Annotated in this window: 54 protein-coding genes (1 of these 54 running past the window's edge); 26 read left to right on the forward strand and 28 right to left on the reverse strand. The window is 39.8% G+C overall.

All coding sequences use genetic code 11. The features are described 5' to 3' along the window. Positions 1-575: 575 nt before the first annotated feature. Both BLR37_RS22950 and BLR37_RS22955 read left to right on the forward strand, forming a co-directional pair. Positions 576-1,076 carry a hypothetical protein gene (locus tag BLR37_RS22950; RefSeq protein ID WP_090772768.1) on the forward strand — a complete coding sequence of 167 codons (501 nt, stop codon included), beginning with the start codon at positions 576-578 and terminating at the stop codon, positions 1,074-1,076. Between the two features lie 11 nt (positions 1,077-1,087). Then, positions 1,088-2,056, forward strand: a complete 969-nt coding sequence (locus BLR37_RS22955) for a polysaccharide deacetylase family protein (RefSeq protein WP_090772770.1) — start codon at positions 1,088-1,090, stop codon at positions 2,054-2,056. 127 nt (positions 2,057-2,183) lie between these two features. Here BLR37_RS22955 and BLR37_RS22960 read toward each other — a convergent pair whose 3' ends face one another. Together BLR37_RS22960 and ahcY are read right to left on the reverse strand one after the other, a co-directional pair. Then, positions 2,184-2,525, reverse strand: a complete 342-nt coding sequence (locus BLR37_RS22960; protein WP_090772772.1) for a DUF6370 family protein — start codon at positions 2,523-2,525, stop codon at positions 2,184-2,186. Positions 2,526-2,761: 236 nt separating this feature from the next. Further along, a complete protein-coding gene (gene ahcY / locus BLR37_RS22965) occupies positions 2,762-4,078 on the reverse strand; it encodes an adenosylhomocysteinase (RefSeq protein WP_090772774.1) in 1,317 nt (438 codons plus the stop codon). A 257-nt stretch (positions 4,079-4,335) separates the two neighbouring features. Here ahcY and BLR37_RS22970 point away from each other — a divergent pair, with 257 nt between their 5' ends. Continuing rightward, entirely contained in the window at positions 4,336-5,313 is a 978-nt protein-coding gene (locus BLR37_RS22970; RefSeq protein WP_090772776.1) for a Gfo/Idh/MocA family protein, read from the forward strand. A gap of 254 nt (positions 5,314-5,567) precedes the next feature. Here the strand turns inward: BLR37_RS22970 and BLR37_RS22975 are convergent, their stop codons facing one another. Together BLR37_RS22975 and BLR37_RS22980 are read right to left on the reverse strand one after the other, a co-directional pair. After that, positions 5,568-6,980, reverse strand: a complete 1,413-nt coding sequence (locus BLR37_RS22975; protein ID WP_090772778.1) for an alpha-L-fucosidase — start codon at positions 6,978-6,980, stop codon at positions 5,568-5,570. A 175-nt stretch (positions 6,981-7,155) separates the two neighbouring features. Then, positions 7,156-7,458, reverse strand: coding sequence for a GNAT family N-acetyltransferase (locus BLR37_RS22980; RefSeq protein ID WP_090772884.1), 303 nt, complete (start codon positions 7,456-7,458; stop codon positions 7,156-7,158). A gap of 306 nt (positions 7,459-7,764) precedes the next feature. Between BLR37_RS22980 and BLR37_RS22985 the strand changes: the two genes are divergently transcribed. Together BLR37_RS22985 and BLR37_RS22990 are read left to right on the forward strand one after the other, a co-directional pair. Further along, the gene (locus BLR37_RS22985) at positions 7,765-8,193 is read left to right on the forward strand and encodes a CBS domain-containing protein (RefSeq protein ID WP_090772780.1); all 429 of its coding nucleotides are present in this window, start codon (positions 7,765-7,767) and stop codon (positions 8,191-8,193) included. 10 nt (positions 8,194-8,203) lie between these two features. Continuing rightward, positions 8,204-8,956: a hypothetical protein gene (locus BLR37_RS22990; protein ID WP_143009654.1), complete on the forward strand. Its 753-nt coding sequence runs from the start codon at positions 8,204-8,206 to the stop codon at positions 8,954-8,956. Positions 8,957-8,981: 25 nt separating this feature from the next. Here the strand turns inward: BLR37_RS22990 and BLR37_RS22995 are convergent, their stop codons facing one another. From BLR37_RS22995 to BLR37_RS23005, 3 genes are all read right to left on the reverse strand, one after another. Further along, positions 8,982-10,430 carry a M20/M25/M40 family metallo-hydrolase gene (locus BLR37_RS22995; RefSeq protein WP_090772784.1) on the reverse strand — a complete coding sequence of 483 codons (1,449 nt, stop codon included), beginning with the start codon at positions 10,428-10,430 and terminating at the stop codon, positions 8,982-8,984. Positions 10,431-10,767: 337 nt separating this feature from the next. Beyond that, a complete protein-coding gene (locus tag BLR37_RS23000) occupies positions 10,768-11,823 on the reverse strand; it encodes a TerC/Alx family metal homeostasis membrane protein (RefSeq protein ID WP_090772786.1) in 1,056 nt (351 codons plus the stop codon). Further along, positions 11,823-12,794, reverse strand: coding sequence for a polyprenyl synthetase family protein (locus BLR37_RS23005; RefSeq protein WP_090772788.1), 972 nt, complete (start codon positions 12,792-12,794; stop codon positions 11,823-11,825). Before BLR37_RS23005 ends, BLR37_RS23000 begins: the two co-directional genes overlap by 1 nt. 293 nt (positions 12,795-13,087) lie before the next feature. Here BLR37_RS23005 and BLR37_RS23010 point away from each other — a divergent pair, with 293 nt between their 5' ends. Beyond that, positions 13,088-14,080: an alpha/beta hydrolase gene (locus BLR37_RS23010; protein ID WP_090772789.1), complete on the forward strand. Its 993-nt coding sequence runs from the start codon at positions 13,088-13,090 to the stop codon at positions 14,078-14,080. 285 nt (positions 14,081-14,365) lie between these two features. Continuing rightward, complete coding sequence (locus BLR37_RS23015) at positions 14,366-15,175, forward strand: alpha/beta hydrolase (RefSeq protein ID WP_090772887.1); 810 nt, start codon at positions 14,366-14,368, stop codon at positions 15,173-15,175. Between the two features lie 41 nt (positions 15,176-15,216). Here the strand turns inward: BLR37_RS23015 and BLR37_RS23020 are convergent, their stop codons facing one another. The 7 genes from BLR37_RS23020 to BLR37_RS23050 all read right to left on the reverse strand — a co-directional run bounded on the left by BLR37_RS23020 (position 15,217) and on the right by BLR37_RS23050 (position 25,747). Further along, positions 15,217-16,182 (reverse strand): YpdA family putative bacillithiol disulfide reductase, encoded by a 966-nt coding sequence (locus BLR37_RS23020; RefSeq protein WP_090772791.1) that lies wholly within the window; start codon positions 16,180-16,182, stop codon positions 15,217-15,219. A gap of 79 nt (positions 16,183-16,261) precedes the next feature. After that, a complete protein-coding gene (locus BLR37_RS23025; protein ID WP_090772793.1) occupies positions 16,262-17,674 on the reverse strand; it encodes an MBL fold metallo-hydrolase in 1,413 nt (470 codons plus the stop codon). A gap of 214 nt (positions 17,675-17,888) precedes the next feature. After that, positions 17,889-18,908 (reverse strand): asparaginase, encoded by a 1,020-nt coding sequence (locus BLR37_RS23030; protein WP_090772795.1) that lies wholly within the window; start codon positions 18,906-18,908, stop codon positions 17,889-17,891. A gap of 428 nt (positions 18,909-19,336) precedes the next feature. Next, positions 19,337-20,779, reverse strand: coding sequence for a ligand-binding sensor domain-containing protein (locus tag BLR37_RS23035; protein WP_090772797.1), 1,443 nt, complete (start codon positions 20,777-20,779; stop codon positions 19,337-19,339). A 92-nt stretch (positions 20,780-20,871) separates the two neighbouring features. Then, positions 20,872-21,639, reverse strand: a complete 768-nt coding sequence (locus BLR37_RS23040) for a TatD family hydrolase (protein ID WP_090772799.1) — start codon at positions 21,637-21,639, stop codon at positions 20,872-20,874. A 116-nt stretch (positions 21,640-21,755) separates the two neighbouring features. Beyond that, the gene (gene uvrA, locus BLR37_RS23045; protein WP_052266392.1) at positions 21,756-24,671 is read right to left on the reverse strand and encodes an excinuclease ABC subunit UvrA; all 2,916 of its coding nucleotides are present in this window, start codon (positions 24,669-24,671) and stop codon (positions 21,756-21,758) included. A gap of 113 nt (positions 24,672-24,784) precedes the next feature. Further along, positions 24,785-25,747 carry a hypothetical protein gene (locus BLR37_RS23050; RefSeq protein WP_090772801.1) on the reverse strand — a complete coding sequence of 321 codons (963 nt, stop codon included), beginning with the start codon at positions 25,745-25,747 and terminating at the stop codon, positions 24,785-24,787. 81 nt (positions 25,748-25,828) lie between these two features. On the opposite strand from BLR37_RS23050, the gene BLR37_RS23055 reads away from it, so the two are divergent. Then, the gene (locus tag BLR37_RS23055) at positions 25,829-26,443 is read left to right on the forward strand and encodes a hypothetical protein (RefSeq protein ID WP_090772802.1); all 615 of its coding nucleotides are present in this window, start codon (positions 25,829-25,831) and stop codon (positions 26,441-26,443) included. 11 nt (positions 26,444-26,454) lie between these two features. Here BLR37_RS23055 and BLR37_RS23060 read toward each other — a convergent pair whose 3' ends face one another. Together BLR37_RS23060 and BLR37_RS23065 are read right to left on the reverse strand one after the other, a co-directional pair. Then, the gene (locus BLR37_RS23060; RefSeq protein WP_090772804.1) at positions 26,455-27,498 is read right to left on the reverse strand and encodes a ferredoxin--NADP reductase; all 1,044 of its coding nucleotides are present in this window, start codon (positions 27,496-27,498) and stop codon (positions 26,455-26,457) included. A 400-nt stretch (positions 27,499-27,898) separates the two neighbouring features. Further along, positions 27,899-28,681, reverse strand: a complete 783-nt coding sequence (locus BLR37_RS23065; RefSeq protein WP_090772805.1) for a lytic transglycosylase domain-containing protein — start codon at positions 28,679-28,681, stop codon at positions 27,899-27,901. 263 nt (positions 28,682-28,944) lie between these two features. On the opposite strand from BLR37_RS23065, the gene BLR37_RS23070 reads away from it, so the two are divergent. The 4 genes from BLR37_RS23070 to BLR37_RS23085 all read left to right on the forward strand — a co-directional run bounded on the left by BLR37_RS23070 (position 28,945) and on the right by BLR37_RS23085 (position 32,951). Continuing rightward, positions 28,945-30,417: a pseudouridine synthase gene (locus BLR37_RS23070; RefSeq protein WP_090772807.1), complete on the forward strand. Its 1,473-nt coding sequence runs from the start codon at positions 28,945-28,947 to the stop codon at positions 30,415-30,417. Positions 30,418-30,619: 202 nt separating this feature from the next. Then, positions 30,620-31,729: a lactonase family protein gene (locus BLR37_RS23075; protein ID WP_090772808.1), complete on the forward strand. Its 1,110-nt coding sequence runs from the start codon at positions 30,620-30,622 to the stop codon at positions 31,727-31,729. Positions 31,730-31,740: 11 nt separating this feature from the next. Then, positions 31,741-32,235 (forward strand): SRPBCC family protein, encoded by a 495-nt coding sequence (locus BLR37_RS23080; protein WP_090772810.1) that lies wholly within the window; start codon positions 31,741-31,743, stop codon positions 32,233-32,235. A 5-nt stretch (positions 32,236-32,240) separates the two neighbouring features. Then, positions 32,241-32,951 (forward strand): phytanoyl-CoA dioxygenase family protein, encoded by a 711-nt coding sequence (locus BLR37_RS23085; RefSeq protein ID WP_244154741.1) that lies wholly within the window; start codon positions 32,241-32,243, stop codon positions 32,949-32,951. 128 nt (positions 32,952-33,079) lie between these two features. On the opposite strand, the gene BLR37_RS23090 is transcribed toward BLR37_RS23085, so the two are convergent. The 5 genes from BLR37_RS23090 to tilS form a co-directional block, all read right to left on the reverse strand. Then, positions 33,080-33,526 carry a KTSC domain-containing protein gene (locus tag BLR37_RS23090; RefSeq protein ID WP_090772812.1) on the reverse strand — a complete coding sequence of 149 codons (447 nt, stop codon included), beginning with the start codon at positions 33,524-33,526 and terminating at the stop codon, positions 33,080-33,082. A 187-nt stretch (positions 33,527-33,713) separates the two neighbouring features. After that, complete coding sequence (locus BLR37_RS25535; protein ID WP_244154742.1) at positions 33,714-34,316, reverse strand: hypothetical protein; 603 nt, start codon at positions 34,314-34,316, stop codon at positions 33,714-33,716. Positions 34,317-34,418: 102 nt separating this feature from the next. Further along, a complete protein-coding gene (gene bshA, locus BLR37_RS23100; RefSeq protein WP_090772814.1) occupies positions 34,419-35,561 on the reverse strand; it encodes an N-acetyl-alpha-D-glucosaminyl L-malate synthase BshA in 1,143 nt (380 codons plus the stop codon). A 229-nt stretch (positions 35,562-35,790) separates the two neighbouring features. Next, on the reverse strand, positions 35,791-36,279 hold the full coding sequence (locus tag BLR37_RS23105; protein WP_090772816.1) for a hypothetical protein: 489 nt from the start codon (positions 36,277-36,279) through the stop codon (positions 35,791-35,793). Beyond that, on the reverse strand, positions 36,280-37,611 hold the full coding sequence (tilS, locus tag BLR37_RS23110; protein WP_090772818.1) for a tRNA lysidine(34) synthetase TilS: 1,332 nt from the start codon (positions 37,609-37,611) through the stop codon (positions 36,280-36,282). Between the two features lie 65 nt (positions 37,612-37,676). On the opposite strand from tilS, the gene BLR37_RS23115 reads away from it, so the two are divergent. Further along, positions 37,677-40,064 (forward strand): OstA-like protein, encoded by a 2,388-nt coding sequence (locus BLR37_RS23115; protein ID WP_090772820.1) that lies wholly within the window; start codon positions 37,677-37,679, stop codon positions 40,062-40,064. A gap of 67 nt (positions 40,065-40,131) precedes the next feature. On the opposite strand, the gene BLR37_RS23120 is transcribed toward BLR37_RS23115, so the two are convergent. Next, positions 40,132-40,710 (reverse strand): non-canonical purine NTP diphosphatase, encoded by a 579-nt coding sequence (locus BLR37_RS23120; protein WP_090772823.1) that lies wholly within the window; start codon positions 40,708-40,710, stop codon positions 40,132-40,134. Positions 40,711-40,873: 163 nt separating this feature from the next. Next, on the reverse strand, positions 40,874-41,527 hold the full coding sequence (locus BLR37_RS23125) for a hypothetical protein (protein WP_090772825.1): 654 nt from the start codon (positions 41,525-41,527) through the stop codon (positions 40,874-40,876). Positions 41,528-41,631: 104 nt separating this feature from the next. On the opposite strand from BLR37_RS23125, the gene BLR37_RS23130 reads away from it, so the two are divergent. From BLR37_RS23130 to BLR37_RS23170, 9 genes are all read left to right on the forward strand, one after another. Then, a complete protein-coding gene (locus BLR37_RS23130; protein ID WP_244154743.1) occupies positions 41,632-42,219 on the forward strand; it encodes a hypothetical protein in 588 nt (195 codons plus the stop codon). Between the two features lie 57 nt (positions 42,220-42,276). After that, complete coding sequence (locus tag BLR37_RS23135; RefSeq protein WP_090772827.1) at positions 42,277-43,635, forward strand: peptidylprolyl isomerase; 1,359 nt, start codon at positions 42,277-42,279, stop codon at positions 43,633-43,635. A 5-nt stretch (positions 43,636-43,640) separates the two neighbouring features. Further along, complete coding sequence (locus BLR37_RS23140) at positions 43,641-44,603, forward strand: AAA family ATPase (RefSeq protein WP_090772829.1); 963 nt, start codon at positions 43,641-43,643, stop codon at positions 44,601-44,603. A 156-nt stretch (positions 44,604-44,759) separates the two neighbouring features. After that, positions 44,760-45,374: an HD domain-containing protein gene (locus BLR37_RS23145; RefSeq protein ID WP_090772831.1), complete on the forward strand. Its 615-nt coding sequence runs from the start codon at positions 44,760-44,762 to the stop codon at positions 45,372-45,374. A 36-nt stretch (positions 45,375-45,410) separates the two neighbouring features. Continuing rightward, positions 45,411-45,989, forward strand: a complete 579-nt coding sequence (locus BLR37_RS23150; RefSeq protein WP_090772834.1) for a YdeI/OmpD-associated family protein — start codon at positions 45,411-45,413, stop codon at positions 45,987-45,989. Positions 45,990-46,182: 193 nt separating this feature from the next. Continuing rightward, positions 46,183-46,770 carry a class I SAM-dependent methyltransferase gene (locus BLR37_RS23155; RefSeq protein WP_090772836.1) on the forward strand — a complete coding sequence of 196 codons (588 nt, stop codon included), beginning with the start codon at positions 46,183-46,185 and terminating at the stop codon, positions 46,768-46,770. Next, positions 46,767-47,270 (forward strand): hypothetical protein, encoded by a 504-nt coding sequence (locus tag BLR37_RS23160; RefSeq protein ID WP_244154744.1) that lies wholly within the window; start codon positions 46,767-46,769, stop codon positions 47,268-47,270. The genes BLR37_RS23155 and BLR37_RS23160 overlap by 4 nt, the downstream gene beginning before the upstream one ends. A 253-nt stretch (positions 47,271-47,523) precedes the next feature. Beyond that, complete coding sequence (locus BLR37_RS23165; protein ID WP_090772838.1) at positions 47,524-48,045, forward strand: tetratricopeptide repeat protein; 522 nt, start codon at positions 47,524-47,526, stop codon at positions 48,043-48,045. Between the two features lie 121 nt (positions 48,046-48,166). Beyond that, positions 48,167-48,358: a hypothetical protein gene (locus tag BLR37_RS23170; RefSeq protein WP_090772840.1), complete on the forward strand. Its 192-nt coding sequence runs from the start codon at positions 48,167-48,169 to the stop codon at positions 48,356-48,358. A gap of 125 nt (positions 48,359-48,483) precedes the next feature. On the opposite strand, the gene BLR37_RS23175 is transcribed toward BLR37_RS23170, so the two are convergent. The 4 genes from BLR37_RS23175 to cysS all read right to left on the reverse strand — a co-directional run bounded on the left by BLR37_RS23175 (position 48,484) and on the right by cysS (position 53,004). Continuing rightward, positions 48,484-49,371, reverse strand: a complete 888-nt coding sequence (locus BLR37_RS23175) for a glycerophosphodiester phosphodiesterase family protein (protein WP_090772842.1) — start codon at positions 49,369-49,371, stop codon at positions 48,484-48,486. 105 nt (positions 49,372-49,476) lie between these two features. After that, the gene (locus tag BLR37_RS23180; RefSeq protein ID WP_090772844.1) at positions 49,477-50,334 is read right to left on the reverse strand and encodes a DUF4440 domain-containing protein; all 858 of its coding nucleotides are present in this window, start codon (positions 50,332-50,334) and stop codon (positions 49,477-49,479) included. An 86-nt stretch (positions 50,335-50,420) separates the two neighbouring features. Then, entirely contained in the window at positions 50,421-51,395 is a 975-nt protein-coding gene (locus BLR37_RS23185) for a M28 family peptidase (RefSeq protein ID WP_090772846.1), read from the reverse strand. Between the two features lie 148 nt (positions 51,396-51,543). Continuing rightward, a complete protein-coding gene (gene cysS / locus BLR37_RS23190; RefSeq protein WP_090772848.1) occupies positions 51,544-53,004 on the reverse strand; it encodes a cysteine--tRNA ligase in 1,461 nt (486 codons plus the stop codon). Between the two features lie 388 nt (positions 53,005-53,392). On the opposite strand from cysS, the gene BLR37_RS23195 reads away from it, so the two are divergent. The 4 genes from BLR37_RS23195 to BLR37_RS23210 all read left to right on the forward strand — a co-directional run bounded on the left by BLR37_RS23195 (position 53,393) and on the right by BLR37_RS23210 (position 56,409). Then, on the forward strand, positions 53,393-53,824 hold the full coding sequence (locus BLR37_RS23195; RefSeq protein ID WP_090772850.1) for a GNAT family N-acetyltransferase: 432 nt from the start codon (positions 53,393-53,395) through the stop codon (positions 53,822-53,824). A 165-nt stretch (positions 53,825-53,989) separates the two neighbouring features. Continuing rightward, positions 53,990-54,883 carry a lipoyl synthase gene (gene lipA / locus BLR37_RS23200; protein WP_090772852.1) on the forward strand — a complete coding sequence of 298 codons (894 nt, stop codon included), beginning with the start codon at positions 53,990-53,992 and terminating at the stop codon, positions 54,881-54,883. A 114-nt stretch (positions 54,884-54,997) separates the two neighbouring features. Then, positions 54,998-55,549: an RNA polymerase sigma factor gene (locus BLR37_RS23205; RefSeq protein WP_039479499.1), complete on the forward strand. Its 552-nt coding sequence runs from the start codon at positions 54,998-55,000 to the stop codon at positions 55,547-55,549. 2 nt (positions 55,550-55,551) lie between these two features. Next, on the forward strand, positions 55,552-56,409 hold the full coding sequence (locus tag BLR37_RS23210) for an anti-sigma factor (RefSeq protein ID WP_090772854.1): 858 nt from the start codon (positions 55,552-55,554) through the stop codon (positions 56,407-56,409). A gap of 93 nt (positions 56,410-56,502) precedes the next feature. Here BLR37_RS23210 and BLR37_RS23215 read toward each other — a convergent pair whose 3' ends face one another. After that, positions 56,503-57,671 carry the 3' portion of an NAD(P)H-hydrate dehydratase gene (locus tag BLR37_RS23215; RefSeq protein WP_244154745.1) on the reverse strand. Its footprint extends 328 nt past the window's final position, so the window shows 1,169 of its 1,497 coding nt (coding positions 329-1,497); the start codon falls outside the window, past its right edge — the gene reads right to left on this strand; it ends in the stop codon at positions 56,503-56,505.

Genomic DNA, 57,671 nt, shown 5'->3' on the forward strand with positions numbered 1-57,671 from the left:
GTTTGTAAACCTTTGATTATTATTAATCTACAACCTTTTAGCAAGAACTCTATCTTATTTAGCTAATTAACGCTTTCATACATACGATCTTAATGATAGGAATATTTTACCATTAAGGGATTAAGGTCATTAAGAAAGTGTAAAACAGACCAAATTTCACTTAACTGTCTTAAATCTTAATGATAAAATTAATAAAGCTTTTGATGTATTGAAGAGATCCTGAAACAAATCCGATAACTATCGGATCAGGATGAAGACCTGGTATGCAACCAGAACGGCCTAATGAACCAATGACTAGTGAACCAATAAATCTTTAAGTCACGTTTTTGCCGATAAAGTAAAACACCACGAGCCAAATCAACCCTTTAATCAGGAAGAACAGGAAGCCTACAAGGCCTACTCTTTTGAACCATAATTTTACTTTTTCTTTGTTCATTACTGTTTGGGTAAAGATAACAGATTTGAGCTAAATTAGAAAGATTTTAAATAAGGATTAAACAATTAGGGCAAAAGCGCCTGTAGTTTTACATTCTAACGAAAATTGATTAGCTTCAAATCACATTTAACCTTTCAATATGAAAAAAATCATCATCCTCTTACTGGTGTTGGCCACCGGTAAAATCTTTGCCCACGAACAAAAAACAGTAAATCAAGCTGAAATACTTTCAAAAATACCTGTAACCACTATTGATACGGCGAAGAAAATGAGCAGCCAGGACTGGAAAAACGTAGAAAACGAGCTCAAAAAAGCCTTACCTAAAAGCCTGGTAAAAACCATGATGAAACAGCTAAAATCGGCTGAAGCCATGGGCAAATCGGGCAATGCCAGCGATCAGCGTGCCATAGCCAACCTGATTGCAAAAGGTATGGCCGATCATGCCGACGAGCTGGATTACGAATTGGAGAAAAAAGAAATTATCGACGATTATAAAAATGGCGATTACGATTCTGCTGCCGAAAAAAGGGAAGCCAGAAAAGAAATGAAAGCAGATTTAAAGGAACTTAAAAAAGATTATAAGGAAAGTCTGAAAGAAAAAAAGAAAGAGAAGAAAGTGGCTAATACCCAATTTATTTAAGTCTTTTAGTCATGCTAAAATTTAAAGCGCTTTTCACATTCGTACTGTTAAGCACCTGCCTTTATGCTCAAAAATTTGAATCGCTAAGCAGGTACAAAGTAAATTATGCCCTGGCCAAAGATGCAGCAACACAATGGCTTGTTACAAGAAGCTTTACAGCTGACGGAGAAAAGTATCTGCTGTTGGTTAATCCACAAACATTAGATACTAAGGTTGATATTGCCAATAACTATACCACCAGCAGCCTGAAATGGCCCAATGTACTGGCTATTTTCAAAAACACAGCCTATGTTAAAGCATTAGAAGCCGCAGCTGCTAAAGATGTTCAGTTACAAAATGCTGGTATCGACCACGCTTTCCCGAATGAAAAGGGAATCACATTAACCATCGACCTCTGTCCTTCGCACAAAGCTTTAGACCGCATTATCTTTCAATCGGTTTTTGATGAATTCAAAAAGATTGAACAACCTGCCCCATTAGCCATTTCGGTTTCGGGCAAATGGATGCTAAAGCATGAGGATGACTTAAACTGGCTAAAAAGCCTGGTTACACAAAAAGAGCTGAACATTACCTGGGTTAACCATTCTTACAACCACGAAGTAAACCAATTACCCCTGGCCGAAAACTTTTTGCTGGCCCCTGGAACAAATCTGGATGTTGAAGTTTTGAAAAATGAGAAACTGATGCTTAAAAACGGTTTAACCCCATCGGTATTTTTCCGTTTTCCGGGTTTGGTTTCGGATAAAGCAATTGTAGATAAAATTGAAGCCTATGGTTTAATTCCAATAGGTAGTGATGCCTGGCTGGCCAAAGGTCAGCAACCCAATGCCGGCAGTATTGTATTGATTCATGGCAATGGAAACGAAGAAATTGGTGTAAAAGATTTTATTCAGCTGTTAAAAACCAGACAGGCAGATGTAAACCGCAAACAATGGCTGTTATTTGATTTAAGACAGGGACTGGAAAAGGAATTTGAGTAATTTATCGCGTTTTTAACCGCAAAGTACACGAAGAAAACGCAGAGGTGAAAACAGGTAAAGCATACCAATTATTTGCAACCATACTTAGCGCTACTTTGCGAAAACTTTGCGCTCTTTGCGGTAAAACCTAATGCTTAACCGGCAACAACTTTATTTCTTTTGCTTTAAAGCGGTTATTTACAATTTCGCCGGTTACTTCTGCTTTGCTTACGGCATTGCAAAAACCATGCTCGCCGTGCGCATCACCGAAATCATCTATATTTTTACCATCAACAAAATAGGACTTGCCATCTATTTTCACGGCCAATTCGCAATCTTTACCTTTCATTTTAAACTGGCATTCGCCGCAGGCAATATCAACAGTTTGTTTGGTAATAACTTTTGCAGCAACAGCTTTTTTAGGTGCGGTTTGGGCATTTGCATTTAAGCTAAACAGACCGATAAAAATAGCAAGGAATAGGTTTTTCATGAGTTACTTTTTTTTCAAATGTAGTTTTTTAGCAGCAAAAGAATTAGTGTTTGGTATAAAAAACTGATGGGCAAGATTCCTTGAAGAGAATTGAAATATGTTTTCAAAACAAGCAAGCACCCCCCGTCCTTCGGACACCCCTCTGACAGAGGGGAACAAAAAAAAGGGATATGCAATTTGCACATCCCTTTTTGAATATAAACTTCGGACTTCCGACTACGGACTTCCGACTGTAATTAGTAACGATACTCGTCTGATTTAAACGGACCTTCAACCGGTACACCGATATAATCAGCCTGGTGTTGATCTAAAACATCTAATTCTACACCAATTTTTTCTAGGTGTAAGCGAGCTACTTTCTCATCTAAATACTTAGGTAAAACATAAACTTTGTTTTCGTATTTATCTGTGTTAGTCCAAAGCTCAATCTGAGCCAAAGTTTGGTTGGTAAACGAGTTACTCATTACAAAACTTGGGTGACCAGTTGCACAACCTAAGTTAACTAAACGACCTTCGGCCAATAAAATTATATCTTTACCTTCAACTGTATATTTATCTACCTGAGGTTTGATTTCTACTTTAGTTGAACCATAGTTTGCATTTAACCAGGCAACATCGATTTCGTTATCGAAGTGACCAATGTTACAAACAATAGCTTTATCTTTCATGGTTAAGAAGTGCTCGCCACGAACAATATCGCGGTTACCAGTTGTAGTTACAATGATATCAGCTTCTTTAACTGCGTTAGCGAATTTCTTAACTTCATAACCTTCCATTGCCGCTTGTAAAGCACAAATTGGATCGATTTCAGTAACAATTACACGTACACCTTGCGAGCTTAAAGACTCAGCCGAACCTTTACCCACATCGCCATAACCGCAAACTACAGCTACTTTACCAGCCATCATTACATCAGTTGCACGACGGATCGCATCAACCAATGATTCGCGACAACCATATTTGTTATCGAATTTTGATTTAGTTACTGAATCGTTAACGTTAATTGCAGGTAAGTGCAATGTTCCGTTTTTCATTCTTTCGTATAAACGGTGTACACCAGTAGTAGTTTCTTCTGATAAACCTTTGATCGCTGCAATCAGCTCAGGGTATTTATCAAAAACCATGTTGGTTAAATCGCCACCATCATCTAAAATCATGTTTAACGGCTGTTGCTCCGGACCGAAGTGTAAAGTTTGTTCAATACACCAGTCGAACTCCTGCTCGTTTAAGCCTTTCCACGCGTAAACCTGAATACCGGCAGCAGCAATTGCCGCAGCAGCATGGTCTTGTGTAGAAAAAATATTGCATGATGACCAGGTAACTTCTGCACCCAGGGCCACTAAAGTTTCGATTAATACAGCCGTTTGGATGGTCATGTGCAGACATCCTGCAATGCGCGCACCTTTTAACGGTTGTGTTGGACCGAATTCTTTACGTAAACTCATTAAACCTGGCATTTCTGCCTCGGCTAATTCGATTTCTTTACGGCCCCATTCTGCCAGTGAAATGTCCTTAACTTTGTAAGGGATGTAAGTTGTCTCTACTGATGACATAATTTTCTTTTTAATTAATTGATAACCAATTTTTTAACCGAATCTCAAAATACAATGCAAACTATTGGCAAACCTATTCTGATTATCAGCGTACAAAAGTAAGTAATTTTGATGTGAATAGTAAACGCATATCACTTTACAACTTGTAGTTAGCTGAATTATACAGAACAATTACTTTTCTGCAAATAATTTCGAAACTGGTTTTAAAAACCAGCCACCGATTGCTAACTTACCAGCCAAACCAAATGCTTTGCTTTATGAATGAAATTAAATGGGGGATTATTGGCTGTGGCGATGTAACGGAGGTTAAAAGCGGGCCTGCATTTAATAAAGTACCCAATTCATCTTTAGTAGCGGTAATGCGCAGAGATGCGGTAAAAGCTGCCGACTATGCCCAGCGACACGGTGTACCGAAATGGTACAGCGATGCTTCTGAGCTGATTAACGACCCAGAAGTAAATGCCATTTATATTGCTACGCCACCCCTACAACACGAAGCTTACACCATCGAAGCCCTTGCTGCCGGCAAGCCTGTTTATGTAGAAAAGCCGATGGCTTTAAATGCTGCAGCTGCGCAACGCATGGTAAATGCAGCAAATAATTATGGGGTTAAACTTAGTGTAGCGCACTACCGCCGCGAACATCCCTTATTTTTGAAAGTAAAATCATTGATTGATAAACATGCAATCGGCGATATCCGTTTTGTTGATTTACGCATGCTGCAACCACAAAAAAGCAAGGTAATAGCCAAAACGGATTACAACTGGCGCATGGATCCGAATATTGGTGGTGGCGGTCTTTTTCACGATTTGGCGCCCCATCAGCTGGATTTGATGCTGTACTTCTTCGGAGAAATGAACAGTTTTAACGGCATTGCACTTAACCAATCGAAACAGCAACCTGTTGATGATTTGGTAACCGGCCGTATCTTATTCGAAAATGGCGTGGTGTTTAACGGCACCTGGTGCTTCTCGCTTGCAGAAGGGCAACAAATGGATGTTTGCCATATTTATGGCGCTAAGGGCAAAATCAGTTTCCCGATGTTTGGCCACCAGATTAAGCTTACACGCAATGGTGTAGAAGAACAGTTTGATTTTTTACCCCTTGCCCATGTAGAACAACCGATGATTGAAAAGGTAGTGGCTTATTTCCTGGATAAAAGCAAAAACCCCTGCAGCGGAGAGGAGGCTTTAAAAACCATGGAGCTACTGGATGGCTTTACCTCAAATTTTTAATTATTTACAACTAATAATCAACCACTTACAACAAAACAGGTAGCTTTTTGAAAATATTTCAAAAAAACTAAAACAAAACTTTAAGCCGTTTGTCTATTATTTAGTTTGTTTGGTTTAAGCTTTATACGATGGATGTTGTATACTGCAAAATAATTTCAGCCTCATAGAAATATGGGGCTTTCTCATTTAATAGAGTCGTAATAAATTTCTTTGCAGCCAGTATACAAACCAACCGCAAAGAAATTCAAATTATTTTATCTCCTTTCATTAAAAACCTGAAATTCGGCAATTGAAGCAGTTTCTTTTGCATGTTCGATGCGGATACGCACCTTGCTGGTCCAAATGCGATCGAAACGGTGAATTTTGATCTTCTCGGCATTTTTAGCATCGGTAATTTTTTTCCACTCCACTCCATTCCAGTATTCAAGCACATAATCATCTATGTTGGCTTTTTGCTCGGCAATTACAACCATATTTACAGGTTGCTCGTTTTTGAAATCGATTTCAAACCAGGGTTTAGAGACAGAGCTGTTCGAGGTCCACGAAGTGCGGTAACTATCATCATTGGCAAAATCCATAATATTCATATCATCGCTCCAGCTGGCGTTTGCAGCCTTATTGATGGCGATGTTACTCGAAATGACCGGCAAATCAAGTGCCGGCAATTTAGCCGTAGCCCCTTCATTCTTCCATAGTTTACCTACTTCTTTTAGCGATTCTAGTGCATTATCGTCGATTAATCCGTCGCGGTTTGGCGCAACATTGAGAATAAAATTACAGCTGGCTTCATTTAAAGGTTTAATCAGTGTTTCTACAATTTCGTTTGGCTTCCGCACCGGTACGGTAGGGAAATCTGTTTTCCAGAACCACGAGGTATTAATCGGTAAACAGGCCAACGCAGGCATTACCTTGTTTTCTTTGTGCATCCGCTGACCGGCGCCCATTTCATAAGTTTTAATATCGGTGTAGTATAAACCTTCAGCAGGGTATTTGGCGCCATTCAAATCCATCACCAGGCAATCGGGCTGTAAGGTTTTAATCAAAGTGTAAATATCTTCAAAAGGAACATCGTCATAAGAAATCCGCGACCATGGCGCGTCCCAGCCATCAATAATTAAAGCTTCAATTTTACCGTATTTGGTCAATAATTCGGTAATCTGTTGCTTAATCATATCGATATGCTTGGGCGTAATCTGGTTTGGCCTGAGTTTATGGTGGGTATCCAGAATAGAATAATACAGCATTACTTTTAAACCATTGGCACGAAAAGCATCAGTAAACTGTTTTACTACATCTTTACCATAAGGACTGTTCATTACATTATAATCGGTGCTTTTGGTATCCCAGATACAGAAACCACTATGGTGCTTGGTAGTTAAACAACCGTAACTCATATTGGCCGATTTTGCAGCCTTTGCCCATTGGTTGGGATCGAGTTTTTTAGGATTAAACAATTTTGGCGAGGCATCGGGATCGGGCCAATCGGCATTGGCATAAGTAGGAATGTTGTAGTGAATAAACATACCAAAACGCAGATCGACAAATTGCTGTTGCAACTGGTTAAGGTGTTTGGCAGCTTCTGCATTTTTAAGCTGTGCTTTCACCAATGGCGAAATCAAGACTAACAAGGCAACTAAAACGTTTTTCTTAAAGGATACTAGTTTCATTTTTTGAGTAAGGGTAATTATAAATAGTTGGGTTGTTTTGGTTTAAAGGAACGGAGTATCTTAATTAAAACATTCCAGTTTGGCTAGGCCCCAGACGGAACTATTAGCCAGAGATTATTTAGTCAGATTAGCGGATAGCAGTAATCTGACTGAATAACAATGCATGCACACAGCACTAATTTTCGTTTTTCTTATTCCAGATATCGTGATACAATTCTTCGTGTCTTCTGAATTGTAAATGCACATAAGGGCACAAAGGGATCACCATTAGTTTATTTTCCCTTACGTAAGCAACCATTGCCTCCAGCAGGAGTTTAGCATATCCCATGCCTTCGCGATCGGGCTCTACTTCGGTGTGGTAAACAGTTAAGTCGCTGCCCTGGATGTCAAAAACCATTTCGCCGGCTTTGCCTTTTTCATCAATTATTTCGAATGCACTTGGTCCTTCTTGCTGAAGGTTTAATTTTACTTCTGCCATGATTTCTTTATCGGTTTTGGGTGAATTGCTAAAACGCAAACCTTAAAATAGTGCAGACATTCGTCTGTTTTGCACAATTTTATTGATAGCCGAAAGATAAGCAATAGAAATGAGCTCTATTCATTTTTACCTGATTAAACTGCACACAAAAATTAATTACACCTGGCGGCACTTTACATTTTTTGCTTAAATGTTAACCTATTGTAAACCTAAAATACATTTTAACAAACAATGCAAAACATAAAAAACAAAACTTTGATTTTCAATCAATTATTGCTTAAATTCAGATGACCAAATCTTAGTATTATGAAAACCGTAAAACACTTACTCGATACCAAAAAAGTGCGCATTATCTCGGTACCCGAAAATATTTCTGTTTTGGAAGCCTTAAAAGTAATGACAGAAAAAAACATCAGTGCTGTACTGGTGATGGAAGACCAAAAACTGCATGGCATTTTTACCGAACGCGATTATGCCCGCAAAATCATTTTGCAGGGTAAATCATCAAAAGATACTTTGATCAGGGAAGCGATGACGGCCACGCCGATTACCATTACTTTAAACGACAGCATCGATTTTTGCATGGAACTGATGACCGATAAACACATTCGCCATTTACCTATAGTTGTTGATAACGAAGTAAAAGGCATGGTTTCTATCGGCGATGTGGTGAAGTTTATTATTGAAGATCAAAAACAAACCATTTCGCAATTAGAAAGCTATATTAGCGGGTAAACAAACCCGAATGAAGCCCTTTATTTATCCTGCGATAGCCTTTCTTACCAATTTTATACTATTTGAGGGGTTCCCCATGGCTGGCGGAGGTGCAAGTTTGGGTACTTTATTAACCATCCCAGTTATAGCTATCGTTTCGCTTTTACTAACCGGAATACACTATTTGTTGCAACGTAAAAAGGTAAAAACAAAATATTTCCAAATGGGAGGTATTGCTGCAATGGTGCTTTTAAGCTATGCCTTATTTATTACTGATGAAGGAAATACACCAATAGATATTATTGGCAGAATGTTCAAAACAGGTTATAACTATAAAAAAATAGAATTAAGTGATTATTTCCTGGAACATAGCCCACCTTATCTTGAGAAAATATTGGCAGCAAAAAAGAAATTTAAAACCCAACTACCAGATACTGCCTATACCATTAACGTAACAAACCCGATCAGCTTCACCACAACCGAGAGCATTGGCATTTATTACCGAAATGGAATTCCACTTTCAATAGACGAGCATGTTAAAATACAACAACTGAATAACAATGCAATCAGATTAACCAGAATTGATAAACAAGACAGCCTGACCTTTATCCTTACACCGCTGGAAACAGAAATTAATAGCAGTATAGTGAGTGTCTTCCCGGAAGAGCATGTTAAAGATGAAGATGAAAAAAAATTAAGACTCGCTGATATTTCATTAATAAATAAAAATAACACATTAGACAGGCAGTACTTTGCCTACAGTATTTTTTACTGGCTACTTTAATTACTTACAGCATATTTCATGATGCTTACTTCCACCTCCATTCGCCAGCTATAGTTAAAGGCTCTTTTAAGTTTTGCGCTTCTAAAAATTTACGCAATGCTTCATCGCCCTGAATGCCAACCGGTATTTTAGGGGTATTGGCCAGCGCATAAGTAAGCATGGCACTGTAACGAACTGTATTTTTCAATTCCTGCTCATCAACCAGTTTAAACGAGTCGCCATCTGAGTGGTAAAAAGGCCCTGAATTATTGGGTAATTTACCGCCAAAACCACCACCTGTCGGGATGCCCTCCAGCATAAAAGGCTGATGATCGCTGTGTAAACCTGCGCCGGCATTAAACAGGTTTTTAAAACCGGTATCAATCTTCACAATTTCTGCACCCCAGCCGGTAAATAAATCTTTCATTTCTGCCCTCGAAGTCGAAAAGCCTTTCGGATCGTTGGTCATATCGTAATTGAGCATAAACTTAACCTGTGCCAGAGTTCCGTTCTTTTTGGCCTGCTCTACATAAGCTTTTGAACCCAGTAAGCCTTGCTCCTCACCCATAAACAACACAAACTCTACCGTACGTTTTGTTTTCAGGTTTAACTTTTTAAAGGTGCGCGCCATATCTATAATGGCAAAAGAACCTATTCCGTTATCAATAGCGCCGGTTGCCAAATCCCAGCTATCCAAATGTCCGCCAACTACAATTTTATCTTTTGGCAATTCAGTCCCTTTGAAAGTAGCAATTACATTCCGCGCCTTAATTACACCCGAAAAATTAGTCATGGTAATATGGGCTATCTGCGCCTGCGTTTTCAGTTTTTCTTTTAAAGCCATACCATCTTCAAGGCCTATACAAACTGCGGGGATGCTAATTAATTTGCCCCTTACCGAAGCCGTACCTGTTAAAAGTACGCCATCTTTAACCGTATTGATGATAATTACGCCAGTGGCACCATATTTTGTAGCAATAGCTGTTTTCTCAGAGCGGTGCAATGATTTTGTTCCGGCAGGCGAGCCTGGTAAAACACCCAGATATATCAATGCAATTTTACCTTTAAACTTAGCTGGGTTAGCCTGATAATCGGCCTCCAGTCCATTACCAGCATCTACAATGTCGCCACTCACATCTGCACTTACCGGCGAGTGTGCCAGCGTTACTGCTTTCATTTTAGCCAGGCTGTTCTTAGTTGCACCTATTGCTACATTGATGGTTTTTCTGCTCCAGCTTTCAACCTCAAAAGGCTGAAATTTCACTTCGCAACCGTACGATTTCAATAAATCGAAAGCATATTGCTCTGCCTTTGCCCCATTTGCAGAACCGGTTAAACGGTGACCAATGGTTTCGGTTTCGTATTTTAAATTCTGATAAGCGCGGCCATTTTGCTGCACATCGGTATTAATTTTAGCAAATACACCACCAAATTGATCTTGTGCATTGGCCAATATTGCCGAACAGATGAGCGCAGCTGAGAAAAGGTATTTCATAATAAGTTGATAATTGCGTGAAAATACAAATTTGCACCACACAATAATCGCTGTAACGGTTATTTTGCTTTGAATTTTTCAGCAAAATTAACCATATCAGGCACGTAAGGTCATTGTAGTTAAATGGCGTAATCGTCATTCCCAACTTGATCCGATAGCTATCGGATGGGAATCCTAATGCTTATGCTTTAAGATTCCCGCATGCGCGGGAATGACGGCTTTTCTATAAAAGATGCAATCATAGCAAAAAGTGTCTCTAAGCTCAGAAACCAATATGCCTAGCCCTTTAGAAATTCTTCGCTGCGCTCAGAATGACAGATATCCTAGCTGATAAAAATTAAGGTTTCACCTGCACCTTTTTCTTAGGGAAAGCCAGCGAAGCCACAATACTGATAACCAGTATCGCCAGGATAATAATCAGCGAATGTTCGGTGGTAAAACCCCATTTCTCCAAGTAAGTATGTCCCAGCATTTTCACCCCGATAAAAGCAAGCAGCACCGCCAAACCTGTTTTTAAATAATGGAATTTATGGATAATGTTCACCAATAAAAAGAACATCGACCGCAAGCCCATAATGGCGAAAATGTTAGAGAAAAATACGATATACGGGTCTTTGGTTACCGCAAAAATAGCCGGTATCGAATCTACAGCGAATAGTAAATCGGTAAACTCAACAATCAGCAATACCAAAAACAAAGGCGTAACCAATGTTTTGTGGTTAATTTTTACAAAGAATTTTTTACCCTCATATTTAGGGTGTATCGAAAATATTTTCGAAGCCCATTTAACTACAGGGTGATTTTCAGGGTCGATTTTATCGTCATCATCCTTACTGAAAAACATTTTTACGCCTGTAAACACCAAAAATGCGCCAAACAGATATAAAATCCAGGCAAACTTGGCAATAAGCGCGGCACCTACAAAAATGAAGATGAAACGCATAATAATTGCGCCCAAAATACCCCAGAACAATACCCGGTGGTAATATTTTTCTTCAACCGCAAAGGCCGAGAATATGAGTACAATTACAAAGATATTATCAACAGAAAGGGCATATTCTATTACATAACCGGTTAAAAACTCCAGTCCAAGGTTTTGCCTGTAAATGGCTAAACTACCTTCAAAATCGTCTGGAATAAGTTTTATGTGGTGCTGGTGCCTGATTACGATATCCTTCAGGTGCGTAAAATCCTTAATTCCATGTAGCTGATGGCCTTCCGTTAACAGAATAAAATAAAACCCCAATGCCAGGGCAACCATAACCAGGCTCATTATACCAGCTTGTTTTAAGCTAACAACGTGCTCTTTCCGGCTAAAAAGACCTAAATCCAAAGCCAGTATCAGCACAATAAACAAAAGAAAACCTAAGCTGAAAAGTAGTTCGTTAGTCATTATTTTTTACGTTCTGTAGTATAAAGTACAAGCTGCTCTAATCCTGTCCTTGCTTCGCCTGCATCAAAGCCATGCAAAATAGCAAAAGCCTCATTCTGGTATTCCAGCATTTTTTGGTTAGCATAATAAACCCCTTCATGGGCATTTACAAAATCAATAATCTGCTGAATCTTAACCGGATCATCCTGGTGGTTTTTAACCAGGTTAATCATTCTTTTGCGTTCAGTTTTCTCGGCTTTGTTTAGCGCGTAAATTAAAGGTAAGGTTACTTTTTTCTCCTTAATATCAATCCCAAGCGGTTTACCAACATCATCAGTACCGAAATCGAAAGTATCATCTTTAATCTGAAAAGCAATCCCCACTTTTTCGCCAAACAGACGCATTTTTTCAATCGTTGCATCATCAGCTCCGGCCGATGCAGCTCCTGCAGCACAGCACGAAGCAATTAACGAGGCCGTTTTCTGACGGATTACATCAAAGTATAAATCCTCCGAAATATCCATCCGCCGCACCTTTTCTACCTGCAACAGCTCGCCCTCACTCATTTGTTTTACCGCTTCCGATACTATTTGTAACAAACGGTGCTCGTTATTGTTTACCGAAAGTAAAAGCCCTTTGGCCAGCAGGTAATCGCCAACCAAAACAGCAATTTTATTCTTCCATAAAGCATTAATCGAGAAAAAGCCACGACGTTCGTAAGCATTATCCACCACATCATCATGCACCAGCGTAGCCGTATGCAAAAGTTCTACCAGGGCAGCGCCACGGTGTGTAGATTCGGTAATTCCACCGCACAGTTTAGCGGCAAAAAACACGAACATAGGCCGCATTTGTTTACCTTTTTGCTTTACAATATAATGGGTAATCCTATCCAGCAACGGTGCGTCGCTATGCATAGATTCTTTAAAGGTTTTCTCAAACGCTTTAATATCAGCGGCAATAGGTGTTTTTATCTGTTCGATTCCCGGCATTAAGTCGAAAAATTTTGACTGCAAACTTAAGCTAATTTCCCATAAAAAGATAATCTATTGCAAAGCATTGTACGGGTTGGGTAAAGCAAAGCCGGCAATTACTAACAGCTTTAGTCCTGCTATTGCCCATAGTCCTCGCCCTCATGCTTCGGGTTGCGGGCTATTTGGCGCTATCAGGTTTAAAATCAATGGCAGCTGCAGGTAAACAGCCCCTCAGCCGCCACAAGCAATTCGTTAAAAAATTAGCTTTATTTATTTCAAAAGTTTACATTTAAACCATTCAATCTAAATAGATGAAAAAGCGCTACAAAATCGTATTGGGCATTTCGGTACTGCTCGTGGCGGGCTATTTATTAGGTCCAAAGCCCAAAAAACCAGTTTACAACCAACAGCTTACATTGGTACCCGATCTCGATGAGCTCGATAATTATGTAGCCGGCATCGAAGCCCGGCATAAAATTAAACCGGGTAATGCCGCCGAAATTGTCTGGGCCGATAGCAGTCACCAGCAAACCGAATATGCTGTAGTGTACCTGCATGGCTTTTCTGCTTCAAAAACCGAAGGCAATCCCGTGCATCTTGATCTGGCTAAAAAACTACATGCCAATTTATACCTGGCCCGTCTGGCCGATCATGGTATTGATACCCTGGCGCCTATGCAGTATTTTACGGCCGACCGCCTTTGGGAAACCAGCAAGCAGGCTTATGCCATCGGCAAAAAACTGGGCAAAAAGGTTATTTTGGTAGGCACCTCTACCGGTGGTACTGTTGCCTTGAAACTCGCTGCCACTTACCCCGAAATTAACAGCCTCATTTTACTTTCACCCAATGTAGCCATTAACGATAAAAACGCCTGGATGCTTAACGATCCCTGGGGTTTGCAAATTGCCCGCAGGGTATTAGGCAGCGATGAGCGCAAGGTTGATGGGCGCACCTTAGAATATAAAAAATACTGGTACACCAATTACCGCATCGAATCGCTGGTAGAATTGCAGGAGTTTGTAGAAAGTACCATGACCAAAAAGGTTTTCGAAAAAGTAAAACAACCCGTTTTAATGATCTACTATTACAAAAACGAACTGGAGCAAGACCCAGTTGTGCGCGTAGATGCCATGCTTAAAATGTTTGGTCAGCTGGGCACCCCCGAAAACCTGAAACGTAAAATAGCCATTCCCAATGCCGGCAACCATGTGCTGGGTTGTTACATTACCTCAAAAGATTTACCCAGTGTAGAAACCGCTATAGCTAGTTTTGTGGGCAATGTTTTAAAAGTGCCTGTTCATTAATCCAGATTTAATCTGTCACATTGAGCTTGTCGAAATGCCTTAAAATTATTTTGCAGAATCCTTTACCAACTATCACTAACAGAATTCACAAATCGAGCGTCATTTCAACTGAAGCCAGCCGGTTTTTCGCGGTGACGAAATGGAGAAATCTATCAAGACAGATTTCTCGGCTACGCTACACTCCGCTCGAAATGACGATCCTGTAGGAGAAGTCTGTTATAATATCTCATTTAAATCCGCTAACTGTTAAATATATTGCTTACCGTTGCAGCAAATATCAATCCTATGAAATTTCTTTTTAGCCTGTTAGTCACCTGCATATTAAGTACAAACCTTGCTTTCTCGCAAGAACAACCCTTTGTTTTAGGCAAAATCGAAAAAATTAACTCGAAACAACTTGCCGAAACCAGAACTTTAAACATTTACCTGCCCGAAGGTTATTCGGCCGATTCGGCCAAAACCTATCCCGTAATTTACCTGTTGGATGGCTCTGCCAATGAAGACTTCATTCATGTTACAGGGCTGGTACAATTCTTAACCATGATTGAGGTCATGCCCAAATCGATTGTAGTGGGTATTGCCAATGTAGACCGGAAAAGAGATTTTACCTACCCTACCAGCATAGCTGCAGATTTAAAAGATTTTCCGACAACAGGTAAATCGGCCAGCTTCATTACTTTTATCGAAAAAGAACTTCAGCCTTTTGTGCAGCAAAAATACAAAACCAGTGAGTCGAAAACATTAATCGGCCAGTCGTTAGGTGGTTTGCTGGCAACTGAAATACTCCTCAAAAAACCTGCACTTTTTACCAATTACCTGATTATTAGCCCGAGTTTATGGTGGAATAATGAATCACTTTTAAAGGATATGCCTAAATATGCACCAAATCTGGCTAAAGCAAAAGCCAATATCTTTATTGCCACAGGCAATGAGGGTAAGGTTATGGAAGGCGATGCAAAAAATCTTGCTGCTGCATTAAAGCTTTATCCAAAATTAAAGGTAAGTGATGTGCTGCTGCCAAATGAAAACCATTTAACCATTTTACACAATGCTTTGTATAAAGGTTTGAGCTGGTTGTACCAGAAGAAAAAATAGGATTGCATGCTGGTTGGTGGAGACACCAACCAGTAAGCGTTTTAACCTGCAATATGCTTCACAATCATTTCGGCATGCACCCGTGAGTTTTCGATAAAAAGCTTGTGCGTATCTAAACCGCCGCAAACTACTCCTGCCAGGTACAAGCCCTTTACATTGGTTTCCATCGTTTCTTCGTTATAAGCCGGGCAAAGACTTTCAGGCAGTTCAATACCGAATTTCCGTAACATCGAAAAATCTGGCTGATAGCCTGTCATCGCAATTACAAAATCATTGGCAATGGTTTGTATTCCTTCAGGTGTTTTAATATCTACCTCATTTTCCCTGATGGCTATCAATTCGGAATTGTAAAGTGCTGTAACTTCTTTTTCTTTAATCCGGTTCTGGATATCAGGCCGCACCCAATATTTCACGTGTGGGCCCAAATCACCACTACGTACTACCATGGTTACATTTGCACCCTTGCGATAAGTTTCTAAAGCGGCATCAACTCCCGAATTGTTGGCTCCAACAACCACTACATTTTGAAAAGCATATAAATGCGGGTCTTTATAATAATGGGTAACCTTAGGTAAATCTTCTCCCGGTACATTCATCAATAAAGGCACATCGTAAAAGCCGGTAGCTACCACTACATTTTTAGCCGTATAACTGGTTTTGGATGTATTGATTTCGAACAAACCATCATCCTTTTTATTAACTTGGTTTACCCTTTCAAACAAATTAATTTTAAGGTCGAATTTCTCAGCCACGCGACGGTAATATTCAACCGCTTCGTTACGGTTTGGTTTCGGGTTAATGGTTACAAAAGGTACACCTCCTATTTCTAGCCTTTGCGAGGTTGAAAAGAAAGTCATAAAAACCGGGTAATTGAATAAACTGTTTACCAACGCACCTTTTTCTACTATGATATAGCTAAGATTGGCTTTTTGGGCTTCGATGGCACAGGCCATACCAATGGGGCCGGCACCTATAATTAAAAGGTCGTAATGATTTTGATTTACCAACGTATTATATCTTAGGATGTCATTCTGAGCCTGTAGAAGAACCTCGATTGCATTTCGACAAGCTCAATGTGACAATTTATTAAACTTTCATTGCTTTACTTGGGCAGGAAAAATCGGTTCTTTTTAAACCTGTATTTTTAATTGCTCCGTACCCACCTGCAATATCAATTACCTGCTCTACCCCGCGCGATTTTAGGATCGATGCGGCAATCATAGAGCGGTAACCGCCAGCGCAGTGAATATAATAAGTCGCTTTCGGATCAATTTCACCCATCCAGTCGTTTATAAAATCTAATGGGCGGCTAAGCGTAAACTCCAGGTGTTCAGCTTCGTATTCGCCAGGTTTACGCACATCAAGTGCAGTAATTTCGGCATTAGCAGCGGCTTGTTCAAAAGCCTCAGCCGAAATTGATTCGATGGTATCTATTTCTTTATTGACAGCAATCCAGTTTTCGAAACCACCATCCAGGTAACCAATGGTACTATCGTAACCTACACGGCTTAAGCGCATAATGGTTTCTTCTGCTTTGCCCTGCTCTGTAATTAATAAAATCGGTTGTTGTAAATCGCTGATTAAAGCGCCAACCCAAGGGGCAAACTGTCCGTTTAAACCAATATTAATTGAATTGGGGATAAAACCTTTTGCAAAAACCTGCGGGTCGCGGGTATCGAGCATAATTGCTCCGGTTTGGTTGGCCAGATCTTCAAATTGCTGAGGATTTAAGGCATTCAACCCTTTTTCATAAACTTCATCAATGCTTTCAACTCCGCCTTTATTAATGGCTGCGTTTTTGGCAAAATATTGTGGCGGAGGCAGAATACCATCGGTAACTTCGGTAATAAACTGTTCTTTGGTTTCAGCTTTCAATGCATAGTTTACCTGTTTTTGATGACCCAGGGTATCAAAAGTTTCTTTACTCATGCTTTTGCCGCAAGCCGATCCTGCACCATGTGCAGGGTAAACAATTACATCATCGGCCAAAGGTTTAATTTTTTCGTTTAACGAATCGTACAGCATCCCCGCTAAATCTTCCATGGTTAAATTGCCTTTTTGAGCCAGATCGGGGCGGCCAACATCACCAATAAACAACGTATCACCAGTAAAAATACAGTGATCTTTGCCGTCCTCATCGGTTAGCAAATAAGTAGTCGATTCAAGTGTATGACCTGGAGTGTGTAAGGCTGTAATGGTTAAGGCACCTATTTTAAACTGCTCGCCATCTTTGGCAATGTGCGCTTTAAATTCAGTTTTTGCCGTTGGGCCATAAATAATCTCCGCCCCCGATTTCTCAGCCAAATCTACATGGCCCGAAACGAAATCGGCATGAAAATGGGTTTCGAAAATATATTTAATTACAGCACCAGCTTTTTCGGCCTTTTTTAAATAAGTGGTAACTTCTCTTAAAGGGTCGATAATTGCAGCCTCGCCATTACTTTCGATGTAATACGCAGCTTCTGCCAGGCATCCTGTATATATTTGTTCTATTTTCATGATTAATAAGTATCGAGTTGTAGTGTATCAGGTATCAAGACATAACCTTATGCCTTAAACCTATACTTTAAACCTCTTTACTAGCAAAAATAGGGCTAAAACCGGATTACCGAAATGATACTGCTCATAATTGCAGAAGTTTTACTTTTTTTACCAAGACCTCGCAGGTTTTAAAAACCCGCGAGGTCTCAGCATTGAGCTTATTGATTATCGCTTAATCTTTAGTCAGCTCTCCCCTCAGCGGTTCTTCCATCAATCTGCGGCTTTCTTCAAGTGGTAAACCCAGGCCCATCACAAACATGAGTTTGGTTACGGTTGCTTCGAAAGTTAAATCGTAGCCACTTAATACGCCCATTTTCAGGAGTTCTCTGCTGGTTTCGTAACGGCCTAACTGTACCGATCCTTTTTTACACTGCGAAATATCGATAATGATTTTACCATTTAGAATGGCCTGGCGTAAACTATCCAAAAACCATTGCGCAGTGGTGGTATTGCCTGATCCAAAGGTTTCTAAAATAATGGCATCAACTTTCGAATCGGTAATGGCCTGAACAGCTTGAGGGGTAATACCGGGGTATAATTTCAGCACACCGATATTCGAATTGAAATTGGTATGCAGTATTAATTTGCCCTGAGGGGCTTTAAGAACATAATTTCTGTAAAACTGGAGGTGCACACCAGCTTCGGCCAAAATCGGGTAATTTGGCGAACGGAAAGCCTCAAATTTTTCACTGTTGTATTTAATAGAGCGGTTACCCCTGAACAATTGCGCATCAAAATAAATGCAAACTTCGGGAAAAAGCGCCTTACCCCCTTCTTTGGTAGCCGCAATTTCCAATGCGGTAATTAAATTCTCCTTTGCATCGGTTCTGATTTCGCCAATTGGCAGTTGCGATCCGGTTAAAACAACAGGTTTATCGAGGTTTTCGAGCATAAAACTCAATGCCGAAGCGGTAAAAGCCATGGTATCAGAACCATGCAAAATCACAAAACCATCGTACTGATCGTACTTATTGTAAATCAGGTCAGCCAAAGTCTTCCAGATTTCGGGATCCATGTTCGACGAATCGAGTACCGGATTAAAAGAATGCACATCTAACTGGTAATCTAAACGGTTTAATTCCGGAACATTTTCTTTGATCTGTTCGAAATTAAAGGGAACTAACATCCCGTTGGTAGGATCGTTAACCATACCGATGGTGCCACCGGTATAAATTATAAGTACTTTGGTCATTTGGTTGGTAAAGGTTGCTCACCGCAAAGAAAGCAAAAAATTACAAATGACGGGGCGATATTTTTAAATTAACAACAAAAACACCTATTAAAACGCTTTAGTTGTCAATAAAATAAAAAACAAGGCTTTTATTTACAAAATCAGCAAAAAGATTACAAAGAGCTGGCTGGTGAGAAACTAACCAATAGAGAAATCCTGTTCGTAGAGTTAAGCGGAGCGTCTCTACGAACTAGCAATAAGAGCGAAAACACAATAACTAACATGAGTCAAAGACTCTGTTCCATTCAAAATCCGTAGAGCCCTGCGGAACTCTACGGATAGATGAGTGTCTAACTGACAGAAACAGATCTGCCAAAAACAATTCTCGAACTCAGGTTTAAGGTAAACCTGAACTTCTATCTGAACAAAATAACTTGTAATTATTACAGTTACTTCAACTCAGTTTTGATTATTCCGGCAAATGTTGCTGCCCAAATGGCTCCCTCTTTGTCCTTTGTGATCTGCTCGATATTGACACTGGGAACACTGGAGTTTTCTGTTGTATAAATCTCGGTTTTCTTGCCGCCAATTTCATATTTGATGATCCCAACGTTGTTCTGGCTAAGCCACAATGTATTTTTTTCTTCGTCCACGATGAAATCGTTGATGCTGTTGCTAGCAAACATTGTTGGCTCATCCTTCCACAAACGCTCCCATTTTCCATCGGAGGAAAGTATATACATCCCGGCTGCATCACCCTTTTCATTATATAGCGAAAACCAGAGGTTACCTTTTTTATCTTCCCACATTTTAGATATGTAAGCCTTAGATAGCGGTGAAGACTTATCGTTCAAAGCAGTAGTCTTCCCTTTTTCAATAACAGCGTTACCCTCAAAGGTACCAATCCAGGTGCGGTCCCTGCTGTCCACAAACACCCCCAGCACCCTATCGGACGGCAACTTCGAATTCTTCTTGTTTATCAGTTTCCATTTGCCTCCTTCAAACCTGGCTATCCCATCCCAAGAGGTAAAAAGCACATTCCCCTTAGGATCAACTACGATCTTCCTTGCCCAATTAATAGGTGAATTCAGCGAATCAAATTTGGTCCAGCTACGGTTATCATACCGGTAAACATCATAGCCGATCACAAACCACTTATTATTCTTTTGATCAACTGCCATGTCACGTACCGACTCGGTCTGGGCCTTGTTATACTGTGTTGCAGAAATAATGGTGTTCCTAGAATTAAAGTGCTGCCATTTGCTGCCCGATATTTTCACGATCCCGTTATCCGTTCCGATCCAGACATCCCCCTTTAAATCTGTAGCCACAGCTCTGCTCATATCCCATGGCAGTTCTGAGCTACCTTGAGTAAATACTTTCCAGTTCTCACTAAGCGCTGCTCTTTCACTTCCCTTCCGCTCGGGAGTACCGCCAGCTTTCATATTGGACTGACTGGTAAAGTTAAAGACCCTGCGTTTCGCTCGAAATTTCCCACCCTCGAATTCCATGATGAGCGATACCGAGCTGTTTTGCTTTTTCGTACCCTCCATTGCAGGGCTCCAGTTTTCAGTTGTATTAACCGATTGCCTGATACCAAGTTCAGCTGAATTTAAGTTGGTCTTGTTATCGATACTCAACAGGCAGGGCTTCCCTTGCTGATCGACCAATATCTGCATCTCGATGGTACCTTTAAGCCTCGTAAGTTTTGATTCCCCGACTCCACGCAGGATATTCTGGAAGACTGTCTTTGGCGGTTGCGCTTGGGGAGTTCCGCAATCCAGGCAGAACTCGGAAAGTTTACAGTCTTCAAACTTTTCGGGGTAAAGGCTCTGCGCCTTCAGCAGCGTTGAAAAAAGGCATAGGGCAATAATGTAAATTGTCTTTCTCACGATAATTATATCTTTTGTTTTATTATAAACTTAATAGCACTGTGAACTCTACGAATAGAGGAGAACTAACTAAAAAGCAGCTAATAAACCCATTAAACGCCGAATATCTTTTTCGAATTTTCAGTAGTTACCGCAGCAATTTCCTCAATAGGCGCACCGTAAATATCGGCCAGTTTCTGCGCAACATAAATCAGGTAACTGCTTTCGTTGGGTTTACCACGGAAAGGTACCGGCGCCAGATAAGGCGAATCGGTTTCCAATACCAGGTTATTCAGTGGAATATCAGCAAGTACCGCATCCAGTCCGGCTTTTTTATAGGTAACCACTCCGCCTATACCTAAATAAAAATTTAAATCGATAGCCTGTTTGGCCTGTTCTAAATTACCGGTAAAGCAATGAAAAATCCCGCGCAGCTTTTCGCCCCTTTCACTTTCCAAAACCTCAAAAACTTCATCAAAGGCCTCACGGCAATGGATTACGATTGGCAAACCCAAATCTTTTGCCCAGGCAATTTGCTTATGAAAGGCATCTTGCTGGATGGCAAGCGTAGTTTTATCCCAGTATAAATCGATCCCGATTTCGCCAATAGCGTAAATTTTCCGGCCGGCTATACTGGCGTAAATTTCGTCGAGCAGAGTCAGGTAATCTTCTTTTACATCGCAAGGGTGCAAACCTGCCATCGCAAAACAGTTTTCAGGATATTTCGCAACCATATCGTCAATCATTGCAATAGACTTTACATCAACGTTAGGCAGAAATAAACGGTTTACATTGTGCTCAAAGCAACGCTCCATTAATTGCGCCTGCTTTTCGGCATCCTGCTCGTAATATAAATGGGTATGGGTATCGGTGAAGATCATTTGAGTATGAAGTGGTAAGTATCAAGTAGTAAGTATCAAGTAGTAAGTACCGAGAATCAAGTATCAAGACCAAAATGCGTCTTGATACTTGATTCTTTATACTGATATAAGGTATGCTATTTCTTTGTGGCTTTGCTTTTTTTCGGCGCTTTGGCAGTAGACTCCTGACTTCCGACTGCGGACTCCGGACTATACTCCATTTCCTTTTTCAAAAATTTACCGGTTAAACTGATTGGATTCTGAATTAAACCTTCAGGTGTACCTTCAAACAAGATCCTGCCCCCTCCGGCTCCACCTTCTTCGCCCAGATCAATTACCCAATCGGCAACTTTCACTACATCTAAATTGTGTTCGATTACCAAAATGGTATTTCCTTTATCAACCAGCTCCTGCAATACACCTAATAGCACGTGAATATCTTCGAAATGAAGCCCGGTGGTAGGTTCATCTAAAATATAGAAGGTTTTTCCGGTATCTTTTTTCGATAGTTCGGTAGCCAGCTTAACCCGCTGTGCTTCGCCACCCGATAAGGTAACAGACGATTGACCTAAGGTAATATAACCTAAACCAACATCTTTTAGGGTTTTAATTTTTCTGTAAATGATCGGAATATTCTCAAAGAAATCACAGGCATCTTCAATGCTCATATCGAGCACATCGCTAATCGATTTACCCCGGAAACGCACCTCTAAAGTTTCGCGGTTATAGCGTTTGCCACCACATTCTTCGCAAGGCACCTGTACATCAGGCAGGAAATTCATTTCAATTACCTTCAAGCCTGCTCCCTGACAGGTTTCGCAACGACCACCTTTCACATTGAAAGAAAAACGCCCCGGTTTATAGCCCCTTATTTTAGCTTCGGGCAATTGTACAAACAGGTTACGGATATCAGAAAATACACCTGTATAAGTAGAAGGATTAGAGCGTGGCGTTCTGCCAATTGGCGCCTGATCGATCTCAATTACCTTATCAATTTCTTTCAGCCCACTAATTTTCTCGTAAGGTAGCGGCGTTTTTTTTGCCCTGAAGAAATGGTGATTTAATATCGGGTATAAAGTTTCGGTAATTAAACTCGATTTACCTGAGCCAGATACCCCGGTCACCGCAATAAATTTACCCAGCGGAAAATCTACCGAAACTGATTTTAAGTTATGTCCGGTAGCTTTAATAATCGACAATTTGTGTCCATTACCTTTTCTACGTTCTTTTGGGGTTTCAATTTTCTTGGTTCCGTTTAAGTAAGCAGAAGTTAAGGTTTTCGATTTCAGGATTTCTTTCGCGGTACCCTCAGCTACCACTGTTCCGCCGTGAATACCAGCCCCCGGACCAACATCAATTACCCAGTCGGCCTCCAGAATCATATCCTTATCGTGCTCTACCACTAAAACGGTGTTGCCTAAATCGCGCAGGTTTTTCAAGGCATTAATTAAACGTTCGTTATCGCGCTGGTGCAAACCAATACTCGGCTCATCCAGAATGTACATTACGTTCATCAACTGCGAACCAATCTGCGTAGCCAGACGAATCCGCTGTGCCTCCCCTCCCGAAAGGGTCCGTGCAGTTCTATCTAAAGTTAAATAAGTTAAGCCTACATCGGTTAAAAATCCAATCCTGGCTTTAATTTCTTTTAAAATCTCTTTTGCGATAATATTCTGGCGATCTGACAACCGTTCATCAACTTTTTCGAACCATTTGTGCAGATCATTGATATCCATAGAAGAAAGCTCGAAAATGTTTTTCCCATCTACTTTAAAATGCAGGCTTTCCTTTTTTAAACGGGCACCATTACATTCCGGACAGGTTTTCAGCTTGCGGAACTCATCCATATCATCCGATGCAGATTCGCTTCTTTTTTCGTTCTGCTCTTCCAGCATCTTAATAATACCATCGAAAGTGATATTATAGTTCTGCACATTCCATTTATTGTACTCTACCTCAACTTTGATTAAATCGGGCGAGCCGTTTAAAATCATGTTGATTACTTCATCGCTTAGTTTTTCGATTGGCGTAGAAAGAGAGAAGCTGTATTTTTTAGCCAATGCTTTCAACACCTGGAACATCCAGATATCGCGGTACTCGCCAAGCGGGGCCAAACCTCCGTTTAAAATACTGAGCTTGGGATTCGGGATAACCGATTCTTTATCCACCACGAATATATAACCCAGGCCATCGCAACGCTCGCAGGCGCCATAAGGCGAGTTAAACGAGAAACTGTTTGGCTGAGGTTCATCGTAAGAAATACCGGTGGTTGGGCACATCAAAAACTTACTGAAATGCGCTACATGGTTATCCTTATCGCTGATTTTGATGACACCCTTACCCATTTTCATGGCGGTTTGCAACGAGTCCAGCAGGCGTTTTTTATCCTTCTGATCAATAATCAAGCGATCAATTACTACTTCAATATCGTGTATTTTATAACGATCGACCTGCATTTTGGCCGTAATGTCTTTAATCTCACCATCTACACGCACCTTTACATAACCCTGCTTACGGATTTGCTCGAAAAGCTCGCGGTAGTGCCCTTTCCTCCCTTTAACCACCGGGGCTAAAATATTTACGGCAATACCATCAAATTTCTGGAAAATGTTCTGCAATATCTGATCTTCACTCATGCGCTCCATCTTCTCACCCGTATTGTAAGAGTAAGCATCGGCTACACGCGCATAGAGCAAACGCATAAAATCGTAAATCTCGGTAATGGTACCTACGGTGGAGCGTGGATTTTTACTGGTAGTTTTCTGCTCAATGGCAATAACCGGACTCAGACCCGAAACCTTATCAACATCGGGGCGCTCCATTCCCCCCATAAACTGCCGGCTGTAGGCACTAAATGTCTCCATATAGCGGCGCTGCCCCTCGGCATATATGGTATCGAAAGCTAAAGATGATTTCCCGCTACCACTTAAACCCGTAATTACAACGAGCTGGTTGCGCGGAAAACTTACATCTATATTCTTTAAATTATGCACCCTCGCACCATATACTTCTACATCTTTTTGCTCGCCGAGGTCGATAGATTTATTGCTCATATTTTATTTAAAGTTGGGAGGAAAAACCAGGCCTGAAAACAAACCGGATTTCAATCGGCAAAATTGCTAAAAATTTTATCAAAAAGAAAGCTTAATGCGATCTGTATTACGGTTTAATTGTCATAATGTTTACGCCTATTTCTAAGGAAACCAGATGATAAGCCCAGGCGTACATACCCGTAATGATCCTTGAAATAAATATTGTAGTTATCTTCTCCATAATAGCCTACAGCGGCCATCAGAAATACATTATGCATAAACGGAAAACTATAATTGAAATTGATTTCGGCATTTAACCTTTTCTGAATATTGGCCAGATTTTTAGCCGGGATTTTATTGATTGCATACGAAAACTCCGTATTTAAGCGCCAGGTTTCCTTTTCGGCCTTTGAAGTCTGATTTTTATCTTTGCGATACCTTTCAATCTCATAGTATTTACGCCAGGAGAAATTATACAACAGGCGCGTAAAGCCAAAACCCTCGTTCAATGCTGGCTCATACCTGAAAAACTTATACCACTGTAAGCCCACACGATGATTGAAAGAATTATAACCTGCATTAGTACCAGGTATAGTAAAATTTCCAAAACGGTAGGAAAGGGTTAAATTATTGGCATTAAAATTTCCGTTCCGGGTATTAAGGGTACCATCTGTATTGTAGGGCGATACATCCTGCCCGTTAGAGTGATGCGTAAATGCCAGCTCCGCATACTGATAATTTTGTGGATCAGTATTCAACCGCGCATAAACTACCCCACCCAGGCGGTAACTTGGCGTGCGCACAGCTGCAGAAAACTCATTTCGCACACGCACGGTAAAATCGGGGATCAGGGCAAGGGCAATAGGCGACTTATAACTTCCCAAAAGCATAAAGACTGTAGTTAACCTTCCGCTAATTACGTATTTTGAAGGTGCACCCAATTCGCCACCCGGCGCGATATAACTTAAATCGGCATTTTCTTTATACAAAGATACATATGCTTTATTCGCAAATTCTCTTTTTATGGTTAGAGTATCCTGGGCAAATGATGATAAATGGAAAAGGCAGATTAGAAGCGCAAAAAAAGTTTTCGTCATATCTCATAAACGCCAATAAAGAGGTAAGTGTTTTGTATTTTTAGCGAAAAGACATACACCCACCTTTATTATCTGTAATCCATGGCAATCAATCTTGAGTATATATATCCGCTAATTGTACCTGAAAATTACTACTTACCGGGAACCTGGAATCTTCCTCATTACAATTTAAACGCTTCCAATTTTATTGTAACTTGGGTAAGCTTTCAGGGTGATGGTCCAATGATCTACCTTACACAAGACGAATACCAATTTTTAACTGAAACTCAATCGGGTTGGGAACAGAGAGCCTTCGAAAACTTGAGGCATCTAATACATGACAACGAATATTTTTGCACACATTTCCAACAATCCGCTCAATCGAAAAAACTAGCCTATATTGTCTTTATGAATCAAGACGGCATAGGATCGAGTAGAATATTGCTTTCTGACGAACTTGAAAAACTATTCCCAAATGGTTACCTAGTAGCAATGCCCGATCGTAGCTGCGGCTTTGCAATCGCCAAAGATGCTTCAGAGCACGAACTAAATGAAGTGAAACAGTTAATCAAGAATATGTTTGAAGAAGCTACGACACCAATGTCTCCAGATTTATTTAACAGTAGTGATTTTAAATTAGCTTGCAATTGGGCGGCCCCAATAAATCAGGATTATTCAGATCAAATAATAAATGAAGTAATTACTTTGTGTTTATAGCACAGGTAAAATTACCACTCTATCGTAGTTCCATTCTCCGTTGGGTGTCCGGTACAAACCAACACCCTACCCCTTTCCAATTCATCATCGGTAAGTACTTCGTTATAATCCATGCGCACACCTCCTTTAGTGCAGTTGGCCACGCAAGTGCTGCATACCCCACCATGACAGCTGTAAGGCAGCTTAATTTTATGCTCGAGCGCAACATCCAAAATCCTTTTGGGCCAGGGCACGTCCAGATGGTAGGTTTCGCCCTTAAAATTCAGAATTACCGAATAGGTATTTTTATCTACCACTTTTTCCGAGCTATCATCTTCGTCTACTTCATCTTCGGGCAGCACAAAGGTTTCCCGTTTAATCTGGTTCAGTTCAAAGCCCATGCCCAGTAGTGTAATCCGACATAAATCCATATAAATAATAGGACCACAGGTGTAGAAAAGTGCATTGCTCCGATCGAACAATAAATGTTCTTTCAGCAGTTTTTCGATATAAAACTTATTTAACCGGGCAGTAAGTAAGTTTTTGCTGTTGCTAAATACCCAAACAATTTTTAACCTTTCGGGATATTGCAGCTGCCAATCATTCAGTTCATCGTAAAACAGCGTCTCCTCTTTTGAGCGATTACTGTAAACCAAAGTGATTTTAGATTTTTTTTCAGTAACCAGTGCCGTTTTCATAATCGAAAACAGTGGCGTAATACCTACACCTGCCCCAAACAGAAAAATATCGCGCTCCAGGTTTTCTATTGGTTGATAACTAAACAATCCCTGAGGTTCCTGCGCCAAAAGCACATCGCCAACAGCCGTTTTATGGTGTAGGAACCGCGAAATCTCACCATTTTCTACCCGTTTTACCGTAATCGACAGCGGCTCATCCACATCCGGCGAGCTGTTAAAAGAATACGAGCGCCTGATTTCAGCATGCTTTCCTTCAAAAATCAATGATAAAAACTGCCCTGCCAGATATTTTGGATAGCTTTCTCCTAAGGCTTCAAATTGGAAAGTAATGTTATCGCCGGGCTGGTTAATGATTTTCTGGATACGCAGTTTGAACATAGTACAAAGAAAAGGTTTTGGGCGTAAAGCGAAAAGCGTTTGGCGGAAATTCAATGATCACTAATTAGTTAGTGACTGCAAATTGCCTATTGCAAACTGCATGGGGGTTAACTGGTTAATTGTTTAAATCGGTTAACTGATGCCAAATGCTTAGCTCCAAACTTATTAGTTCATTAGTCATTAGTTCACTGGTAACTGCCAATTGCAAACTGCATGGAGGTTAACTGGTTAATTGTTTAAATCGGTTAACTGATGCCAAACACCAAACTGATTAAATTGTGTCTTTGTCTTAGTGGTAAAAGAACTGTCAGGTCTAATCGGTGTAATCACCTTTAAAAAAAAGCGTCCTGATTCGAAAACCAGGACGCCTTACCAAATGCTTGTCTTTATCTTAATTAGGTTATTCGCCGTTGTAGGCCAATAATACTCTCGGTTTTGCGTAACCGTAACGTTTCGGATGTTCCATAATCTGCTTCATGGAAATTACTTTATAAACATAGCCACCGGTTTCGCGGTTCAGCTTCATTTTGTAATAATTATCCTGATTTTGATTATTGATTTGCTTGCGCAGGCGTCCGTCGCCAATGTTATAAGCTGCAGCAACTAAGGTCCAGCTTTCTAAACCTTGATACATTTCTTTGATGTATTTACAGGCTGCAATGGTTGATTTACGCAAATTATAACGTTCATCAACCCTACCGTTTACTTTTAATCCGTACGTGCGGGCAGTACCAGGCATAAATTGCCAGATTCCGGCTGCACCTTTTGGCGAAACTCCTTCCACCATTCCAGATTCGACCAGGGCCAAATACTTAAAATCGTTCGGAATTCCGTATGCAGCAAGGATAGGCTCAATTACCGGAAACCATTTTGCCGCTTTTGCATGCAAACGGTTGGTCTGGGTATTACCATAAGTGTGTGCTGCAAGGATTTTTTTCATTTTACGCTCTACTTTCTTGTCGCCTAACGGCAAAGTCTCATGAGCGAAATTTAATTGTGCCATTAAAGAAAGAGGACCTGCCTCATACTTAACTTCCAGGCTATCAGATTTGGGTGTTGTAGTGTTTAATTTTTCTTCTTTTACAAGACTTTTTTGTGCTAAGGGCATTTGGTAAGTGAACACTTTTGCCAAGATAAATAGTGTTGCCACTACCGCAAATGGTACGATGTGTTTCTTTAACATCTTCCTCCTTTTTTTGGTGAACTTATATAAAAACGTTGGCAAAGGTAAAAAATAATAAGCACATTATCAAATAGTTACAGAAATACCTACAAAAATCGGCCTTTAAAGTGCTTTAAACAGCGATTTTCAATTTTGAATTTCAGCCCTTTTTTCTTATTTTAGAGGCTATTTTTTTATCTGATTTTTCAGCTCCAAAAATTGTTATGTTCAGCTATTTTTTATAAATTTGCAGCCCGCATTTTTAATGTGGTTAAAAGCGTATCATGATAAATAAAAACAACAGGAACAGTCGGGATGACAAGTCCAAACCGGGCAGCCGGAGAACAGAAGGCAGAAGCAATACTGCCGGATCTGACAAAAGAAGATCAGACGACAAAGACAACAAATTCAAAAAATCATCCGATTCTAAAGAAGGCTTCAAACCCAGAAGTACAGACAGAGATTTCAAATCCAAATCATTCGGAGACAAAAAAGATTTCAAACCAAGAGCAGGAGGACGTGATTTCAAATCGAAAGATTCGGAACCACAGAGCTTCAAATTTGGCGATCGTGAGTTTAAATCCAAAGATACTGGTTCAGCTTCAGAAGATCGTGGATTCAAATCAAGAGGCAGTGGATCGAGAGATTATAAACCAAGAACCGGAGATAGAGATTTCAAATCAAAAGACGGAGGTCCGAGAGACTATAAACCCAGAACAGGTGATAGAGATTTTAAATCAAGAGAAGGTGGAGCAAGAGATTACAAGCCAAGAACAGGAGAACGCGATTTCAAATCTAAGGATGGAGATTCGAGAGATTTTAAACCGAGAACTGGCGGTTACAAGGATTTCAAGTCGAGAGGCAAAGGAGACGGTTTTAAACCAAGTGCCGGAAGCTCAAGAGATGTAAAACCAAGAGAACCTAAAGATGGCGATACCCGTCCGTTCAGAAAACGCGAAGAGGCTCAGCAAAGGGATACAGAGTTTAACCGTCCGGAAAGAACAGTTATAGCTCCAGCTCGTAAAACAAATGAAGACAAAGGCTTAATTCGCCTAAACAGATATATTTCTAATGCAGGTATTTGCTCACGCCGTAAGGCCGATGAACTAATTGCCGCCGGCATTATTACCGTAAACGGTGAAGCCGTTACCGAACTGGGCCACAAAGTTGATCCTTCAAAGGATTTAGTGCGCTACAACGGCGAACTGCTTAAACGCGAGAAAAAAGTTTACGTGTTACTAAACAAACCAAAAGATTACATCACCACAACCGACGATCCGCAGGAGCGCCGTACGGTAATGCAATTGGTAGACAAAGCCAGCCGCGAACGTATTTACCCGGTTGGTCGTTTAGACCGCAATACTACCGGTTTATTGTTGATGACTAATGACGGCGACCTGGCCGATAAATTATCGCATCCAAGAAACGGGATTACCAAAATTTACAATGTGGAGCTAAACAAAGCTTTATCTCAGGGCGATTTAAACAAAATTGCTTTCGGTTTAGAGCTGGAAGATGGCTTAATTAAACCAGATAACATTTCTTACGTTGCCGGTGGCACTAAAAAAGAAATTGGCATTCAAATCCACAGTGGCAAAAACCGCATCGTACGTCGTATTTTCGAACATTTAGGTTACAGTGTAGAAAAATTAGACCGTGTAGTTTATGGTAATTTAACTAAAAAAGATTTGCCACGTGGCAGATGGCGTTATTTGGAAGATCACGAATTGATCCAGATTAAACACTTAATAAAATAATACTCAAAGCAATCGTAAGATTGCTTTTTTTTTGACATATCATCCATGTTTGCAACCAGCATGCGTAGGAATGACGATTGTATCACCACCATTAAAAACACAAACCACAATCATCCTCGTTATTCCAAAGGAATCACTTTGCACCAAAGTAAGCCGATTTATAATTTTTTCCCATATTTGTTAAAAACAAGATCATCTTTCTATGAAGAAGTATTTTTCAATATTGTTAATGTCGGTACTATCAACAGCTGCCCTGGCACAAAAAAGCAACTATAACCTTATTGTGGGCACCTACACCGCCCCAGGCAAAAGCGAAGGTATTTACACCTATAATTTCAATACTTCAACGGCTGATGTAAGCTTAAAACACATCACCAAAGAAACAGCCAATCCGAGCTACCTGGCCATTTCGCCCGACAGGAAATATGCTTACGCGGTTAACGAAACCGGAAATACCAGTACTGTAAGCGCTTTTAAATATGATGCGACAACTGGAGCACTCACTTTTATCAACAAAGTAAATAGCCAGGGTGCCGATCCCTGCTATATTACGGCTGATGCTAAAAATGTAATTGTAGCCAATTATTCGGGTGGTAGCCTGGCTGTATTTTCGCGCAATGCAGATGGCTCTTTAACTGAAGCTACGCAGGTAATTAAACATACCGGAAAAAGCATCGATCCGAAAGGCAGACAACAGAGTGCCCACGTACACATGACTTTGTTTACACCAGACCATAAACACCTCGTGGTTAACGATCTAGGCGAAGACCAAACCTACCTATACTCGTATAATGCGGCAGGCAAAGACAAAACATTAACCCAGAAATCGGTATTTAAAACGAATGCAGGCACCGGACCAAGACACATCACTTTTAGTCCGAATGGGAAATTTGCCTATTTAGCGCACGAATTTAGCGGATCTATTACCGTATTCGCTTATGCCAACGGCACGCTAACCAAAATCGATGAAATTGGCACAACGTCAAAAGATTTCGCCGGCCGTGTTGATGCCGCAGACATTCATGTATCTGCTGATGGAAATTTTTTATACGAAACCAACCGGGGTGATGCGAACACTATTTCCACTTTCTCAATTTTGCCTAACGGGAAATTAAAACATGTTGAAACCATAAGTACTTTAGGTAAAGGCCCACGAAACTTTAGCATCGATCCAAGTGGTAATTTTCTGCTCGTTGGTCACCAATACACCAATAACGTAGTTATTTTTAAACGCGATAAAAAAACAGGTAAATTAACGGATAGCGGTAAAAGAATTGAGGTAGGCGCCCCTGTTTGCTTAGTATTTGATTAATTAAAATAACCATGGAAAATTTCGATTGGACCAGATTTACATTAAAAGTGGCCATTAAAGCCAAACTTGAAGATATTTACAACGCCTGGACAACAGCGAGTGAAATTGAAAAATGGTTTTTGGCCGATGCCGAATTTGCTGATGAAAACGGACTAATTTTAAACAAAAAACAAAACGCACTTAAAGGCGATAAGTATAAATGGATATGGTATCTGTACGATGATATTGAAAGGGGTACGACAACCGAAGCCAATGGCAGCGATTATTTCCAGTTTACTTTTGCCGGAGATTGCCTGGTAGAAATTAACCTCCGCACAGAATTTGAGTACACGATAGTAGAACTTACCCAAAAGAACATCCCTACCGACGAAGCTTCGAAGCGGAATATCAGGCTGGGTTGCCACAATGGCTGGAGCTTTTACCTGATTAACTTAAAATCGGTTTACGAAGGTGGATTGGATTTGCGGAACAAAGACAATCGCTTTAAACCCATGCTGAATAATTAAAAGAGTTGAAAAAACACCAGGAAGAAATCAGTGATGCAGGCTTTACTGTTATGAACAGTATTTACACTGCTGAAGAATTAGATAAAATTATAGAAATCATTGACTCAGCTGATGTGGATGGATCAAATTTTAGGAAATCGGAAGATCTTTTTGCCATCAGACAGTTTATAAAGGAAATTCCAGGCATTAACAACTTAATTTTTACTCCCGCATTAAAAATGGTAATTGGCCAGCTCTTCGGGAGTGATTATTTTCTGGTTAAATCGATCTACTTCGACAAACCCGAAAATTCGAACTGGTTTGTCGCCTATCACCAGGACTTAACGATATCAGTTAATAAAAAAGTAGCACTTCCAGGTTTTGGCCCATACACGATAAAGCAAAATCAGTTTGCAGTGCAACCTCCTCTAAATATTCTGGAACAAAACTTTACCATACGTATTCATTTGGATAATACTGATGAGGATAACGGTGCATTAAAAGTAGTACCAAAATCGCACAGCAAAGGGATTTACCGTCCCGAAAATATTAACTGGGATACTGAAACAGAGGTGAGCTGTAATGTAAAACGAGGCGGCATGATGATTATGAAGCCTTTACTCTTACATAGCTCGGGAAGAACGACCAACAATAAGAAAAGAAGGGTAATTCACCTGGAGTTTAGTAATATGATGTTGCCAAAAGAACTGCAGTGGTCAGAGTACATGGCTATTTAGTTTTTTTAATTTTCAAAAGAGATGCTGAAACAAATCCGATAGCTATCGGATCAGCATGACAATAAGAGGTTAACTTAAACAAAAAAGACCTGCCTAAGGGCAAGTCTTTCATTATTTTATTGTTTTAACTAAGCAGGTTCTGCCACTTTAGCTACATTACGATAAGGATAAGCATTGCAGATATGACGGCGCGCAAAACGACCCGGCGAATCAGCATTTACCAGTTTGATGTAAATTGCGCGCGGCACATCAAAATATTCGTAAGCACTACCATCAAAAAACTGAATATTTAAAACCGATTGTTTGTATTCAAAATCTAAAATATTAGAATTGGTAATCGTTTCGGTATAAGTTTCGATATTTTGTTCGCGCGTTTCAGGAGCAATGCTCACTAAGAAATGATAAGCTTCGATAATCTCTTTACTTCTTGCTTCCGCAGCCAGTTTCTCTTCTTCTACCTGAAATTTATCAGGGTGACACTCTTTCATCATGGTGCGGTAAACCGACTTAAGCGTCGCAAGTTCAGCTGCTTTATCCACGTTCAACAGCTTTCTGTAATCTACTATTTTCTTCATTTGCCGCAAAGGTACGATTTATAATGATTTGATTTTGAGAAAGTTTTGTTTTATCAAATATTAACAATTACCTAACCTCTGGATAAAATTGGGCAAAAAAAAAATTGCATTGCTTCCACTGCAAAACCTCATATCAAAAAGTCAAGCTTATGGGTTAATATTTATCATGTAAGGAACTCACAATAGCTCATTTTTTTGAGCCATCATCATTAATAAATTTGAATTTATGATCAGGATCAATAATCTCTCCTCCAATATCCTGAAAAGATCCAAACATGCCTCTCCAATCTTCTGTATCATTTTCGATCTCCGTATCCCAACAAATTAAGCCATAAAATCGATCTTCTGTATTTAATACAACTCCAAATTCTCCAGATAATGAAACTTTGGCGCCAACTTCAAAACCTTGATTTCTTTTCCATCTAGATGATCTTCTATAAATATCATTTCCCAGCTCATTTTCTCTTAAAAACGCGAAAGAATTCCATTCTCCATCAGGCTTAAATAGATTCAGAATGTTTGTAAAATCCGGAACATTATCTCCTTCTATATCGTAAAGTTCTTCAGTAAATACTTCAGTAAATTTTTGCAACTCTATCGCGTCAGTATTTTCTTGAATGAGCTCTTTTAATAAGATTTCCGCTTTGAACAGATCATTAAATAATTCTATCAGTTCAAATTTTTGCCAGTATTGACTTTTGGTTAATCTCACAGATGATTTCTTTTTGAATAAATTTTTAAAAAAATTAAAACGCATAGATTCAGATTTAAGAGTTAAATATACATCCATAGCAGTTTAGAAAAATATTAGATCAGAAAAACATCTATCTTAAAAGCAAAAAAGCCACCCGAAATATATCGAATGGCTAAATAACTAAATTTTAAATCAAGCTTAATACTTAGCCTGTAATGAATTTTCAATTACTTCCTTATAAAAGCTGATGTATTCGGGCAGGATTTTTTTAAGATCAAAATCCTGTGCACGTGTAAATGCATTTTCTTTAAAGCGTTTTAGTGTTTCATCATCTTTTAAAATTTCTATTGCATGCGCCGCCATATCATCTACATCGCCAACATTGCTCATATAACCGCAAAAGCCATCCACGTTCAATTCAGGCAAACCGCCTGCGTTGGTAGTAATTATCGGCACTTTACAAGCCATAGCCTCTAAGGCCGCCAAGCCGAAACTTTCCGATTCTGAAGGCATTAAGAAAAGATCAGAAACCGACAAAATTTCTTCTACTGCATCCTGTTTACCTAAAAACCTTACATTTTCGCAAATATTTAACGATCTGCAAAGCTGCTCGTTGTAAACACGTTCTGGCCCATCGCCAACCATTAACAGTTTTGATGGAATTACAGCCTGCACTTTTTCGAAAACGCGAATCACATCTCCCGTACGTTTTACCTTCCGGAAATTAGAAGTATGAATTAAAATACGTTCGTTATTGGGCGCAATGGCCTTTTTAAAGTGATCTTTGGCCTGTAAACTAAAACGGCTGAAATCGATAAAGTTGGGTATTACCTTAATATCTTTGGTAATTTCGAAATGATTGTAAGTATCTTTTCTTAAATCGTCAGAAACGGTTGTTACGCCATCACTCTGGTTAATAGAAAAAGTAACCACAGGTTTATAAGTCGGATCTTTACCTACCAGCGTAATATCGGTACCGTGCAAAGTGGTTACCACCGGAATATGAATACCATAGCTGGCTAAAATCTGCTTCGCCATGAACGCTGCCGAAGCATGCGGAATAGCATAATGCACGTGTAATACATCTAATTGCTCAAAACGTACCACATCTACCACTTTACTGGCCAATGCCGATTCGTACGGAGCATAATCGAAAAGCGGATAATCCCTTACCGAAACCTCGTGATAAAACAAATTAGCTGAAAAGAAATCAAGCCTGGCCGGCTGACTATAGGTAATAAAGTGAACCTGGTGCCCCTCGTTAGCAAGTGCTTTACCAAGTTCTGTTGCAACTACTCCACTACCGCCAAAAGTGGGGTAGCAAACAATTCCTATCTTCATCGTAAATGTATTGTTGTTACCGCAAATGTAGCCGATTTTAAGCTATAATGCGTGTCGGTTTATTGCAATAAAAATAGTGACATTTCTGTGTTATTTTCCTCTTTATCCCTGTAACAATAACAACAGTGTTTTTATTTGGAAGCGCGAGGTCAGTAGCCCCTTTTAAAACAGAACAAAAAGCCAAAAATTGTAGTGAGAAATATAGTAAGACTGGAGATAAGAAATGGAATTATTTAATGTTCCGCATTTCTTCTTTAATCACCAATAGCAATTCGTTTGGTCTTTGGGTACCAATAAAGTATTCCAACCCATCTCTATCGGTTAATACTACCGCATCTTTACCCGATGAGTAAAAACGAATGGTACCTTTGGTATGCAGGTTATAAACAGGATTGTTAAAAAAGTAGCGGCTGTAAACAGCTTTACGTACATCTACAATGCTGTTCAAATCAATTTTTACGCGTTTAGTTGTCCACAAACCATCTAAAATCATGCTGCCATTGTCGACAACAATTTTGTACTGGATTAAAAAAAGCAGCAGCATTGAAACACCAATAATTCCGAAACCCACCACCAGGAACAAATCCTGTGTGTTATCGCGGTCACGCTCGTAAACATAGGCAGCGAAACAAAAAGCAGCCATAATTAGCCTGATGAAAATGCGTACATAATCACGGCCGATGTATTGTTTTTCGATATAGGCGTATTTGCTTTCCACTTATTTAATTTTGAGTTCGAATATAGCAACTTTTTTGGTTGCGGGGGTTAATTTATATCGGTTATCCTGTCGCATGCCCACAATCCACACAATTTCACCATTTCCATTTACCAATATCGGCGTTGTACTTTTTAAATGCAAGGGCACCTTTTCATCAATAAAATAATCGCTCACTTTTTTAGGGTTTCGCATCCCCAGCGGTATAAATTTATCGCCATTTTGCCAGTTCCGTAACACCAAAGGATAAATCAGCTTACCGGCATTTACAAAGGCCTTATTCGCATCCAAATCAAACTTTACCTCGCTGCTGAAAGCCATGGCAATTTCGTGGTCCGTAAATGTAATACACACGGTTTCTGGGTGTATAAACTGATTTGCGACTATGGCAGTGTCTTTTTTTACAATAACCAGATCGCTCCTGTTTATAATGGCCTGGTGACTGCTACTAAAGAAATGCGTTCCGCTTAGCGCTTTTAAGCTACCCAGAATCTCTACTACCACATTTTCGCTAAAACCAAAAGGCTTTAATAGTTCGTACAGTAATAATTTTTGTGGATTTAAAGCTGCAATCTCCTTTAAATTGATATAAACGCCATCAGCACGTTCGTTTAAAATTCTGGTCTGTAATTTTTGAACTTCCAGGTTTAAGAAAGTTTCAATCTCTGCAAAACGCGCCATGTTTTCGGCAAAAGTTTTTTCGAGGTCAGGGTTTATTTCCTGCAAATGAGGCACAACCTGTAAACGCAGTTTATTACGGGTATAATGGGTACTGAGGTTCGAACTGTCCTCAACAAAATCGATATTATTTTTTGTCACAATTTCATTTACCTGCTGGCGATTTAAAAACAACAGCGGCCTGATCAGTTTATCGCGTTTAGGTAAAATGCCATGCAAACCACTAATTCCGGTACCACGCACCAGGTTAATCAGTACCGTTTCAACAGCATCGTTCTGGTGCTGGGCCAGAGCAATGTAATCGTAACCTTTAGCGCTTCTTATTTCTTCAAACCATGCATAACGCAGTTCCCGTGCTGCCATCTGTGTCGAAATTTTATGCTGATGTGCATATTTTTTCGTCTCAAAATGCGTTACATAAAAAGGTAACCCTAAATTGCCGGCCAAAAGCGCAACAAAATGCTCGTCACGCTGGGCTTCATCGGCCCTTAAATTAAAGTTACAGTGTGCTACACCAACATCAACGCCTATTGCCTTAAACAAATGTAACATCAGTACAGAATCTTTACCGCCGCTTACAGCCAAAAGAATGCGGTTACCTTCGGTAAACAGCTGTTGCTGTTCAATAAAATCACGAAATTGCTGTAAGGGTAACATCCACCAAAAATATTTAATTTTAACTGGTATTCCGAACGTTCGGAACAAAAAACTAACTTTGTAGTGTGCAAAAACTATTTGTCTTTTTATTCCTTTTAATCAGCCCGGCATTTTTATTCGGTCAGCAACCTGCATCGAAAATTAAAATCGTTTCCTTTACAAAAGTAACCGGCGACAGGAAAAACAATGCTACCTATCTTCGCAATCCTGTTTTTCAGCAAGATAACGCAACTTTAACCTGCGATAGTGCTATTTTTTATAGTGAGCGAAACTACTTCGAAGCTTTTAAAAATGTGCACATCAATCAAACCGGAACGGATATATATTCCGACCAGCTGGAATACGACGGAAATAAAAAACAGGCTCATTTAACCGGAAATGTGCTGATGAAGGACCCTACATCGACTTTAACCACCAATATTTTAGATTACAACACACTCACTAAAATAGGCACCTACACCAGTGGGGGTAAAATTGTAAACAAAGATGTAACGCTCACCAGTAAAAACGGTTATTATTTCAGCGAAAGAAATGTTGCGTACTTCAGGTATGATGTAGTTGTGGTTACGCCGCAATCTACCATCAAATCGGATACCATGAGCTACAATACTCAGGATAAATGGACTTATTTCTATGGCCCTACTAATATTAAGGGAAAAGATGACAACCTCTACACCGAAAATGGCCAGTACAATACTTTAACCGAAGATGCCTTTTTCGGGAAGAAAAACCTTTACACGCAGGCCACACGGTCGTTAAAAGGCGATAGTTTATATTATTATGGCAAAAAAGGAATAGGTAAAGCCGTTAAAAACATCGTTTTTTCTGATACGAAGGATAAAATGAAAATGTTTGGCGATTTGGGCTACTATTACAAAGCCGATCAGAGAACCCTGGTTACCCGCAATGCTTACGTAGGTATTGGTACTGAAGATTCGGTCATGGTGAAGAATAAAAAGCGACCCGATAGTTTATGGATGGGTGCCGATACCCTCGAAACACAGATGGTATTGCAAAAAACCTTAAAATTAATCCCGAAAATTTCCATTAAAGCCGATAACCAGGTTGGCGAGGATGATGAAGAAGGTGCTGCAAAAAAAGGAAGCGGAGAGGCCAAATATAAACCAGAAAGTGAACCTGCACAAAAAGACGACCGCAGTAAACGTAATTTAAGGAATAGTAAAGCTGATAAGAAAAAGAAAGGTAAAGGCGATGCGGATGCTGCAGACCCCACAGCTCTACTAAAAGACAAAAACATTGATAGCTTAAAATTAAAAGTCGATTCTGCCGGGAAAGCCCTGCCTACAGCCTTAACAGATAGCCTGAAAAAAAGCAATGTTTTGAAAGCCAAAGCTGATTCTTTAATCAAAAAACTCCCTGCGCTTAAGACAGATAGCTTACAGAAAAAGATAACGGCCAAAGCTGATGCACTGGTTAAGACGAATGTTAAAACCCAGATCGACAGTTTAAGCAAAAAAGTATTAAAACCAGGCGCTAAAGATAGTTTAACCAAAGCCATAGGTAACTTAAAACCCGGAGCATTGAAGAATGACACAGCTAAGTTTAACCCTGCCGATACAGTACAGGCACGTATAATAAAAGCTTTCCATGGCGTAAAGATCTTTAAAACCAATATTCAGGCAAAAACCGACAGCCTTTTTTATACCAGCGCCGATTCTACCCTCCGTTGTTACAGTAACCCGATTATCTGGTCGGAAGGCTCACAGCAGGTAGGCGATACGATTTATGTGCAGTTTAAAAATAAAAAGCTTAACAATTTACAGGCCATCCGCAATGCTTTTCTGGTAAATACACCTAAAGATTCGTTAAGATTTAACCAGATCAAGGGCAGGTTGATGACCGGCTTTTTTCACGATGGCAGACTCAAAAACCTCTATGTTGATGGCAATGCCGAAAGTATTTATTACACTCAAGACGACAGCACGAAGGTTTATAAAGAAATGAACCAGACGCTGAGCAGCAGGATCAAATTCATTTTTAAAAGTAAAGAGAATGCCATCGAAGATATTGTTTATATTAAAGGAGTTGAAGGGGCATTAAACCCAGAAAATGAAATTGCGAAAGACCATGTTTTAAAAGGCTTTTCGTGGAAACCAACCGAAAGACCTAAATCTAAGAAAGATGCAGTTGGCTCGGCAGGGAAACCAAAAGCTAAAATCAAGCCTAAGGCCGTGGCAGGCAAAACGCCGGCTACTAAATCGCCTGTAAACAATAAAGCTGTAAACCCTGCCGGCAAAACTACCACAACACCAAATGTTCCACAGCCTAAAACAACAGTAGTAAAAGACAGTGTAAACCTGGATAAGAAATTACCGGTGGCTAGACCTGCTGACAGTGCCAATTTTGGCATTAAACCTATTTTACCTAAAAAGGATTCAACTCAGGTAAAGAAGGATACCACGCAGGTTAAGAAGGCCGGAACCAAACTTTAATATTATGATAAGAGACCCTGAAATAAATCCGATAGCTATCGGATCAGGGGTGACGACTCCAATGGAGCTATGCATCCCCTTTTAAAAAAGTCATCATCTTTTCTAACGCAATGGCTCGGTGACTAATCTTATTCTTTTCGGCCATATCCATTTCAGCGAAAGTAATATCGTAACCATCAGGCTGAAATATAGGATCGTAACCAAAACCTTTAGAACCGGATAGCTCAGTTGTGATTGTCCCTTTAATTACACCTTCAAAAATATGGTTCTTGCCATCCTGCATTAACGAAATAACGGTTTTAAACCTGGCTTTTCTATTTCCTATTCCCTCAAGTTTCTTTAAAACAAGTTGTATGTTTTCTAAACTATCACGACTCCCCGAGTACCTTGCAGAATATACACCGGGTTCGTTGTTAAGCGCCTCTACTTCCAAACCACTGTCATCGGCAAAGCAATCCAGATTAAAATGTTCAACCACATACCTGCTTTTTAAAGTAGCATTGCCTTCAAAAGTATCGGCAGTTTCAGGAATATCAGTTAAACAGCCAATATCTTCGAGGTTTAGCACGTCGTATTTGCCTGCCAGGGCCAAACGGATTTCTTCAGTTTTATGTTGGTTATTGGTTGCAAAAACAAGTTTTTTCATTTTAAAAGAGGTAAAAGGTTTAGGTTAAAAGGTTTAGGGTGTAAGGTGTTGTAAAGTTGAAAGGTTTAAGGTTTAAGGTTTAAGGTTATGATTAAACTATTTAAAATACCATACCTTAATACTTTATGCTCAATACTTGATACTAAATACCTGATACTAAACCCTATTTAATTTTCTGCAGATTGCCCCAAAGCAATTTCTTTGCAGTTAAATCGCTGTCTAAATGGTGCAGGTTAGGCGCAAAAATAATGCGGGTGGTGCCGTGGGTAATGATCTCGTTCTGCCAAACCAGGTCTAATTTTAGATGTGCAATTTCTACCCCGAACGAGAGCATGGTAACCGGTTTAAAAAACTGATACAGTTCAGCAAAATCAGTGCCTTGATACCTCGAGTAATTCAGGATGGCAAAATCAGGTGTTCCGAGGTCTACCGCTTTAACAATTTTGCGCAACAATTCGCGACCTTGTTCAGTACTCACATCATTGCTTTCATCGTTAACCAGAATGAGTACCGATTTTTTATTTCCACCTAAAAACTTAAAGGTTTTTTCGGGTGCTGGCTCGGCCACAACGTGCGTAATTTCAGGCGACTGAGGATAAACTTTAGGTATTTCGGGTGCTTTAATACCTGGAATTTGTGTTACTTCGGTCTTCACAACCGATTCTTTTTGCGGTTCGGCAGCTACCTGAGCGGCTACAAAAACGGGCTCAGCATTACGTAACGGCTGAATTTCTACACTTTCATCTTTTACCAGAAAAACCTCGTCGGTAAAAAATAAACGTAAAGCATTCGCATTGTTGGTAAGCTGGTTTTCCATTCGTATTTTTGCAGGATAATAATTTCTGTTAAAATTAGTTAAATATCTTATAATAGCGACGCTAATTGTTACTTTTATCCCTTAAAATTTATAGACTGCTCTACGTGAGAAAAGCTTTTTGCCTGTTTGTTTTTAGCTTTATTTATAGCATTTCGTTTGCACAAAACGTGGCTGTAGTTAATGGCAAACCAATAAGTACCAAAGAGTTTATGTGGGCATACAAAAAAAGCCATAACGGAAATATCAGTATTTCTTACGATACGCTTCAGGCTTATTTAAACCTTTATATAAATTTTAAACTTAAGGTTTTAGATGCCCGCGAAATGGGTCTCGATAAAACCCCTGGCTACCAGGAAGAAATCAAAAATTATGAAGAAGCCTTAAGTACCCACAAAAAAGCGGTTATAAGCAGCAAAGATCATGATTTTTTATTAAACGAATACCGCGAAGGTGTGCTGATGTTTAATGTTTCTGAGCAAAAAATCTGGAATAAAGCACAGGATGATGAGCAGGCGATAAACGAGTTTTACAATAAAAACAAACAAAATTACAATAAACCGTTAAGCGAGGTTAGAGGCGATGTAATTGCCGATTACCAGCAAAGTTTGGAAGAAAAGTGGCTGAATGGCCTGAAACAAAAATACCAGACTAAAATTAACGATGGTGAACTAAAAAAGCTGGCCAAGCTATAATTTAACCGGTTTTTTGGTAACCAATAAGTATTAAATTTGCAAAATATAAACAATAGAATGAAGAAAGTTTTTTTAGTAGCAACCGCTTTAATGAGCCTGTTTTTAAACAGTAATGCACAAAAGCACACGGTAGATAAAGTTGCTGCTGTTGTAGGAGGTAATATTATCCTGCTATCAGATTTAAATCAACAATACACCCAATATCTTTATCAGGGAAATCCGCCTAATGAATCCATTAAGTGTAAAATTTTGCAACAAACCCTTACTCAAAAACTGCTGAAACAACAGGCCGAAATTGATTCGGTAATGGTTGAAGACGGTGCCGTTGATGATGAGGTAAACAAGCGTATGCGTTACAGCATGCAACGTGCCGGCGGACAAGAGCGCTTAGAACAGTTTTTGAACAAATCGGTACTGCAATATAAAGATGAAATCCGTCCATCGGTAAAAGATGAACTGATTGCACAAAAAATGCAACAAAAAATTACCGAAAACATCAACGTTACCCCGATGGAGGTTGAAAAATATTTCAAATCGTTGGGCGATAGCATTCCTGAATTTAATACCGAGGTAGAAGTTGGTGAAGTAGTGTTAAACCCACAATTAACCCGTGCTGAGAAACAAAAATTCCGCGATAAAATTGAAGCCTTAAGATTAAGGGTTAAGAGCGGTGAGGATATGGGCGTATTGGCTAAAACCTATTCAGAAGATCCGGGGTCGGCATCAGATGGTGGTGACTATGGCTTCATTGACAGAAACACCATGGTAAAAGAATTTACCGCCTGGGCATTTAAATTAAAAGCCGGCGAAATTTCACCGGTATTCGAAACCGAATATGGTTTCCACTTTTTACAGGTATTAGAGCGCAGAGGAGAGCAGGTACACGTTAGGCACATTTTAATTATGCCTAAAACTACACCTGAGAGTTTGACCCGTTTAAAATTGCATGCCGATAGTATTTACAACAACATTATGGGTAAAAAATTAAGCTTCGCAGCTGCTGCCAACCTTTACTCAGATAATAAAGAGACCAAATACAATGGTGGTATGATGTTAAATGCCGAGAATGTTCAGGCAAGAAGTACCTTAATCCCGGTTGATAAATTAGATCCGGCGGTATTTCTGGTAATCGATACCATGAAAGTAGGTGGTATTTCTAAACCTGATTTATTTACTGCACCTGATGGCAAACAAGGTTACCGCATTTTATATTTAAAAGCCAAAATACCACCTCACAAAGCCAATATGGTACAGGATTTCTCAAAAATCAGAGATGCTGCACAAAGTGATAAAATTAATCGTACTTTAAGCGAATGGTTTGAGAAACGTCGCGAAAGTACTTACATTAAAATCGACGACGAATTCAATACCTGCGATGAATTAAAAATCTGGACTAAAACCACAGCCGCAAAATAATACAAATGCAGTATAAGAACGAAGTAGAAGCTGTTGATGCGCTTCATCAATCATTCAACAACATTAAAGCCGAAATAAGCAAGGTCGTAGTTGGACAAGATGACATCATAAAATCTGTTTTAATCGCCATTTTTAGCAACGGGCATTGCCTGTTGGTTGGCGTACCCGGATTAGCGAAAACTTTACTTGTTCAAACTGTAGCGTCGGTTTTAGACCTCGATTTTAACCGTATCCAGTTTACCCCTGATTTAATGCCAAGCGATATTATTGGCGCAGAGATTTTAGGCGAAGACAGGCACTTTAAATTTATAAAAGGGCCTGTTTTTTCTAACATTATCCTGGCCGATGAAATTAACCGTACCCCTCCAAAAACGCAGGCTGCCTTATTAGAAGCCATGCAGGAGAAATCGGTTACCGCAGCCGGCCAAACCCATAGCCTGCCCAAACCGTTTTTCGTTTTGGCCACGCAAAACCCTATCGAACAGGAAGGTACCTATCCTTTGCCAGAGGCACAGTTAGACCGTTTCATGTTCAACATTCAGTTAAACTACCCTGCCTTTGCAGATGAGTTAAATATTGTAAAAAACACCACCAGCAATAAAACCGCGGCGTTACAAAAAATCATCCATGCCGATGATATCCAGTACTTCCAAAAATTGATCCGCGATATTCCGGTTACCGATAACGTTTTAGAATATGCCGTTAAACTAGCAGCTAAAACACGCCCGAATACAGAATTTGCAACTGAGACGGTAAATAAATATATCAGTTGGGGAGCTGGCCCACGGGCTTCGCAATTCCTGGTATTAGGCGCAAAATGCCATGCAGCCGTAACCGGAAAATACTCTCCCGATATTGAAGATGTTAAAGCCGTTGCAGAGCCCATTTTACGTCACCGTATTGTACGTAATTACCGCGCAGAAGCTGAGGGCTTATCGATCGAAAAAATTATAAAAGATTTATTGTAAGTTAGTCGGGATTTGCAATCCCGATGTTCAAACCAGGATTTGTACTGCTTTCAATAGCCATTGGAATTCATAGCAGTTTGAGATTTCAAATTCCAAACAAAGGGAAAAGTCAACTCCAATCTGTATCTTGTCTATCGATACCAATCGTAAAACCTCGTGCTAAAAGAAACATTCATTCATCTCCTTAAAAATTATACGAATAGCGAAAGTATAATTGCAGAATTTTGGGGAGAGATTGAGCATAGCTACACCCATAAAAAAAGGTATTATCACACCCTTTCTCACCTCGATAACCTGTTAGCGCAATTAACTGCCGCGAAACATAAAATTGAAGGTTGGGATACCATCTTATTCACTTTGTTTTATCATGATGTCGTTTATAATGCATTAAAATCAGACAATGAAGAACAAAGTGCAGCGCTCGCTGAAAAAAGAATGAAGCAGATTTCAGTTCCCGATTATATGATTAGGAACTGCAAAAACCAAATACTAGCAACTAAAAAACATCTTACCGATACCGAATCAGATACAAATTATTTTACAGACGCTGATCTTTCGATATTGGGCGAAAGCCTCGAAAAATATATGGTGTATGCTCAAAATGTTAGAAAGGAATATTCAGTTTATCCGGATCGCGTTTATATTCCGGGGCGGAAAAAGGTTTTGGAACATTTCATAAAAATGGAACGGATTTATAAAACAAATTATTTCTACCATAAATTTGAAAACCAGGCAAAACATAACCTGCAGTTTGAGTTAAGTCGCCTTTAATTATTTTTGTCGGGTAAAATTAATGCATAAACAACGATGGCCGAAAAAACAACCGAAACCTTTTGCCCTACCTGTCGCAAAGACTGGCGGGACTGGCTGTTAAAACACCACGACACCAAACAATCGGTTTCGCTGATTTGCTACAAAACCAAAGCCAATAAACCCACCATATCCTGGAGTGATGCTGTAGAAGAAGCCCTTTGCTTTGGCTGGATTGACAGCGTTAGAAAAACAATTGACGAAGAAAGTTTTTCCCAGTTTTTTAGCAGACGAAAGCCCAATAGTGGTTGGTCGAAAATTAACAAAGCCAAGATTGAGCAATTAACTGCAGCCGGCTTAATGGCACCTGCTGGAGTAGCATGTATCGAGCGTGCTAAAACAAACGGCTCGTGGGTAATTTTAGATGAAGTAGAAGAACTTACCATCCCTGCTGATTTAACCACTGCATTTGAAATTACAGCTGGCAGCGAAACATTTTTTACTGGCCTAAGCAAATCGGTGCGCAAGGCGATGCTACAATGGATTACCCTGGCCAAACGCCCTGAAACCCGGCAGAAAAGAATTACTGAGCTGGTTGAACTGGCCGGCCAGAACAAAAAGCCTAAACAATTTTAATTTTTAGTTTAACTGTTAGGCGGGATTTGTAATCCCGACTTATCTAACTTTATTTAAGTCGATTAAAAATCCACAGAACTTTAGATCTGGATTATAAATCCAGACCAACACCTCGTGCAAAAAATTATATTTGTAATAACGAATAAGTGCTGGAGTACGCTATTACTTTTAACTAATCTTAACCTCCTCTAAATTGAGTGCACTAACCAATTTTTATAACCGTTTTGCTTTTTTCTATCCATTGGTTGATATTTTTCTGAAACCGCAAAAGAAAAAATTCTTTAACGAAATCAATCTGCTCCCTCATGGAAAGCTGCTCGAAATTGGCGTAGGTAATGGCTCACATTTCCATTTATACCAAAGGCATCAAATTACCGGAATAGAGATTTCTTCGGCTATGCTTAATACGGCTAAAAAGCATTCAGATGGTACTATTGCACTTTTCGAAATGAATGGCGAAGACCTAGATTTTGAACCTGAATCTTTTGATTATGTAGTCCTTTCGCATGTAATTGCCGTAGCACAGTACCCTGAAAAACTGATCATGCAATGTCACAAAGTATTAAAATCTGGTGGAAAATTGCTTATACTAAACCACTTTACCCCAAATAACTGGTTAAAATATCTAGACCGGGCTTTTAACCTATTTGCTGGCATATTTCAATTGAAATCTTTATTTTACATCCACCATATTAAGGCTATTGAACGGTTTAAACCTGAAAAAGAAATTGACTTAAAACCATTTGCTTATTTTAAAATCTTAATGCTCGTCAAATCTTGAAAAAACACTATTGGTATATTGCCCCGGCATTAATCATCAGCTTATTTATCTACCTCTTTTACCGGACAGATAAAACACTGGTGAACCAGATTTTTATTCAGCTGAGTTCTTTAAAAACTTACGAAGATTTAAAATGCAGCATCACCACCACTTTACCGTTAAATAAATATATCATCTACTCTTTGCCCGAGGGCCTTTGGGTTTTCTGCATCACCCTAACTTCGAAGGGCTTTTATATTAAATTTTTTAACCGGCAAATCGATTGTGTTTTAATTCCTCCGGCATTTGCCATCGGGCTTGAATTATTTCAACTGCTCCACATTACCAATGGCCGTTTTGATATACTGGATATAGCAGTTTCGCTGCTCTTTTGGTTTTTGGCATTAAAAATTACGCAAACCAAAGCACGGTTGGAGAATGTATTTAATGCTTTCAACCTTAACAGTGCGGTTTGTTTACTGAGCTATTGCATTGTTTATCTGGCGCATGTAAATCACTAAAATCTTAATTTAACATTTGCAATTCGCTGGAAATAAATATATTTGCATCAAATTTTACTACAATGCTACGTCAAATACATATCCAGCAAACAAACTTTAGCCCGTCTTGTGGCTTAAAGGGTTGGGGTATTGAGGTAAATTTCCTTTCCAATCCTTAGTGTTTAAGGGCTAACCTATAAAATCTACATTTAACAAATCTTTTTTTATTACCCTTTGCTAAGCTGTATGGCTTATCCAAACTATTATATCCATTATGGACATTTATACCACTGCGGACGAAAAATATCTGCAGGCCATTGAAGAATTAAACTGGGGCGAACTGCCCAAAGCGCTTCAATATTTTAACGAATTGATTGCTTTTGATCCTGATTATGCACGTGCGTATTTTCAGCTGGGGAATTTATACCATTACCGTTTTAAAGATTACAAAACTGCAGGCTATTATTACAAGCGCTGTATCGAACTGGATGCCGATTTTCCGGAGGTTTACGAACCTTACCTTAAGCTCGTAATTACGCTTAAAATGCATAAGCTCGCTAAACAAATTGCAGATAAAGCATTATGCGTTGCAGGCGTTTGCGAAGCCCGGATTTACGAAAATTTAGGCCTGCATGCCGAGCAACAACAAAATTTTACCACGGCAGCCCATTATTTTAAAAAGGCTGAACTGTTTAATGCCGTGCAAGATCAGCACAGCGTTTTGCAGGAACATCAGGACCGGATTAAAAACAAGCTGAACAGTACTAAAGCAATGATTTATGATTTACAGGGATAAAGGTTCGCCTTTATCCCTTTTCGCCATACAAATCAGTACTTTAATCTTTTTATTTTAATTTTGTTATTATCTTTACCGCACAATTACAAAGCATAAATTTTTAAATCAAAAATATTTCAATATGTCAGCTCACGATTCACACGCACCAGTTCAGCAAACTAAAGGCATTTGGGCATTACCATTAACTGCCTGGATTATTGTTTTAATCTTGCTTGTGGCTTTCACAAGACCAATTTTCCACCATGAAGAAGAAGGTGCTTCACACGAAAAAACTGAAGTGCATCACTCAGAAGCTACTGAATCGCACCACTAGGCATTGCCAGTACATAAAACAAAAAAAGCGCTTTAATCAGCGCTTTTTTTGTTTTACTGGTCGGTGTCTCCACCAACCAGCTTGATTATAATTGTTTCGGTCGGTGTCTCCACCGACCGATAAGCCTATTTATCCAATTGCCCCATAATGTTCGGGTAGTCGGTAATAATTCCGTCTACACCCAGATCTTTAAAATATTTGACTTCTTTAACTGTGTTCACCGTCCAGGGGATGATCTTGATCCCCATGGCATGGCAACGATCTACCAGCCCCTTGCCTACCAATACCGAATACGGACTGTAAATAGTTGGTTTAAAGCCTAATTTTTCAATGTAGGTTTCGAAAGGTTCTTTCTCATCAATTAACAGCGAAGTTTGCACCTTAGGGTATTTCTCGTGCAGATACTGAAGTGTACGCATATCAAACGATTCTATAATTACCCTTTTAGCCAGTTTCTTTGCATTAATAATCTCCATAATCAAATCCACAAACTCAGCAGGTTCGGGATGGAATTCGTTATCGCCGTTTTTAATGGTTTTGGTTTCGATACTGTAAACCGGTCTGGCCAGTTTGTGCTCCTTAACATAAGCCTCAACTGCATCAATAGTTTCGCTAAGTAATGGTTTATAAGCCTTAAACTTCATTTGCCCTGGAAAACGGTCGTGAACTTTACTGCCTACATCAAACTTTTTAACCTCTTCATAGTCCATTTTATAAATGTTAAACTTCTTTTGGTCTTTCAGGCTAATGGGCTTTCCGTTGGGCTGTAAAGAAATTTCATTGTTAAAATAAGGTTCCTGCGAAAGTACTACCATCTTATCTTTCGAAATTACTGCATCCATTTCTAAGGTAGTAACCCCTAAATCTAGCGCTTTTAACATCCCTTCAATGGTATTTTCGGGCATGATTCCTCTTGCGCCGGCTTTGCCCTGCACATCGAACTTTTGTTTCTGGGCCGAAACATTAAAACACAATAAAGCGAGAGCGGAGAATAAAAGTATTTTTTTATGCATGAATTTTAAACGTAAAATGAACAATTTTATTAGGGTAACTACAAATTGCGAAATAAAAAAAGGGCTTCTTTTTACGGAAAGCCCTCTTCAATTCACATTTGTTATTTATCTTTCGGCAGGTACAAAGGCCTGTACAATTAAATTCCAGCTTGCATCTGCGGCTTTTTCGTAAACAAAAACATAGTTGAAGCTCTCGCGGAGGTCTGCTTTATAATCAATGGTGGCTACACCATAAGTATAGGCTAAATCGCTACCAATTGCTTTATCTACACCAGTTGTTTTTAAATTAATTTTGCTCACCATACCGTTGTAGAAAGCAACAATTTTACCTTTTCCTTCAATGGCTTCATTACCCGGGAAAAGCAAACGTGCATCGTTGGTTAAAAAGCCGCCAAAAGCTGCAATACCATGTGTTTTTAATAAGGTATTTAAAGTTTTTTCGGTAGTTAAAATAATTTCTTTACCAGCTTTAACCTCTTTTTCATTTAAAAATTTTGGCGCTACATGGTCTTTTGGCTCAATAAACTGTGGCGTAAATTTAGCCAAAGGCTTGTTGCTTTCGGTACCCAGGTCAATCGCCAGTTTCCATTTGCCATTCTCCGATTTCCAGATCGACAGGTACTGTCCGTATTTTTTATCTGTTCCATCAACTTCGTATGGGCCAGTAGTGAAACCTAAATCTCCGCTGCGTGATACTTTAGCTAAATTTGGCGTCCATGAAACACCGTTTTCGCTGTTTGCTTTATTGGCATAAAAAGTTTTAACGTTAACCGGGTTTGGTCTGAATACCAATGCACTGCCTAGCGAATATTCAAGAAAAGCCTCTTTATCTCCGTTTTTTGCCACCGCTTTGGCAAAATCTTTCTCAGCATTTACTAAAGATTTGGTTGTTCCATCACTTTTTTGAGCAAATGTGCTCAGTGCTAAAAGTGAAGCTATGGCAGTTGTAAATAGGTGTTTCATTATCAGTTTAAAAATATAGTTTGGCGAATATAAAATTTTCTTTAGGGTATGGTTTTAAAAGTAATTAACAATTTCACATTATGGGCTTACTTTTCCCTGTAAATGGTTTCTAAAACGGTTTGACCGGTAGCTTTTAAAGTGTTTTTATCAATATTGGCTAAATTATCCAGCTGGGTGTGCCAGTTGATGTAAAAGCCGCTGTTATCGTTGTAATGAATAATGTCTATTGATGGTACACCGGCTTTGTTCATCCAGAAATGATCGTCGACTAATCTTCCGCTTGGAATTTTGGTAAAATACGAGGCATAGCCAATTTCATTACCAATATCCCATACTTTATTGGCTACATCCGGTGCTGCCTGGCGCGAAATTTCATCTTGTGTAAATTGTGCGTTGCCACCGCCTACCATATCGAGGTTAATACCATAAAGGGCTTTATAACCAGAAGCCACAGCCTGTTTAGCCCAATATTGCGAGCCCAGGCACCAGGTGGTTTCATCTGGTGTTTCATCGTTGGCTTTGCCATAATCTTCCAAATCCCACAATACAAAATCAACTCCCACATTAGGCTGTTTCTGCTGGATCTGGCGCGCCATTTCCAGAATTACAGCGACACCGCTAGCACCATCATTTGCGGCATCAAATGCTTTGGTATGGTTGGCCGGATCGGTATCCTGATCAGAAAAAGGCCGGGCATCCCAATGCGCAGTAATTAAAACCCTGTTCTTTTGTGCGGGATTAAAAACAGCAACAATATTTTTCAGCTGAAAACTTTTACCGTCGTAAGTACTTGTTTTCTCGCCTTGTACTTTAACATCCGCACCGAACGATTTTAATTTGGCCACCAGGTAATCTGCACATTTTTGGTGTGCTGCAGTTCCCGGAATACGTGGACCGAAATCTACCTGCGCCTTTGTATAGGCATAAGCACTATCGGCATTAAAATCAGGCGATACCATTGTTATTTTTTCTTCACTCTGGCTGGTATCAGCTTGTTTATTTTTACAAGCCTGCAAGGCCATCAGGCCAATAAAAGGCAGGATAAATATTTTTTTATTCATGATTAATTTAATCTAAAATTCTGCCACTATTGGGTAGATAACTATACAAATGGCTTATTTCATCCCCCTGCCCCCTTCAAAGGGGGACAGGATTTTTTATAAATTAAAGTATAACCTATCAGGGCCAATCCGCAAACTGCTTACGCGCCTAAGCCTTACTCCAGGTTGTACCTTCTTTACCATCCTTAAGCTGAATACCCAAAGCCTGCAAACCAATACGAATACGATCTGAAGTGGCGTAATCTTTATTTGCTTTAGCTTCGGTTCTGATATCAATTACCATTTCTAAAACACCATTTAAATCATTACTGCCGGCGTCTTCATCTTTCAAGCCTAAAATATCGAACACAAAATCGTGTACCAGCTGCTTTAATTTAGCTAAAGCCTCTGCCGATATTTTTCCTTTCCCATCGTAAACGGTATTAATCATCCTAACTGCCTCAAATAACTCGGCAATTAAAATCGGGCTGTTAAAATCATCATCCATGGCATGAATGCATTTCTCTTTCAGTGCGTCGATATCAAAATCGTTTTGTTCTGATACCTGCAGTTTATCTAAAAGGCTAACCGCTGTCATTAAACGTCTAAATCCTTTCTCCGAGGCATCCAGAGCATCGTTAGAAAAATCTAAAGTACTGCGGTAATGTGCCTGCAACATAAAGAACTTAACCGTCATCGGGCTATAGCCCTTTTTTAATAAAGGATGCGCACCGGTAAACAGCTCTAAAGGCAAAAAGCCATTACCCGCCGATTTCGACATGCGCGTACCATTAACGGTAAGCATATTGGTATGCATCCAATAGCGTGCAGGCTGTTTGTGGCTGCATGCTTCCGATTGTGCAATTTCGTTGGTATGGTGTGTGGCAGCCAAATCCATTCCACCACCGTGAATATCAAATTCAGACCCCAGGTATTTGGCACTCATGGCCGAGCATTCGATATGCCAGCCCGGGAAACCCATGCCCCATGGCGATTGCCATTGCATTAAAGTTTCTGGTTTTGCTTTAATCCACAGGGCAAAATCCAACCTCCCGCGTTTCTCATCCTGTCCACCCAGTTCGCGGGTGTTGTTCAGCATATCTTCGAGGTTGCGGTTGGTTAAGATGGTGTAATTGTATTCTTTGCTGTATTTTTCTACGTCGAAATACACATTACCATCAATTTCGTAAGCATAACCATTGGCCATAATTACCTTAATCATTTCGATTTGCTCGATAATGTGTCCGGTCGCCGTTGGTTCGATACTAGGTGGTAAGGTATTAAACATGCGCAGCACATCGTGGAAACCTAAAGTATATTTCTGTACAATTTCCATGGGCTCCAGCTGCTCTAACTTTGCGCGTTTTGCAAATTTATCATCGCCCTCATCCCTGTCGCCTTCTAAGTGACCTGCATCGGTAATATTACGCACATAGCGCACCTTATATCCTGAGTATTTAAGATATCTGAAAATTAAATCGAAAGAAATAAAAGTGCGGCAATTGCCAAGGTGCACATCGCTGTAAACAGTAGGACCACAAACATACATCCCAACGTTGGGTGCATTTAAGGGTTGAAAAACTTCTTTTTTGCGCGAAAGCGTGTTGTAAAGCTGTAAGCCAGTATTCATATTGCAAATGTAAGATTTACTTAGAAAGTTGAAACCTTTAAAGTTGCAATGTTTAGCTTATGATTTTTAACTAACATTTACAGGCAGCATTTATCCGTGCTCTCAGATGCTACCGCCTTACAGTAAAACAAAATTTATTTACAGTATTAATTTTTCTCAAATATTAGAAAAGGTACTGTACTGCTTTATCGGGTAAAACAGTCCCTCTTTCCGCTATAGTCCCGATAAAAAAATCGGGAGCTGCCGCTTCAATAGGGTTTAGTTCGGTTATTTCGGTGCTTTTGGCCTGTAAACCTTGCGCAAAACTAACGCTGTCGCCAGTTGTTACCAGTTAACCGTAAAACAAATTTATATCCCTATTTTAGGTTAACCTATTAAACATCAATAAATGGTTCAGATTAGAGAAATTTCAGATAAAGATGCCGAAGCTGTTGCCAAACTTTCCACACAGCTGGGTTACCAAAGCAACATCGAACAAACACGCTTAAGAATCGGAGAGATTAACAGCAGCAACGAAAACTGTGCTTTTGTTGCAGTAGCCGAAAATAAAATTGTTGGCTGGATTCATGGCTTTTACACTTTGCGGATCGAGTCTGACCCTTTTGTAGAAATAGGCGGTTTAATTGTGGATCCTGATTTCCGTGGACAGCAAGTTGGAAAACAGCTTATAGCAAATGTAAAACACTGGGCTGAAAAGCAGAAAGTACAGAAACTAAAGGTAAGGTGTAATACCAAACGTACCGAAAGCCATAAGTTTTATGAAACAATTGGCTTTAAAGAAAATAAACGACAGATTGCATTTGAAATAGAATTGGTTTAGTGCCAGAGCCACTTACGAAGTCGACATATCCTCCCACAAATAACAAACTTTGCAAGGTGCCTCAGTTAAGTAGTTTAAACAATTAACCAGTTAACCAAACTATTATTACAACGCTCAAACATTTCGGCATTGTAACAATTCAATCCTATTCGTTAACTTTGTGGCATGATTGATTTACCGGTAGTACCTGCTGTAACTGAAGTTAAGCGTAAACCAGATTGGTTACGTGTAAAATTACCTGTTGGTAAAGAATATGCGCAAGTTCGCAGCTTAGTGGATACGCATAAGCTACACACCATTTGCGAAAGCGGCAATTGCCCCAATATGGGCGAATGCTGGGGCGCAGGTACGGCAACCTTTATGATTTTGGGTAACATTTGCACACGTAGCTGTTCTTTTTGCGCAGTAGCAACAGGCCGCCCGCTGGCAGTTGATGTAGATGAACCAAACCGTGTAGCCAATTCGGTAAAATTAATGGGTGTTAAACATTGCGTAATCACTTCGGTTGACCGCGATGATTTAAAAGATGGCGGATCGATTATCTGGGCCGAAACTTTACAGGCCATCCGCAAAGAAAGTCCTATCACTACCCTCGAAACTTTGATCCCTGATTTTAAAGGTCAGTGGGATAATTTATACCGTGTTTTAGAAGAACGTCCTGAAGTGGTATCTCATAACATGGAAACGGTAAAACGCCTGACCAGACAGGTACGCATTCAGGCCAAATACGATAGGAGCTTAGAGGCCCTGAAAAGAATTTCGGAATTTGGTTTAAGAACCAAAACCGGCATTATGCTGGGTTTAGGCGAAACTGAAGAAGATATTTTTGAAGCCATGGACGATCTGGTTGCCAATGGCGTACATATTTTAACTTTGGGTCAGTATTTACAACCTACACGCAACCACCACCCGGTTGTAGATTGGATACACCCCGATACTTTTGCCATGTACAAGGAAGTTGGTTTAGCCAAAGGCTTAAAATATGTGGAAAGCGGACCATTGGTACGTTCATCTTACCACGCAGAAAAACACCTTTTCCCTATTGATGGGATAGCATAGTTATCATATTAATATATGCTCTGAAAAATGTTTTATAAAGCACTCCTTTACGGAATGTGTTTATAAAACATTTTTTTGCTTTTTCTGTTCTGTATTGTAACTTAGTAACCAATAGTGACTGCATTTAAAAAATTAACCCTAACCGAGCCAGAACTTGTTCAGCAACTGCAATCGAAAGACCCTGCGGTATTAAAAACGCTGTACAGCATGTATTCGTCGGCTATCTATGGTGTTATTTCGCGCATTATTACCCATACCGAACTCGCTGAGGATGTTTTACAGGAAACTTTTGTAAAAATCTGGCAGTCTGCAGCACACTACGACAATACAAAAGGACGTTTGTTTACCTGGATGATGAATATTGCCCGCAACTTATCTATCGACAAGCTCCGTTCTAAAGACTTTAAGAATTCACTCAAAAACCAAGATATAGAAAATAACGTAAGTTTCGTTGATGAACAAAACAAGGTTACCTTTAACCCCGATGTTTTGGGTGTTAAACAGCTTGTAGACAACCTTAAACCAGACTTACAGGCAGTTCTTGATTTAGTTTATTACAAGGGCTTTACGCATGTAGAAGCCGCAGAAAAGTTAGATTTGCCACTGGGCACGGTGAAAACCCGTATCAGGTTGGCTATTATAGAATTGAGAAGGAATTTTAATTGAGCGTGGAAAATTTAAAAGCATATATCGAATCTGGAGTACTCGAGCTGTACGTTTTAGGTGATTTATCACCCGAAGAAGCGTTACAGGTTGAGGAAATGGCAGCCCAACACCCCGAGGTGAAAGCTGAAATAGCAGCCATTGAGCAAGCTATAGAGCAATATGCTATGCAAAATGCTGTAGAACCATCTGCAGATGTAGAGACAAGATTACTCGAAAAATTAGGGCTAAGTGAGCTTGAACCTGAGAAAACTGTTAAATCTACCCCACCTGTTGCACAAGAAGCCAGCATTATACCTTTTGATGAAAGTGCCGGCAAAGTAAGAATCCTGCGTTATGCACTGGTAGCTTGTGTAGCCTTATTAATTATCAGTACCGCGGCTTTGTTTATTACTTACAGCAAGTTAAACGATGCCCACGACCAGATTGCAAGCTTAAACCTCGATAAACAAAAATTTGCAGGTGTAGTAAGCAAACTGGAGTTTGAAAACCAGGGCTTGAGCAACATGGCTGCAATGGCCGATAGCCAGGAATGGGCAACCATCAATATGACGGGGCAGCCTTTTAGTCCGGCATCTAAAATGAAAGTTTACTGGAACAAAAAAGATAAAAGCGTATTGGTTAACTATGTTGCCATGGATTTACCAAAAACTGATAAGGAGCACGAATATCAATTATGGGCCATGGTAAATGGTAAGCCGGTAAGTTTAGGTGTGTTTGGCAAAAACGATTCAACATCAAACGAAGCACTGGTTAAAATGCAGGCCATACAAGAAGCACAAGCTTTTGCGGTAACCATAGAACCAATGGGTGGAAGCGTTAACCCTAATATGGGTAAGCTGACTGTAATGGGTGGGGTGTAAGGAGATACTCAAGATCTTTTCCGAATAGAGCATTGTTTTGCTATGCTTCTCAAAGCATCCAATTGGCCTTTACCGATCAACAACTTCAAAAAACTATCTGGTAGTCAATACTTTAATTTCCTTTGCAATATTTAAAGCAAGTTGAGACGCGGTAACCACGTATTGTTCCTTTGCCAGCTCATCTCCCGTTTGACCATGAATATAACAGCCGGCAATGACTGCATCGGCCGCCGGATAATTTTGTGCTACCAAACCCGAAATAGTCCCTGTTAAAACATCGCCCATACCACCCTGTGCCATGGCTGGGTTTCCTGTTGGGTTAATGTAAACCTTTCCATCAGGCAGGCAAACAAAAGTATATTGGTTTTTAAGTACAATTACAATTTGAAGCTGGCGGGCCTGTGCTTTAGCAGTCTGCACACGCTCCCACCAGGTATCATGCTCGCCAAATAAGCGATCGAATTCTTTTAAATGCGGGGTAAGGATCGAATGCTTTGGTAGTTTTTTTATCAGATCTGGCCTTTCGGCTAAAATATTCAGTGCATCGGCATCTATTACCAATTCGCGATTGGCCGTAATCAGACTTTCTAAAAGTCTTTCATTTTCAGCATCTATGCCTAAGCCGGGGCCTATAGCTATACACTGGTATTTTGCTGGGTGCTCAATGCGCATATATTCTACCCTGAGCAAAGCCATCACCTCAGGTAAAGCGGTATTGAGCGCCGTTAGCCCACTTTCCGGAATACAGGCAGTGGTTAATCCGGCGCCTGTGTGTAGGCAAGCCATTGAAGCCAGTAAAGCTGCCCCCATGGTATTGGTATTACCTGCTATTATGAGCGCGTGGCCATAGGTGCCTTTATGACTAAAAAGCTTACGTTTTTTAAGTATTTTTTGAATGTCTTTCTCTTCGGTAAGGTAAAAGTCAGTATCCTGTTTCTGGATAAAATCTTCATCAAGTTCAATATTTGCTACTTCATATTTTTCGGTTGCCAAAGCCGATTCCGGGAAGAAGAAATTAATTTTTGGCCGTTGAAAACAGATTGTTTTATAAGCCTTTACACCATTATAATTGCTGGTCAAACTTCCCTCAGCAAAAAAACCAGTTGGTACATCAACTGCATATACTTTTTTATTTAACTTATTAATGGCACGTGCCAGTTCTGCGTAATCGCCGGTTAAAGGTTTATTTAAACCCGAACCTAAAATAGCGTCAATAATTAAATCGGGTTTAATGTGTTTTAAATCAGCAGGCTGGTTTATGA

It is taken from the genome of Pedobacter soli (assembly GCF_900101435.1).
Taxonomy (GTDB): Bacteria; Bacteroidota; Bacteroidia; order Sphingobacteriales; family Sphingobacteriaceae; genus Pedobacter; species Pedobacter soli.

What these genes read in the sequence shown, in the direction of transcription:
- BLR37_RS22950 (WP_090772768.1), top strand. Translation starts at nt 576, where the DNA reads ATGAAAAAAATCATCATCCTCTTACTGGTGTTGGCCACCGGTAAAATC.
- BLR37_RS22955 (WP_090772770.1), top strand. Translation starts at nt 1,088, where the DNA reads ATGCTAAAATTTAAAGCGCTTTTCACATTCGTACTGTTAAGCACCTGC.
- BLR37_RS22960 (WP_090772772.1), bottom strand. Translation starts at nt 2,525, where the DNA reads ATGAAAAACCTATTCCTTGCTATTTTTATCGGTCTGTTTAGCTTAAAT.
- ahcY (WP_090772774.1), bottom strand. Translation starts at nt 4,078, where the DNA reads ATGTCATCAGTAGAGACAACTTACATCCCTTACAAAGTTAAGGACATT.
- BLR37_RS22970 (WP_090772776.1), top strand. Translation starts at nt 4,336, where the DNA reads ATGAATGAAATTAAATGGGGGATTATTGGCTGTGGCGATGTAACGGAG.
- BLR37_RS22975 (WP_090772778.1), bottom strand. Translation starts at nt 6,980, where the DNA reads ATGAAACTAGTATCCTTTAAGAAAAACGTTTTAGTTGCCTTGTTAGTC.
- BLR37_RS22980 (WP_090772884.1), bottom strand. Translation starts at nt 7,458, where the DNA reads ATGGCAGAAGTAAAATTAAACCTTCAGCAAGAAGGACCAAGTGCATTC.
- BLR37_RS22985 (WP_090772780.1), top strand. Translation starts at nt 7,765, where the DNA reads ATGAAAACCGTAAAACACTTACTCGATACCAAAAAAGTGCGCATTATC.
- BLR37_RS22990 (WP_143009654.1), top strand. Translation starts at nt 8,204, where the DNA reads ATGAAGCCCTTTATTTATCCTGCGATAGCCTTTCTTACCAATTTTATA.
- BLR37_RS22995 (WP_090772784.1), bottom strand. Translation starts at nt 10,430, where the DNA reads ATGAAATACCTTTTCTCAGCTGCGCTCATCTGTTCGGCAATATTGGCC.
- BLR37_RS23000 (WP_090772786.1), bottom strand. Translation starts at nt 11,823, where the DNA reads ATGACTAACGAACTACTTTTCAGCTTAGGTTTTCTTTTGTTTATTGTG.
- BLR37_RS23005 (WP_090772788.1), bottom strand. Translation starts at nt 12,794, where the DNA reads ATGCCGGGAATCGAACAGATAAAAACACCTATTGCCGCTGATATTAAA.
- BLR37_RS23010 (WP_090772789.1), top strand. Translation starts at nt 13,088, where the DNA reads ATGAAAAAGCGCTACAAAATCGTATTGGGCATTTCGGTACTGCTCGTG.
- BLR37_RS23015 (WP_090772887.1), top strand. Translation starts at nt 14,366, where the DNA reads ATGAAATTTCTTTTTAGCCTGTTAGTCACCTGCATATTAAGTACAAAC.
- BLR37_RS23025 (WP_090772793.1), bottom strand. Translation starts at nt 17,674, where the DNA reads ATGAAAATAGAACAAATATATACAGGATGCCTGGCAGAAGCTGCGTAT.
- BLR37_RS23030 (WP_090772795.1), bottom strand. Translation starts at nt 18,908, where the DNA reads ATGACCAAAGTACTTATAATTTATACCGGTGGCACCATCGGTATGGTT.
- BLR37_RS23040 (WP_090772799.1), bottom strand. Translation starts at nt 21,639, where the DNA reads ATGATCTTCACCGATACCCATACCCATTTATATTACGAGCAGGATGCC.
- uvrA (WP_052266392.1), bottom strand. Translation starts at nt 24,671, where the DNA reads ATGAGCAATAAATCTATCGACCTCGGCGAGCAAAAAGATGTAGAAGTA.
- BLR37_RS23050 (WP_090772801.1), bottom strand. Translation starts at nt 25,747, where the DNA reads ATGACGAAAACTTTTTTTGCGCTTCTAATCTGCCTTTTCCATTTATCA.
- BLR37_RS23055 (WP_090772802.1), top strand. Translation starts at nt 25,829, where the DNA reads ATGGCAATCAATCTTGAGTATATATATCCGCTAATTGTACCTGAAAAT.
- BLR37_RS23060 (WP_090772804.1), bottom strand. Translation starts at nt 27,498, where the DNA reads ATGTTCAAACTGCGTATCCAGAAAATCATTAACCAGCCCGGCGATAAC.
- BLR37_RS23065 (WP_090772805.1), bottom strand. Translation starts at nt 28,681, where the DNA reads ATGTTAAAGAAACACATCGTACCATTTGCGGTAGTGGCAACACTATTT.
- BLR37_RS23070 (WP_090772807.1), top strand. Translation starts at nt 28,945, where the DNA reads ATGATAAATAAAAACAACAGGAACAGTCGGGATGACAAGTCCAAACCG.
- BLR37_RS23075 (WP_090772808.1), top strand. Translation starts at nt 30,620, where the DNA reads ATGAAGAAGTATTTTTCAATATTGTTAATGTCGGTACTATCAACAGCT.
- BLR37_RS23080 (WP_090772810.1), top strand. Translation starts at nt 31,741, where the DNA reads ATGGAAAATTTCGATTGGACCAGATTTACATTAAAAGTGGCCATTAAA.
- BLR37_RS23090 (WP_090772812.1), bottom strand. Translation starts at nt 33,526, where the DNA reads ATGAAGAAAATAGTAGATTACAGAAAGCTGTTGAACGTGGATAAAGCA.
- BLR37_RS25535 (WP_244154742.1), bottom strand. Translation starts at nt 34,316, where the DNA reads ATGGATGTATATTTAACTCTTAAATCTGAATCTATGCGTTTTAATTTT.
- bshA (WP_090772814.1), bottom strand. Translation starts at nt 35,561, where the DNA reads ATGAAGATAGGAATTGTTTGCTACCCCACTTTTGGCGGTAGTGGAGTA.
- tilS (WP_090772818.1), bottom strand. Translation starts at nt 37,611, where the DNA reads ATGTTACCCTTACAGCAATTTCGTGATTTTATTGAACAGCAACAGCTG.
- BLR37_RS23120 (WP_090772823.1), bottom strand. Translation starts at nt 40,710, where the DNA reads ATGAAAAAACTTGTTTTTGCAACCAATAACCAACATAAAACTGAAGAA.
- BLR37_RS23125 (WP_090772825.1), bottom strand. Translation starts at nt 41,527, where the DNA reads ATGGAAAACCAGCTTACCAACAATGCGAATGCTTTACGTTTATTTTTT.
- BLR37_RS23135 (WP_090772827.1), top strand. Translation starts at nt 42,277, where the DNA reads ATGAAGAAAGTTTTTTTAGTAGCAACCGCTTTAATGAGCCTGTTTTTA.
- BLR37_RS23140 (WP_090772829.1), top strand. Translation starts at nt 43,641, where the DNA reads ATGCAGTATAAGAACGAAGTAGAAGCTGTTGATGCGCTTCATCAATCA.
- BLR37_RS23150 (WP_090772834.1), top strand. Translation starts at nt 45,411, where the DNA reads ATGGCCGAAAAAACAACCGAAACCTTTTGCCCTACCTGTCGCAAAGAC.
- BLR37_RS23165 (WP_090772838.1), top strand. Translation starts at nt 47,524, where the DNA reads ATGGACATTTATACCACTGCGGACGAAAAATATCTGCAGGCCATTGAA.
- BLR37_RS23170 (WP_090772840.1), top strand. Translation starts at nt 48,167, where the DNA reads ATGTCAGCTCACGATTCACACGCACCAGTTCAGCAAACTAAAGGCATT.
- BLR37_RS23175 (WP_090772842.1), bottom strand. Translation starts at nt 49,371, where the DNA reads ATGCATAAAAAAATACTTTTATTCTCCGCTCTCGCTTTATTGTGTTTT.
- BLR37_RS23180 (WP_090772844.1), bottom strand. Translation starts at nt 50,334, where the DNA reads ATGAAACACCTATTTACAACTGCCATAGCTTCACTTTTAGCACTGAGC.
- BLR37_RS23185 (WP_090772846.1), bottom strand. Translation starts at nt 51,395, where the DNA reads ATGAATAAAAAAATATTTATCCTGCCTTTTATTGGCCTGATGGCCTTG.
- cysS (WP_090772848.1), bottom strand. Translation starts at nt 53,004, where the DNA reads ATGAATACTGGCTTACAGCTTTACAACACGCTTTCGCGCAAAAAAGAA.
- BLR37_RS23195 (WP_090772850.1), top strand. Translation starts at nt 53,393, where the DNA reads ATGGTTCAGATTAGAGAAATTTCAGATAAAGATGCCGAAGCTGTTGCC.
- lipA (WP_090772852.1), top strand. Translation starts at nt 53,990, where the DNA reads ATGATTGATTTACCGGTAGTACCTGCTGTAACTGAAGTTAAGCGTAAA.